This window comes from Acinetobacter tandoii DSM 14970 = CIP 107469 (assembly GCF_000400735.1).
GTDB classification, from domain to species: Bacteria; Pseudomonadota; Gammaproteobacteria; order Pseudomonadales; family Moraxellaceae; genus Acinetobacter; species Acinetobacter tandoii.
Map to the genome: position 1 here is coordinate 180,668 of NZ_KE007368.1, position 54,238 is coordinate 234,905.

49 protein-coding genes, 1 tRNA gene and 1 pseudogene (1 of these 51 only partly in view) are annotated in these 54,238 nt (G+C 41.8%); 21 read left to right on the forward strand and 30 right to left on the reverse strand.

Annotation, left to right across the window (positions count from 1 at the left end):
• Positions 1-546, reverse strand: partial view of an endonuclease/exonuclease/phosphatase family protein gene (locus I593_RS14205; RefSeq protein WP_016168279.1) — the beginning only. 573 nt of this gene lie to the left of the window's left edge; only the first 546 of its 1,119 coding nucleotides appear in the window; its start codon is at positions 544-546; the stop codon falls past the left edge of the window.
• Between the two features lie 188 nt (positions 547-734).
• Here I593_RS14205 and asd point away from each other — a divergent pair, with 188 nt between their 5' ends.
• The 5 genes from asd (at position 735) to truA (ending at position 6,655) form a co-directional block, all read left to right on the forward strand.
• Positions 735-1,853: an aspartate-semialdehyde dehydrogenase gene (gene asd / locus I593_RS14210; RefSeq protein ID WP_016168280.1), complete on the forward strand. Its 1,119-nt coding sequence runs from the start codon at positions 735-737 to the stop codon at positions 1,851-1,853.
• A gap of 141 nt (positions 1,854-1,994) precedes the next feature.
• Complete coding sequence (locus I593_RS14215; RefSeq protein ID WP_016168281.1) at positions 1,995-3,440, forward strand: FimV/HubP-related protein; 1,446 nt, start codon at positions 1,995-1,997, stop codon at positions 3,438-3,440.
• A gap of 67 nt (positions 3,441-3,507) precedes the next feature.
• Entirely contained in the window at positions 3,508-4,821 is a 1,314-nt protein-coding gene (locus I593_RS14220) for a hypothetical protein (protein WP_016168282.1), read from the forward strand.
• A 46-nt stretch (positions 4,822-4,867) separates the two neighbouring features.
• Positions 4,868-5,839 carry an asparaginase domain-containing protein gene (locus tag I593_RS14225; RefSeq protein ID WP_016168283.1) on the forward strand — a complete coding sequence of 324 codons (972 nt, stop codon included), beginning with the start codon at positions 4,868-4,870 and terminating at the stop codon, positions 5,837-5,839.
• Between the two features lie 18 nt (positions 5,840-5,857).
• Positions 5,858-6,655, forward strand: coding sequence for a tRNA pseudouridine(38-40) synthase TruA (gene truA / locus I593_RS14230; protein WP_016168284.1), 798 nt, complete (start codon positions 5,858-5,860; stop codon positions 6,653-6,655).
• Positions 6,656-6,708: 53 nt separating this feature from the next.
• On the opposite strand, the gene I593_RS14235 is transcribed toward truA, so the two are convergent.
• Positions 6,709-7,716 carry an AraC family transcriptional regulator gene (locus tag I593_RS14235; RefSeq protein WP_016168285.1) on the reverse strand — a complete coding sequence of 336 codons (1,008 nt, stop codon included), beginning with the start codon at positions 7,714-7,716 and terminating at the stop codon, positions 6,709-6,711.
• Positions 7,717-7,945: 229 nt separating this feature from the next.
• Between I593_RS14235 and infA the strand changes: the two genes are divergently transcribed.
• Positions 7,946-8,167 carry a translation initiation factor IF-1 gene (gene infA, locus I593_RS14240; RefSeq protein ID WP_001284370.1) on the forward strand — a complete coding sequence of 74 codons (222 nt, stop codon included), beginning with the start codon at positions 7,946-7,948 and terminating at the stop codon, positions 8,165-8,167.
• Positions 8,168-8,233: 66 nt separating this feature from the next.
• On the opposite strand, the gene I593_RS14245 is transcribed toward infA, so the two are convergent.
• The 5 genes from I593_RS14245 to leuC all read right to left on the reverse strand — a co-directional run bounded on the left by I593_RS14245 (position 8,234) and on the right by leuC (position 12,788).
• Complete coding sequence (locus tag I593_RS14245) at positions 8,234-8,605, reverse strand: lysozyme inhibitor LprI family protein (RefSeq protein ID WP_016168286.1); 372 nt, start codon at positions 8,603-8,605, stop codon at positions 8,234-8,236.
• A gap of 305 nt (positions 8,606-8,910) precedes the next feature.
• A complete protein-coding gene (leuB, locus tag I593_RS14250; RefSeq protein WP_016168287.1) occupies positions 8,911-9,990 on the reverse strand; it encodes a 3-isopropylmalate dehydrogenase in 1,080 nt (359 codons plus the stop codon).
• A gap of 42 nt (positions 9,991-10,032) precedes the next feature.
• On the reverse strand, positions 10,033-10,596 hold the full coding sequence (locus tag I593_RS14255; protein ID WP_016168288.1) for a hypothetical protein: 564 nt from the start codon (positions 10,594-10,596) through the stop codon (positions 10,033-10,035).
• Between the two features lie 101 nt (positions 10,597-10,697).
• A complete protein-coding gene (gene leuD, locus I593_RS14260) occupies positions 10,698-11,348 on the reverse strand; it encodes a 3-isopropylmalate dehydratase small subunit (RefSeq protein WP_016168289.1) in 651 nt (216 codons plus the stop codon).
• 21 nt (positions 11,349-11,369) lie between these two features.
• Positions 11,370-12,788, reverse strand: a complete 1,419-nt coding sequence (gene leuC / locus I593_RS14265) for a 3-isopropylmalate dehydratase large subunit (RefSeq protein WP_016168290.1) — start codon at positions 12,786-12,788, stop codon at positions 11,370-11,372.
• 227 nt (positions 12,789-13,015) lie between these two features.
• Here leuC and I593_RS14270 point away from each other — a divergent pair, with 227 nt between their 5' ends.
• A complete protein-coding gene (locus I593_RS14270) occupies positions 13,016-13,258 on the forward strand; it encodes a DUF2061 domain-containing protein (RefSeq protein ID WP_016168291.1) in 243 nt (80 codons plus the stop codon).
• A 123-nt stretch (positions 13,259-13,381) separates the two neighbouring features.
• Positions 13,382-14,239, forward strand: a complete 858-nt coding sequence (locus I593_RS14275) for a LysR family transcriptional regulator (RefSeq protein ID WP_016168292.1) — start codon at positions 13,382-13,384, stop codon at positions 14,237-14,239.
• A 59-nt stretch (positions 14,240-14,298) separates the two neighbouring features.
• Here I593_RS14275 and I593_RS14280 read toward each other — a convergent pair whose 3' ends face one another.
• The 3 genes from I593_RS14280 to I593_RS14290 form a co-directional block, all read right to left on the reverse strand.
• Complete coding sequence (locus tag I593_RS14280; protein ID WP_016168293.1) at positions 14,299-14,799, reverse strand: DUF2628 domain-containing protein; 501 nt, start codon at positions 14,797-14,799, stop codon at positions 14,299-14,301.
• 63 nt (positions 14,800-14,862) lie between these two features.
• Complete coding sequence (locus I593_RS14285; protein WP_016168294.1) at positions 14,863-15,117, reverse strand: DUF2789 domain-containing protein; 255 nt, start codon at positions 15,115-15,117, stop codon at positions 14,863-14,865.
• Positions 15,118-15,268: 151 nt separating this feature from the next.
• Positions 15,269-15,922, reverse strand: coding sequence for an HAD family hydrolase (locus I593_RS14290; RefSeq protein ID WP_016168295.1), 654 nt, complete (start codon positions 15,920-15,922; stop codon positions 15,269-15,271).
• Between the two features lie 182 nt (positions 15,923-16,104).
• Between I593_RS14290 and I593_RS14295 the strand changes: the two genes are divergently transcribed.
• Entirely contained in the window at positions 16,105-16,587 is a 483-nt protein-coding gene (locus I593_RS14295) for an RNA pyrophosphohydrolase (RefSeq protein WP_016168296.1), read from the forward strand.
• Between the two features lie 83 nt (positions 16,588-16,670).
• Entirely contained in the window at positions 16,671-18,968 is a 2,298-nt protein-coding gene (gene ptsP / locus I593_RS14300; RefSeq protein ID WP_016168297.1) for a phosphoenolpyruvate--protein phosphotransferase, read from the forward strand.
• Here ptsP and I593_RS14305 read toward each other — a convergent pair.
• Positions 18,965-19,165, reverse strand: coding sequence for a DUF7230 family protein (locus I593_RS14305; protein WP_016168298.1), 201 nt, complete (start codon positions 19,163-19,165; stop codon positions 18,965-18,967). The two genes, ptsP and I593_RS14305, sit on opposite strands and share 4 nt — an antisense overlap.
• Positions 19,166-19,415: 250 nt before the next feature.
• Here I593_RS14305 and I593_RS14310 point away from each other — a divergent pair, with 250 nt between their 5' ends.
• Together I593_RS14310 and I593_RS14315 are read left to right on the forward strand one after the other, a co-directional pair.
• Entirely contained in the window at positions 19,416-19,856 is a 441-nt protein-coding gene (locus I593_RS14310; RefSeq protein ID WP_016168299.1) for a MarR family winged helix-turn-helix transcriptional regulator, read from the forward strand.
• A gap of 372 nt (positions 19,857-20,228) precedes the next feature.
• Positions 20,229-21,215, forward strand: coding sequence for an MDR family NADP-dependent oxidoreductase (locus tag I593_RS14315; RefSeq protein ID WP_026440900.1), 987 nt, complete (start codon positions 20,229-20,231; stop codon positions 21,213-21,215).
• Positions 21,216-21,540: 325 nt separating this feature from the next.
• On the opposite strand, the gene I593_RS14320 is transcribed toward I593_RS14315, so the two are convergent.
• Positions 21,541-23,193, reverse strand: a complete 1,653-nt coding sequence (locus I593_RS14320; RefSeq protein ID WP_016168301.1) for an acyl-CoA dehydrogenase family protein — start codon at positions 23,191-23,193, stop codon at positions 21,541-21,543.
• A 79-nt stretch (positions 23,194-23,272) separates the two neighbouring features.
• On the opposite strand from I593_RS14320, the gene I593_RS14325 reads away from it, so the two are divergent.
• Together I593_RS14325 and I593_RS14330 are read left to right on the forward strand one after the other, a co-directional pair.
• Positions 23,273-23,875, forward strand: coding sequence for a TetR/AcrR family transcriptional regulator (locus tag I593_RS14325; RefSeq protein ID WP_016168302.1), 603 nt, complete (start codon positions 23,273-23,275; stop codon positions 23,873-23,875).
• 301 nt (positions 23,876-24,176) lie between these two features.
• On the forward strand, positions 24,177-24,785 hold the full coding sequence (locus I593_RS14330; RefSeq protein WP_035309968.1) for a LysE family translocator: 609 nt from the start codon (positions 24,177-24,179) through the stop codon (positions 24,783-24,785).
• On the opposite strand, the gene I593_RS14335 is transcribed toward I593_RS14330, so the two are convergent.
• Together I593_RS14335 and katG are read right to left on the reverse strand one after the other, a co-directional pair.
• Positions 24,735-25,658: a LysR family transcriptional regulator gene (locus I593_RS14335; RefSeq protein ID WP_016168304.1), complete on the reverse strand. Its 924-nt coding sequence runs from the start codon at positions 25,656-25,658 to the stop codon at positions 24,735-24,737. The two genes, I593_RS14330 and I593_RS14335, sit on opposite strands and share 51 nt — an antisense overlap.
• A 190-nt stretch (positions 25,659-25,848) precedes the next feature.
• Positions 25,849-28,038 (reverse strand): catalase/peroxidase HPI, encoded by a 2,190-nt coding sequence (gene katG / locus I593_RS14340; RefSeq protein ID WP_016168305.1) that lies wholly within the window; start codon positions 28,036-28,038, stop codon positions 25,849-25,851.
• Between the two features lie 313 nt (positions 28,039-28,351).
• Here katG and I593_RS14345 point away from each other — a divergent pair, with 313 nt between their 5' ends.
• Positions 28,352-28,807: a thiol-disulfide oxidoreductase DCC family protein gene (locus tag I593_RS14345; protein WP_016168306.1), complete on the forward strand. Its 456-nt coding sequence runs from the start codon at positions 28,352-28,354 to the stop codon at positions 28,805-28,807.
• Positions 28,785-29,177: a DoxX-like family protein gene (locus I593_RS14350; protein ID WP_026440899.1), complete on the forward strand. Its 393-nt coding sequence runs from the start codon at positions 28,785-28,787 to the stop codon at positions 29,175-29,177. Before I593_RS14345 ends, I593_RS14350 begins: the two co-directional genes overlap by 23 nt.
• 24 nt (positions 29,178-29,201) lie before the next feature.
• Here I593_RS14350 and I593_RS14355 read toward each other — a convergent pair whose 3' ends face one another.
• The 7 genes from I593_RS14355 to hcaE form a co-directional block, all read right to left on the reverse strand.
• Complete coding sequence (locus tag I593_RS14355; RefSeq protein WP_016168308.1) at positions 29,202-30,251, reverse strand: MBL fold metallo-hydrolase; 1,050 nt, start codon at positions 30,249-30,251, stop codon at positions 29,202-29,204.
• Positions 30,252-30,489: 238 nt separating this feature from the next.
• Complete coding sequence (gene hcaD, locus I593_RS14360; RefSeq protein WP_016168309.1) at positions 30,490-31,716, reverse strand: 3-phenylpropionate/cinnamic acid dioxygenase ferredoxin--NAD(+) reductase subunit; 1,227 nt, start codon at positions 31,714-31,716, stop codon at positions 30,490-30,492.
• A gap of 5 nt (positions 31,717-31,721) precedes the next feature.
• On the reverse strand, positions 31,722-32,687 hold the full coding sequence (locus I593_RS14365) for a 3-carboxyethylcatechol 2,3-dioxygenase (protein WP_016168310.1): 966 nt from the start codon (positions 32,685-32,687) through the stop codon (positions 31,722-31,724).
• A gap of 324 nt (positions 32,688-33,011) precedes the next feature.
• A complete protein-coding gene (hcaB, locus tag I593_RS14370; RefSeq protein ID WP_016168312.1) occupies positions 33,012-33,827 on the reverse strand; it encodes a 3-phenylpropionate-dihydrodiol/cinnamic acid-dihydrodiol dehydrogenase in 816 nt (271 codons plus the stop codon).
• Between the two features lie 2 nt (positions 33,828-33,829).
• Positions 33,830-34,156 carry a 3-phenylpropionate/cinnamic acid dioxygenase ferredoxin subunit gene (gene hcaC / locus I593_RS14375; RefSeq protein WP_016168313.1) on the reverse strand — a complete coding sequence of 109 codons (327 nt, stop codon included), beginning with the start codon at positions 34,154-34,156 and terminating at the stop codon, positions 33,830-33,832.
• A complete protein-coding gene (hcaF, locus tag I593_RS14380) occupies positions 34,156-34,674 on the reverse strand; it encodes a 3-phenylpropionate/cinnamic acid dioxygenase subunit beta (protein WP_016168314.1) in 519 nt (172 codons plus the stop codon). The genes hcaC and hcaF overlap by 1 nt, the downstream gene beginning before the upstream one ends.
• Entirely contained in the window at positions 34,671-36,038 is a 1,368-nt protein-coding gene (hcaE, locus tag I593_RS14385) for a 3-phenylpropionate/cinnamic acid dioxygenase subunit alpha (protein ID WP_016168315.1), read from the reverse strand. Before hcaE ends, hcaF begins: the two co-directional genes overlap by 4 nt.
• Positions 36,039-36,320: 282 nt before the next feature.
• Between hcaE and hcaR the strand changes: the two genes are divergently transcribed.
• Both hcaR and I593_RS14395 read left to right on the forward strand, forming a co-directional pair.
• On the forward strand, positions 36,321-37,220 hold the full coding sequence (hcaR, locus tag I593_RS14390; RefSeq protein ID WP_016168316.1) for a DNA-binding transcriptional regulator HcaR: 900 nt from the start codon (positions 36,321-36,323) through the stop codon (positions 37,218-37,220).
• Between the two features lie 303 nt (positions 37,221-37,523).
• Positions 37,524-38,201, forward strand: coding sequence for a DUF1345 domain-containing protein (locus I593_RS14395; protein WP_016168317.1), 678 nt, complete (start codon positions 37,524-37,526; stop codon positions 38,199-38,201).
• A gap of 73 nt (positions 38,202-38,274) precedes the next feature.
• On the opposite strand, the gene I593_RS14400 is transcribed toward I593_RS14395, so the two are convergent.
• The 9 genes and pseudogenes from I593_RS14400 to I593_RS14440 form a co-directional block, all read right to left on the reverse strand.
• Entirely contained in the window at positions 38,275-39,135 is an 861-nt protein-coding gene (locus I593_RS14400) for an alpha/beta fold hydrolase (protein WP_016168318.1), read from the reverse strand.
• 281 nt (positions 39,136-39,416) lie between these two features.
• Positions 39,417-40,655 carry an OprD family outer membrane porin gene (locus I593_RS14405; protein WP_016168319.1) on the reverse strand — a complete coding sequence of 413 codons (1,239 nt, stop codon included), beginning with the start codon at positions 40,653-40,655 and terminating at the stop codon, positions 39,417-39,419.
• A 751-nt stretch (positions 40,656-41,406) separates the two neighbouring features.
• Entirely contained in the window at positions 41,407-42,426 is a 1,020-nt protein-coding gene (gene dmpG / locus I593_RS14410) for a 4-hydroxy-2-oxovalerate aldolase (RefSeq protein ID WP_016168320.1), read from the reverse strand.
• 10 nt (positions 42,427-42,436) lie between these two features.
• Entirely contained in the window at positions 42,437-43,333 is an 897-nt protein-coding gene (locus I593_RS14415; protein WP_016168321.1) for an acetaldehyde dehydrogenase (acetylating), read from the reverse strand.
• Between the two features lie 25 nt (positions 43,334-43,358).
• Complete coding sequence (gene mhpD / locus I593_RS14420; protein ID WP_016168322.1) at positions 43,359-44,156, reverse strand: 2-keto-4-pentenoate hydratase; 798 nt, start codon at positions 44,154-44,156, stop codon at positions 43,359-43,361.
• A gap of 417 nt (positions 44,157-44,573) precedes the next feature.
• Positions 44,574-45,171: pseudogene (locus I593_RS14425) on the reverse strand (glutathione S-transferase family protein).
• Positions 45,172-45,250: 79 nt separating this feature from the next.
• The gene (locus tag I593_RS14430) at positions 45,251-45,934 is read right to left on the reverse strand and encodes a helix-turn-helix transcriptional regulator (RefSeq protein ID WP_016168325.1); all 684 of its coding nucleotides are present in this window, start codon (positions 45,932-45,934) and stop codon (positions 45,251-45,253) included.
• 74 nt (positions 45,935-46,008) lie between these two features.
• Positions 46,009-46,677: an HAD-IA family hydrolase gene (locus I593_RS14435; protein WP_016168326.1), complete on the reverse strand. Its 669-nt coding sequence runs from the start codon at positions 46,675-46,677 to the stop codon at positions 46,009-46,011.
• Between the two features lie 279 nt (positions 46,678-46,956).
• Positions 46,957-47,895, reverse strand: coding sequence for an RluA family pseudouridine synthase (locus I593_RS14440; protein WP_016168327.1), 939 nt, complete (start codon positions 47,893-47,895; stop codon positions 46,957-46,959).
• Positions 47,896-48,650: 755 nt separating this feature from the next.
• Here I593_RS14440 and I593_RS14445 point away from each other — a divergent pair.
• The 3 genes from I593_RS14445 (at position 48,651) to I593_RS14455 (ending at position 54,222) form a co-directional block, all read left to right on the forward strand.
• On the forward strand, positions 48,651-51,983 hold the full coding sequence (locus tag I593_RS14445; protein ID WP_016168328.1) for an Rne/Rng family ribonuclease: 3,333 nt from the start codon (positions 48,651-48,653) through the stop codon (positions 51,981-51,983).
• 188 nt (positions 51,984-52,171) lie between these two features.
• Entirely contained in the window at positions 52,172-54,013 is a 1,842-nt protein-coding gene (locus tag I593_RS14450; protein WP_016168329.1) for a long-chain-acyl-CoA synthetase, read from the forward strand.
• A 133-nt stretch (positions 54,014-54,146) separates the two neighbouring features.
• Positions 54,147-54,222, forward strand: a tRNA-Lys gene (locus tag I593_RS14455).
• Positions 54,223-54,238: the final 16 nt, after the last annotated feature.

Here is a 54,238-nt window from a genome sequence, read left to right on the forward strand (position 1 = left end):
TAAAATAAATTTCACCTCTGTATCGAAGAGTTTCAAGCGACTATACAAATGCATTCCATACAAATTATCCAACGGAATCGGGACACAATAAGGGTAACTCTCTTCAAGCACCTGTAGCGCCCGTTGCCAATGCCGATCTGTTTCCAAAGTCAAAATCAGATCGGGCTTAAATTTGCTAATTTGTTCAATGAGTAAATGATGTTGGGTATTAGGTGTGAGTACATTCGAAACCAATAATGAAATTTGTCGTTCTGGCTGCAATTGCTCGTGAGAAACGGTCTGAACCTGTTTTTTCCACACAAAAGTATAAGGCAACACCATTTTTAACTGATATGCCAAAGCTGCGATTAACGCAACCAAAATCAGCTCACGCTGTAAATCCCAAGGATCAGACCAAAAAATTAGTAAAATAAAGGCTAAAAGCCCCAGTGCCAAAATTTGTAGTCGTGGAAAATCGGCTCCGCGAATCCACCATTCATCACGCGGAATCAATGACCAAAACGTCAGCATCACCACCGTGATTGCCAAGATTTCCACCCAAATCATGTTGTTTTTCTCAATCTTTTCCGTTTGGTAAACTAAGTCTGGACAAACTTTATCAATTTTGTATGTATCATAAACAAGTTATTTCGTTCAATTATAGTGATGTTTTACTTATGTAGTGCTTGCAGTTGTGGTCGCTTTTGATACACTCAAACCCCTTTTAAATTTTTAACGCACCGAGGCAAAATGACATGAAAGTAGGTCTGGTCGGTTGGCGCGGGATGGTTGGTTCCGTCCTTATGCAACGTATGGTTGAAGAGAATGACTTTGCTCACTTTGAGCCATTCTATTTTTCTACCAGTAATGCAGGTGGTGAAGCCCCTGCATTTGGTGGTAAGACTGCCCCAGCACTTATGGATGCATCAGACATTAATAGTCTGAAGCAAATGGATGTCATTATTACCTGTCAAGGTGGTGACTATACCTCTGAAGTCTTTCCAAAATTAAAAGCTGAAGGCTGGAAAGGCTATTGGATTGACGCTGCATCGACCTTGCGTATGGAAGATGAAGCCATCATCGTGCTTGATCCTGTCAACATGAACGTGATTAAAGATGGTTTAGTGAATGGCACTAAAACATTTGTTGGCGGGAACTGCACTGTTTCGCTCATGCTCATGGGCTTAGGCGGCTTATTCCAAAATAACCTTGTGGAATGGGCAACCTCGATGACTTATCAAGCTGCTTCAGGTGCTGGCGCGCAAAATATGCGTGAACTCATCACAGGTATGGGCTACTTGTATAACAATACCAAAGATTTACTAGATGACCCACGCTCTCCAATTTTAGATATCGACTCTAAAATTGCTGAATTACAACGTGGTGAAGGTTTCCCTTCTGCAAACTTTGGCGTACCGTTAGCAGGTTCTCTCATTCCGTATATCGATAAACAGCTTGAAAGTGGTCAATCGAAAGAAGAATGGAAAGGCCAAGTTGAAACCAACAAAATCTTAGGCAATCAGCAGATTGTTCCGATTGATGGTCACTGCGTCCGTATTGGTGCAATGCGTTGTCACTCACAGGCACTTACGTTGAAATTGAAAAAAGACGTACCGCTGGATGAGATTGAAGATATGTTACGTAGCGCGAACCAATGGGCGAAAGTCGTTCCAAATACGCGTGAAGCATCAATGACTGATCTGACTCCTGTTGCAGTAACAGGCACACTTAGTGTTCCTGTAGGCCGTTTACGTAAACTGAATATGGGTAAAGAGTACCTTGGTGCATTCACTGTCGGTGACCAATTGCTTTGGGGTGCTGCTGAACCACTGCGTCGTATGCTCCGTATTCTAATTGACTTTAAAAATGCATAAACATTTTTAAATTTTCAAACAAAAGCCGATCAATTACGATCGGCTTTTTATGTAACTCGAATGTTATCCATTTACAATTCCTCAACATCTCGGTAATGTATAATTCTCTCGTTGCAATATATGACCAGAGTCAAAACTAAGATGACTGTATATAACAAATTAAAAATTGCTATTCTTGCCATTATTGCATCGCAAAACCTTCATGCAATTAGTATTGATCCATTGCAAATCCAGTCTGCGCCTGGGGAATTGCTGTACGCAGAAATTCCGTTTCATCATGCAAAAACCGATGAGCCTGTTCAAGTCAGTCTAGCTACACCAGAAGATATCAATACCTTAGGTGTTGTTCATCAACCTCCAGGGCATCTTAATTTCTTTTCTCGACAAAGCAGTTCAGGTGAAGGCGTTATTACGATTACTTCATCGCGTCCATTGACCGAATCTGAACTGAATATCGTGGTACGTATTCAAGAAGGCAGTGCAGTACATTTACGTCATATTCGCACGCCCATTCAGCGTACAGCTGCGCCAAAACCAATGTTTAGTGCCAAAGCCAACGAAAAAGTGCTCAGCCCGATCATGATCGTGAGTGAAAAGGATATTGCACTCAACTTGCCTACCAGCACTCAATTTAAGCCAGCTGAAGCAGCTCAACTAAATCCAGTGTCCGATTCGGCTGATTCGCTTAAACTTAAAACGATACAACCGCCAAAATTGGCAGCGGTAACGGAGTCAAATGAAGCCCCTATTGTCGTTTCTAGTGTCAATACAGCAAGTGCACCAGTACAAAAAGCCAAGGGAATTGAGCAAACTAAAACTGAATCGACGGCTCCAGCGAAAACGATTGTAAAAAATGCCGTAAATGCAACAGCAAAACAGTCATCTGACCCTCAAGTTCAGCAGTATCAGAACCGTGTAAAAGAGGATAAAAGTGCTGTTACAACGGCTAAAGCAGCAACTCCGTCAACACCAAAGTTACCTGCTGAGCCTAAACCCCAAGCCATCAAACCGACTCCCGCGGCAACAATAGCTGAGGTGAAAAGAGCTCAACCAAATCAACATATCGTACAAAATAATGAATCACTTTGGGCAATTGCACAACGGGTTGCTTCTGAGCAAAATCGACCAATTGGCGAAGTAATGCAGCAAATTAAAACTCAAAATTCACACGCCTTTATTCAAGGTGATATCAATCGATTACGTCGTGGAGTCACTTTAAATTTACAAACCAATACTAGCAATAAATCCCAACAAAAAATTGTGGCTCCACCCAACACAATGACAAAACAATCTGGAAAAGCAAAATATCGTCTGAATCAAGCAGAAATGAGTTTGGTGGCAGAAAAGCATCCTGATACAACCAATGGAACGGCGAAGCAGAAAGCTGAGAATGAGCAAATATCAAATGAATTGTCATTAAAAGTTATGACATCTCGGGAAAAAACCGTTAAATTACAGAGAAACGTAACTCAGCTGGAATTGGCTCTACGTCAAAAGGACAAAAGACTTCAATTATTAAATGCTCGTCTTGCACAATTGCAACAACAGTTGAAAGCACAACAAGCACAGAAAAAGCCAAACAGCTAAATTGTTATATAATTTTGATATTAGAATCAATGAATTAAACATACATTTGATTCATAAGGGGTAAAACATGCTGATTTATGTGATTCCGTTTATACTTTTGTTAGTCGTGGCAATTGTTTTAAAAAAACGCGAAGCTAGTAAAGAAGCCGATACGGCACCAAAAAAGACGGCAACGGCTCGCAATAAAGCCAAAACTCCTGTAAATAAACGGAAAGCCCCTCAAAAAGCTCAAGTGGTAGAAGACCCTGTTATTGAAAAGAAACAGGAAACTCCACTCAGTGAAGAATTACGTAGCCAAATTCAAGGGCAAATTCGTGATCGTAATTTCTTTGCAGCAGAAGCTCAAATTAATCAGGCACTGAATAAAGATAATTCACAACACGAACTTTATTTATTGTTATTGGATATTCATCTTGAACAAAAAGATGAATTTGCGATTAGCCAACTCTTCAACCATCTTCGTTCACTTGAACTTGAAGAAACGCTAGCACAAGCAGAACAGAAAAAAGCTGAATACGAAAAAGAGCATCTTTCATCGGTAGATACAATCGACTTTCAGCCACAAACGCTTTCAAACTATGCTGAACCAAGCACTGCAACACAAAACGCATCAGATTTTGATGCACTCATTGAAAATAAAGTCACAACATCAAATTCTTTTGATTTGTTGCAGGCAGAAACACCTAGCGCCTCTCCTGTTGAAGAAAAGCCGTTAGAGTTTAAGTCTTTCAATGTAAGCCCTGAAATCATTGAACCTACCGTAGAAGCGACGCCAGAATCAGATGCTCCTTCTCTGAAATTTGATGATTTAGTTGAGCTGAAACCCCAAGTTGAAGAACCTGCTCAAGTTCAAGATAAAAATGAACTACCCGTTACTGAGCTTAAAGATTTAGAGTTTTCTTTTAATCTCGATCCAGCCCCAACAACCGAAGCAGTTGTTGAAACTGTTACGGCACCGATAGCAGAGAAATCTGAAGATCAACCAGAATTCAAATTTTCTTTTGATCTTGAACAACCGAATGCCGATAAATCAACATCACAGATCGAGGTTCAATCTGAAGCACCAGCAATTTCCTTTGATTTAGAATCACCAAAGACTGATCTTGCAACAGCACATTCAATTCCTCAAGACATTACCGAAACAACTGAATTTACGACTCCTGCTTTACAAACAGATGCTCATCTACAAGACCCACTGGTTCAGTCTTTCCCTGAACTCGGCCAAATCAGTGAAACCACGCTAGATCTCGATTTAGCCGAGCGATATATCCAATTTGGTTCTTATGAGGCTGCCCGCCAACTCTTGGCTGCAAATTCGGATAAATTTTCGACGGAACAACAACATCGCGCAGAACAGTTACTGAATCAAATAGCATCTTAAAGCATTTCCCTCTACTATAAAGCAGTCATACTTGACTGCTTTTTTTATGATGAAAAAAATTGCTTTGATTTATATGGGCGGCACCTTTGGCTGTGTAGGTGAACCCCTTAGCCCGATGCCTGCAACAGAATTTCTGCCTCAACTTGAGAAAGTTTTACCACTGGATCTTGCCATTGAATGCATGGTTGCACCTGTCATTAAAGACAGTAGTGCCTGTACACCTGCTGATTGGTTGCAATTGGTTCAATTTATACAACAACTGCAATTACAACAATTTCAGCATTTTGTCATTATTCATGGTACGGACACTCTCAGCTATGCCAGTGCGATTCTCTCCAGATTTTTAGGTCAATCTGCACATGTCGTACTCACAGGTAGTCAATACCCTTTACTCAATGTTGAGGGCAGCGACACACGTGAATTTACTGATGCTATCGACAACCTGAATTTCGCACTGCACGCAGTTCATACTCAACCTGTTGGCGTGTATCTTGCCTTCCATCAACAACTGTTACATGGACGCAGTGTGTTAAAGCAACACACCACAGAATTAGATGCCTTTGCAGGTTTGAATAGCCAACACGAACTGCCTCAACCGAGTTCGGCGTATTTAGTCAAAGCTGAAGATCTAATCAAAGCAGATCAGTTCAATTGTCTAAATTTAATGATGCAGCCAATTGCTCTAGATCAGCAATTACTGAATCTACAAACTATCGCGCAGCATCCTCCTCAGTTTCTTATTTTGCAAGGGTTTGGTACGGGAAATCTGGCGGTCAATGCTGCATGTATAGCACTCTTTCAACAGCTTCGCCAGCAAGGGTGTATGGTGTTACTTACCACTCAGGTCAGCTTTGGCAAAACCGACCAACGCTATGCGATTAGCAGTTGGATTCAGGAAGCAGGCGTAATGGTGAGTGATTGTATCAGCCATGCTGATTTATATGCCAAAGCACTGTTGATGTATCTGAAGCATGATTCCATTGATCAATGCTTTAGCCACTGGCATGACTCGGTTTAATCAAAGGTAAATAGATCTATGCAACGCTTTGCCATTGGCATCGAATTTTCAGGCGCAGCTTATCGTGGTTGGCAAACCCAACAAGCAGGTGTGATTAGCGTGCAAGAAACGCTTGAAACTATCCTGAGTAAAATTGCAGCCGAACCGATTATCCTGCATGGTGCAGGTCGTACCGATGCAGGTGTACATGCGACCAATATGGTGGCGCATTTCGATACGCATGCCATCAGACCGCTACGTGGCTGGCTCATGGGTGCCAATAGTCAACTGCCTAAAGATATTGCCATCCAGTGGATTAAGGAAATGGATCATGAGTTTCATGCCCGTTTCAAGGCTCAAGCACGTCGTTATCGCTATGTGGTCTATAACCATCCACAACGCCCAGCTTTACTGCACAAACAAGTGACTCATGCTCACTACACACTCGATGTAGACAAAATGATTGCGGCTGCAAAAAAGTTTGAAGGTACGCATAATTTTGAGAGTTTTCGTGCTGCGGCTTGTCAGTCCAATCAACCTGTACGCCATGTGAGTCATTGTCGCTTAATTCGACATGGTGCTTATTTGGTGCTTGATATTCAAGCAGATGGCTTCTTACACCATATGGTGCGTAACATTATGGGCTGTTTGCTGGAAATTGGACAAGGTATGTATGACATTGACCATATTGACCAAATTTTTGTGGCACAAGATCGTAAAGCGGCAGGCGTAACAGCCCCACCCGATGGTTTATATTTTATTCATGCCGACTATCCAGCGCAGTTCGATTTACCCAAAGTACCTTTAGGTCCGCATTGGTTAAACATGCCAGATTAATGTAACACGCATAATAAAAAAACCTCCATATGGGAGGTTTTTTAACTTTTAGATTAACGTTGTTTACGCTTGCGATATTCAACAGGCGTTTCATTGGTCCAACGCTTAAATGCACGATAAAACGTGCTCGGCTCTGAAAAACCTGTTAAATAGACAATCCGTTCTACACTCTCACTGGTATTTGCCAACAGTTTCTTGGCCAAGCGACATCGATAATCAGAAAGAATCTGCTGAAAACTGGTATTCGCTTCGCTCAGTTGAGTGCGTAAACGACGTGGCGTAATATTTAAATGTGCTGCAACCGTTTCTAAAGTCGTTTCACCGCTTTCTAAGGTTGAACCAATCGCACGGCGCACTTCACCCACCAAGTCATAGCGTGCTAGCTCTTGTAGTTTTTCAATTGCCAGTTGCTCATGCAATTGCAATAACTCAGGCTCAGCTTGCCACAACGGATAATCCAAAATCGCTGGATCAAAATACAGTCGCGTTTCTTTTTGACCCAAGCTCACAGGGCATTCAAAGACACGGAAATATTCGTCATCTGACGCACCTTGAGAAAAGTTAAAGTCGATATACAATGGCTGAAAACGCCCTTCTGTAATAAACTTAAAGAAGCGTAGGATCCCCGACATGGCACATTCAGAGAAATGACGATTAATTAAATTTTCTGCCCACGGTTGCTCACCATTGGTCAAATAACAACGATCATCTTCAACAATCAAACGGGCATGAAAGGCATCGCTAATTAAACGCTGATAAGCCAGAGCACGCTTAAGTCCTTCACCAAAATTTTCACTGCTAATAAATAAATGCTCAATCACCTGCCCACGATATAAAGGCAAATGCTCACCCAAATGCAAACCGATATCAGGGTCCTTACTGACATCTTCGGCTGCTGTCCAAAAAGCAAACTGTGCATTTAATGGGGTACGATCATTGGCCTGAACTTGATTTAAGGCCACCCCTGCTTTTGTTAAAATTTCTTCGGTTGGTAATCCTGAACGACGAATCGCCTGATAGCCCAATCGTAGTACAACCGATGCATCCGTTAGCTGACCCACGCAATGACCTTCCTTGTATGTGATTCATTTATACCTAAAACAATAAATTTAGATTAACTGCGATTGACCAAACTGACAACATCTATAGTCAAATTTTTCAGGAATTTTTTGAAACCATCAGTTCGCTTAATTTACTGCCAGCTAACTCACTCTCAAGGGTTTGATTCTTGATTTTTTCTAAAAAATTGACTATAATTTGCCCCTTTCCAATTTGATCATCAGGTAGGCTATGGCCAATAAAGAGGAACTCATTGAGTTCGAAGGCGTTGTCACCGAAACGCTTCCTAATACGATGTTCCGTGTACGTTTAGAAAACGGTCACGAAGTGATTGCCCACATTTCTGGTAAAATGCGTAAACACTATATCCGCATTTTAACTGGCGACAGTGTGAAGGTAGAAATGACCCCTTACGACCTCACGAAAGGTCGTATCACTTATCGTGCACGCTAAGCTCTGATTAGTGAAAGCAAAAAAAGCCACATTATGTGGCTTTTTTTATATCGTCATTTTTTGCGCTTAGTCACCTAAACGTGAGGTTTTACAACCTACCGTTTGGCATTCACGTAAACGCTCCTGTAACCAATGGTTACGATCCTGTGTAGTAGTTAAACGACACTGCACATTCACAGTACTTTGTACATCATCAGTGCATTCCGCATCGCGTTGACGTATCCACGCCAATTGCGACTTTTTCAATATTTTCTGTTGTGCTGTATTGAGTTGTTTACGTAATTGCTGATAGTTCTTATTCAAATCGGCATCTGCACTGGCATAAATTTTATTGGTGCAGTAGATATCGTCATAGGTATTACGGGCATTATCACAGTTATCTGCATAGCTAAAGGTTGCGATAGTCGCGCAGAGCAGCGTCAATATGATCTTGTGCATGAAATTATCCAAATCGCTTATTATTTTTCCTATCTAAGCATATTTTGCTGAACTTGAACATTGCTCATAGACAGACTGATTTGTATCTTTTTCATCCATTCACTGCACCGCTCTAGACAGAAATTTACTTTTGACCTTGCATCAAGAATAATCACGACGATCTATCATCCCTCCTTCTCAGCGAATAAGCTTGTAATACCTTTAGTCTACAAACATGAGCTGATTTACTGGTTCTCCTATTGATTAATATTCTTTGCTCATAAAAAAACGCAGCGATGGCTGCGTTTTTTTACATGATAGGGAGATTATGCGAGTGCAGCAACTACCGCTTGTCCCATTTCAACTGTACCTACCTTATTCATGCCGTCTGACATAATGTCAGCAGTACGTAAACCCTGATCCAAAACTTGCCCTACTGCGTCTTCAATGGCTTGTGCAGCAGCTTCTTCACGGAAAGTATAGCGCAACATCATGGCAACCGACAAAATAGTTGCCAATGGGTTCGCGACGTTCTGACCAGCGATATCTGGTGCTGAACCATGACATGGCTCATACATACCCTTACCATTTTCATCTAAAGAGGCTGATGGCAACATACCGATTGAACCAGTTAACATTGCCGCTTCATCTGAAAGGATATCACCGAACAAGTTGCCCGTTACAATCACATCAAACTGCTTAGGCGCACGTACCAACTGCATGGCTGCATTGTCGACATACATGTGTGACAAATTAATCTCAGGGTATTGCTCTTCTTTTAATGCAGTAACGGTTTGCTTCCAAAGTTCAGTCACTTCAAGTACGTTGGCTTTATCCACTGAACAAACTTTACCACCACGTAAACCTGCCAATTCAAAAGCAACTTTAGCAATACGCTTAATTTCTGACTCTGAATATACATCAGTGTTAAAGCCTTGCTTCTCACCATTTTCGAGTTCACGAATACCACGTGGCTGACCAAAATAGATACCACCCGTTAATTCACGCACGATTAAGATATCTAAGCCTGCCACAATTTCAGGTTTTAAGCTCGATGCATCTGCCAATTGTGGGTAAAGAATCGCAGGACGTAAATTTGCAAATAAATTCAATTCACTACGGATTTTTAATAAACCGCGTTCTGGACGTATTGAGCGCTCAATTGTGTCCCATTTTGGACCGCCCACAGCACCCAACAGAATTGCATCGGCTTTTTTTGCTTGCTCCGCAGTTACCGCTGGGTACGGTTCACCATGTGCATCAATTGCTGCACCACCCAATAGGCCATGTTCCCATGTGAGACCTAAATTAAATTTTTCATTGACCCGATCGAGTACATGCTCCGCGGCCTTGACAATTTCAGGACCAATACCATCACCCGCCAAAATCAAAATTTGTTTAGACATGAGAACTTCCATTATTTCATCAGTACTAGGACTGTTTAGAGATTAAATTTTTTGCTCTACAAACTCACCTAACCCTGTTTGCGGGTCATAGGGTCTGCAAAAGCGACGAATTGTTTTTTGTTCTTGCTGCAAATCGACACACAACGGATCTGGAGCAGAAGCATTTAATAAACTGACATGTTGCCGAGTTCGATCGCGATACATTTTAAAGGTATAAGTTTGTTTGGCTTTAAAGGCATGAATTACATGTAAAGTTTCTGCCCGATCGGGTGAAATCGGATAAAATCGAATCACCAACTCTTGTTGTTTCGCAGGTGCAGATAAATACAAAGCATTCGGCTGATTCAAGGTTTTTGCCTGCAAACGCACTAGACCTTTATTAATTGCCTCAGGATTGACCCTATGGGTTCGCTCATCGACAATAAAAATATTGCCTAAACGCTCGAATTCACAATTGTGTGTTCCAGAACAATAAATCAAAGCATTTGATGATGGGCTTTCGGTATATTCCACTTGCTTAATACGTGCACTATCCACCCACTGACATGCACTCAGTGCGCTGCACAACAATCCCGCAACGACACATTGACCGAAAACTTTCGTCATTTTGCTAGCCCAACCTTGCGTAATAAAGCATTTATCATGTTGATGATGCCCCTGATGTTAGCAAGAGTTGGGCGGTGTTGTCATGACTAAATATGCAACCTTTAGCCTTGAATTTCTTGAAAAACCCAAGGGCGTGATTGTTTAGTTTTTGCTTCATAAGCACGGATGTCCTCTTGTGCTTGTAAAGTTAAACCAATGTCATCCAAACCATTCAATAAGCAATGCTTACGGAAGGGATCAACTTCAAATTTGAACGCTTCACCGCTTGGTGTACGAACTTCTTGTGCATCTAAATCAATTGTGAGCTGATAGCCTTCAGTCGCAAAACATTCTTTAAATAACTGATCCACAATCTCTTCAGAGAGAATCACAGGTAACATGCCATTTTTAAAGCTGTTATTAAAGAAAATGTCAGCATAACTTGGTGCGATCACGGTACGGAAACCATATTCTTCCAATGCCCAAGGTGCATGCTCACGGCTAGAACCACAACCAAAATTGGCACGTGAAATGAGTACAGAAGCGCCTTGATAACGTGGCTGATTTAAGATGAAATCTGGGTTTTTCGGACGTTTTGAATTGTCTTGTCCCGGATAACCTTCATCTAAATAGCGTAATTCATCAAATAAATTATCACCAAAACCTGTGCGTTTAATTGATTTTAAAAACTGCTTTGGAATAATTAAATCTGTATCGACATTGGCACGGTCTAATGGTGCAACAATACCTTGTTCAACGGTATAAGCTTTCATGTTTTGCTCCCCTTAGTCCAATTAGAATGTACGAACATCAACAAAATGACCTGCAATTGCCGCAGCGGCTGCCATTGCTGGACTCACCAAATGCGTGCGCCCACCATTACCCTGACGACCTTCAAAGTTTCGGTTTGAAGTCGAAGCACAATGTTCACCCGGCTGTAATTTATCTGCATTCATCGCCAAGCACATTGAGCAGCCCGGTTCACGCCATTCAAAACCTGCGTCCAAGAAAACTTGATCTAAACCTTCTTCTTCAGCTTGTTTTTTGACTAAACCAGAACCAGGAACTACCATCGCTTGTTTAATACTAGCAGCAACTTTACGACCTTTTACCACTTCTGCCGCTGCACGAATGTCTTCAATCCGTGAATTGGTGCATGAACCAATAAATACACGATCCAATTGAATATCAGATAATGCTTGACCCGCTTCTAAGCCCATATAGTTATAAGCGCGTGTCCAGTCATTGCGCTGTACGTCATCTTTCGCTTGTGCCAAAGTTGGTACCGCTTGTGATACTGGAATCACCATTTCTGGAGAAGTTCCCCAAGACACTTGTGGCTCAATCTCTTCGCCTTGTAATACCACGACGGTATCAAATTCAGCATCGGCATCAGAATGTAAAGTATTCCAATACTCAACCGCAGCATCCCACTGTTCCGCTTTTGGTGCATAAGGGCGGTCTTTTACATAAGCAATGGTTTTGTCATCAACAGCAACCATACCTACACGTGCACCCGCCTCAATCGCCATGTTACACACGGTCATACGGCCTTCAATCGACATGTCACGGAACACCTGACCGCCAAATTCAATCGCGTGACCTGTACCACCCGCTGTGCCAATTTTACCAATGATCGCTAACACCACATCTTTGGGTGTAACACCTTGGCCTAAAGTACCATCCACGCGAACCAACATGTTCTTCATTTTCTTTTGAACCAAGCATTGGGTTGCCAATACATGTTCAACTTCTGAAGTGCCAATCCCATGCGCCAAACAGCCAAAAGCACCATGTGTTGCGGTATGTGAATCTCCACATACCACGGTCATGCCCGGCAAAGTTAAACCTTGTTCGGGTCCAACGACATGTGCAATCCCTTGACGGATATCATTAATTTTAAATTCAACAATATTGAAGGCTTCACAGTTGTCATCCAAGGTTTGCACTTGAATACGTGAAGTGTCATCTTCAATCCCTGCAATACCTTGCTCACGCTCTTTCTTTGAGGTCGGTACATTATGATCAGGAGTCGCGACATTCGCACTTAAACGCCAAGGTTGACGTCCAGCAAGTTGTAAACCTTCAAAGGCTTGCGGTGAAGTTACTTCATGCAATAAATGACGGTCGATATAAAGTAAGCACGAACCATCATCACGTTGTTTTACTAAGTGGTCATCCCACAATTTGTCATATAAGGTTTTGCCTGCCATGTCGACGCGCTCCATAGAACTGGGTAATTGCTTTACTTTAGGTGATTATAACGCTGAAATAATATAAATCTAATTTATCATTTTTATAAATTTAAAAACTTTTTGGAATAATTCAAATACCGACTCACCATCTAATTATTCGATTAATTTAAAAAATATATTCGTTTTTACAGATTTAATGAAAATCATTATTCTTTGCATATACAGCGCAGCTCAAGGACTATCTCATGGCACATCTTTATCATTTTATTCAACACAACCAACGCACTTTAAAGAAAACCCTTAGTTATTACATTATGCATATCAGTGTCGCGATGTTGGTCGGATACTTTGTGACTGGTAGCCTGATCATGGCCATCACTTTAAGTTTACTCGAACCAACGGTTCAAGCATTTGCCTTTTTCTTCCACGAAAAAGTCTGGGATAAAAGTGACGACCAAAGCACACTAGTTCCAAAAAATTCAGTCTAATTTACATGAACTTGAGCACGCTTCCCTCTTTGCACTCGGACTACGGGTGCTTTTTTTATTTGATAAATTCTAAAAGTTTCTAAATAATAGATTACATATAAAAAAACTTTATGGATTATTTCTATGAATCTGGCTGCCTTTGAAGCATTTGTAAAAGTCATGGAAACAGGTTCAATTTCTTTGGCAGCAGACCAACTGTTCATTACCCAACCTGCGGTCACCAAACGTATTCATAGTTTAGAAGATTATTTTGGGGTGAAATTATTTGAATCGGCAGGACGTGGCGTTCAAGCGACCCATGCCGCACACTCTTTATTACCAAAAGTTAAAAACTGGCTAAATGAACTCGGCGATATTCACCATACCCTGAGCCATGAACAAGGCCAGGTACAAGGTAAACTCAAGATTGGCACCAGTCACCATATTGGTCTACATCATCTCCCACATCATTTACGCAATTATGTACAACAATTTCCACAAGTCACCTTAGACGTTCATTTTGTCGATTCTGAACAAGCACATGAACAAGTCCTTGCAGGTGATTTAGAACTGGCTTTTCTGACACTACCTCCGCAAGGTGATGATCGACTCAATTATGTCACCATTTGGAATGATCCTCTGGTGTTTGTTGCAGCCCCCTTTCACCCTTTGGCTCAAAAGAAAAACCTGAAATTGGAAGATTTGATTGCCTATCCGAGTCTTTTGCCCTCTGCCCAAACGTATACCAGCCAAATAACCTTGGCTGAATTTGAAAAACAGGGGTTAAAGCCCAAAATTACAATGAGCAATAACCCGCTAGAATCTATTCGAATGTTGGTTTCAATTGGTCTGGGGTGGTCTGTCTTACCACAAACCTTGCTCAATCAAGATTTACAGCAACTCGATATTCGTTTTGAAATGAATCGTCAATTGGGTATGGTTTGGCACCCTGGGCGGACACAGTCAAAAGCAGTGTTAGAACTAATTGAAATGATGAAATAAAATTCCAAAATAATAAAAAGCCATCTTTAAAGATGGCTTTTTATTATTTTAACCCAGTCTTAAGATGCAAAGATTTGAAGCGCAATCAGCCCCAGTACCATCAAAAACAGAATTAAACCAGCAATGAAATTGGTTCCACCACGGTTTTCTAATTCGGTGCTGATGTCAGCGTTGCCTAACTGTCGTATCTTGGCAATCTGTTTATCCACATAATACTTATACAAAGTATTTCCAAACATACCGAATGCCACACTTAAGCCAATCGTTGAACCAGAACCTTCAATCCCCAAGAGTGTTTCGATCACCCCAATCACAAGAATCAAAGCGATTGCCATAAAGCCATAGCTATACATTTTTCGGTAAAATAACCAAATCACCCCTAAGAAAAAGGCCGCAATATTAAAACCTGCATACTGTTTCTTTGGGGTGATTTTTTCAAATTGTTTTTGATAATAAGATTGATATTTCGCACCAACAAACATGGCTCGATCTTGCTCAAGTTGATAGATTGAATTCTCTAAAGATGCCGAGGGTAAAACAAATTGTTGATCTAAAGACATATATTTCTTCTTAATGTATTCATTTATTGTGTGGCGCAAAAAACTTTCATCGCCACAGCTTAATTATATCTTATTTTTTATCACCGACTCTTCATGCAAAGATTCATTCAACTGATCCACGACAATCGCCCATTCGCCATCAGACTGAATTTTTTCTTCTAAAAATTGACGTTGCGCTTCGCTCCAATAATCTGCCTGTACAATATGTGTCTGTGCGTTTAGTTGATGGGTCACTATAAATAACGCTATTGCGTCTTCACTCGCATCTAAACCGAGTTGTTCAAATAAATGTGTCATTCTTGGTCGAACTTGATTCATGCTCATGTCCTTTAATTTTCTTATTTTCAAAATTAGCATAGCAACTTTAACAGCTTAAAACTGTTAAATATCTTTAATATTGATACAAAAAAAGCAGAGGCAGATTTCAGTCACCCCCTGCTGTTTAGCATTAATGTCTGATGATAATAATTTAGACAATCGACCAGTCTTGAATATCCCAACCCTGTTCTTTCGCCAAGACTTCTAAGCGATCATCTGGATTGACGGCAATGGCGTGGTCTGCATATTCCAATAAAAAACGGTCATTGATGGAGTCTGAATAAGCCCAAGACTCACTCACCTCACGACCTGCCAACCATAAATCTAGACGCGCCAATTTGCCTTTTTGGTAGCAAGGAATATTAATCACTTTACCTGTGTACTTCCCATCAACCACTTCTGCATTGGTGGCAATAATTTCAGTAATACCAAATTCACGAAAAATCGGTGCAGTAATAAAATCTGAAGTGGCGGTAATTCCGACCAAGGCATGGCCTGCTTCACGATGCTTTTCAATAGCAGCGAAACCCTCAGGGCGCATTTGAGGGCGAATCACTTTCTGCATGAACAATTCATGTAATTCGGTCAAATACGGGTTGTCATGCTGGGTCAAAAATTCAAATACAAATTCATTATAGGCAATCGGGTCTAATTGCCCTGCCTTATAGTCTTCATAAAATTTGTCGTTCATTTGACGATGGCGGATGGGGTCGACCAGTCCTTCATTGACTAAAAACTCTCCCCAAGAATGATCTGAATCGGTATTCAGTAAGGTGTGATCGAGATCAAATAGCGCCAATTTCATGAAAATACTCGTAAAAACTGAAATTTAAGAAAAAAATTGTAAATCTATCTCCGCTAGTCGATAGAAATTCGTTAAGATCATAGCAATTTTAACATTTTAGCTTTGTTTTAGTTCGAGTTGGATAAAGAAATAACACTCCCCGAACGCGAAGCCACAATATTACACAAAATTTAGGTAGCCAAATGATCGACTCTGAAGGTTTCCGACCCAATGTCGGGATCATTTTGGCAAACGACTTTGGACAGGTTTTATGGGCAAAACGCATTGGACACAATGCTTGGCAATTTCCACAAGGAGGTATCCAATATGGAGAAACCCCTGAACAGGCACTTTATCGTGAGCTGAGAGAAGAAGTTGGCTTACTGCCCGAACACGTCGAAATCATAGCGCAAACAAAAGGGTGGTTGCGCTATCGTTTGCCACATCGGTATATACGTGCGGATTCAGACCCCGTGTGTATAGGTCAAAAACAAAAGTGGTTTTTACTCAAGTTAACCGCTTCGGTACAGCATATTCAATTGAATTTGTCCGATCCACCTGAGTTCGACCAATGGCAATGGGTTAGCTATTGGTATCCTTTAGGACAGGTGGTGAATTTCAAGCGAGATGTTTATCGTAAAGCTATGGTGGAATTGTGCAATCAATTACCCATTAAAAAACCTTAAAAAAATTGTATAAATATGCAGATTTTTTAAGACACTATTGCTATAAATAAAACTAATTTACACTTTTTTTGGGAGCAGACTCTATGTCGAACATGCAACTGGATACCCTTAGACGTATTGTTCAAGAAATCAATGCGTCCACCAGTATGCATGAATCACTCGACATTATGGTCAATCAGGTCGCTGAAGCGATGCATGTAGATGTCTGCTCGATCTACCTTTTAGATGAACGTAACCAACGTTACCTACTCATGGCCTCTAAAGGTCTAAACCCAGAATCTGTTGGACATGTCTCCTTACATACAGGTGAAGGTTTGGTGGGTCTGGTGGGACAACGTGAAGAAATCGTCAACTTAGATGATGCACCCAAGCATGAACGCTTTATGTACCTGCCAGAAACAGGGGAGGAAATTTATAATTCTTTCCTTGGTGTACCTGTCATGTACCGCCGCAAGGTGATGGGTGTCTTGGTGGTCCAAAATAAAGATAAACAAGATTTTAGTGAAGCCGCTGAATCCTTTCTTGTCACACTCTGTGCACAGCTTTCAGGCGTAATCGCACACGCACATGCTGTTGGCAATATTGATGTCTTCCGTAAACCAAGCAACCTGCCTGCTTATAAAACCTTCCAAGGGGTGTCTGGCTCAGGCGGAATTGCCTTAGGTCGTGCTGTCATTTTATATCCTCCTGCCGATTTATCGGCAGTACCTGACCGTGAAGCAGATGACATCAGCGAAGAATTGGCTTTACTAGATAGCGCACTCAAATCTGTTCGAGAAGAAATTCAATCGCTAGATGATAAAATGCAAGATGCCTTAATGGCAGAAGAACGTGCATTGTTTAGCGTATTCTTGCGCATGTTGGACGAAAATGCCCTTCCTGCTGAAATTAAATCAGAAATTCGTGACGGTAATTGGGCACAAGGTGCCGTCCGTATTGTCATTGAAAACCATATTGCGCTATTTGCACAAATGGAAGATGACTATTTACGTGAACGCGTGGCAGACCTGAAAGATTTAGGTCGACGTATTTTGGCATTTTTACAAGAAGCTGATTCTAGCCACCGTGAACTGACAGATGAAAGCATCTTAATTGGTGAAGAAATCTCGACTGCTGCTTTGGTTGAATTGCCTGTCGACAAAATTGCAGCCATCGTGACCAGCGAAGGGGCGATGAATTCACACATGGTTATTGTGGCACGTGCGCTGGGAATTCCAACCGTAGTTGGGGTGACTGAACTACCAATTAATACCCTTGATGATGCTGAGATGATCGTCGATGCACATCAGGGTCGTGTATTTATTAATCCGCCACGTCGTTTACGTACCCGCTATAAAGAAATTCAAAAAGAAGAAGAGCAAATTGCCAAAGATCTCAAACAATATGAGACCAAAGATGCGATGACGCCTGATGGTATTGCTGTACCTCTTTATGTGAATACAGGTCTGATGATTGATGTAGTGCGTGGTGTACAACGTGGTGCCAAAGGCGTAGGTTTATATCGCTCTGAAATTCCGTTTATGCTCCGTGACCGCTTCCCTGGGGAAGAGGAACAACGTGCCATCTACCGTCAGCAGCTCAGCCACTTTGCCAACAAACCTGTGGTGATGCGTACCCTCGATATTGGTGCGGATAAAGATTTACCTTACTTCTCGATTGAAGAAGAAAACTCTGCTTTGGGCTGGCGAGGTATCCGTTTTACCTTAGATCATCCCGAAATTTTTTCTTCACAAATTCGTGCCATGCTCAAAGCCAGCATTGGGCTAAATAATCTGCATATTTTATTGCCGATGGTGACCAGTGTCAGTGAGGTTGAGGAAGCCCTATACTTACTCGATCGTGACTGGCAAGCGGTGCAAGAAGAAGAACAGGTTAAAATCAATAAACCGAAAATCGGTATTATGGTCGAAGTCCCAAGTGTGCTTTTGCAAATTGAAGAGTTTGCGGAATTAGTGGATTTCTTTTCGGTGGGTTCGAATGACTTAACCCAATATTTATTGGCGGTTGACCGTAATAATCCTCGTGTTGCCAATGTCTACTCGCACTTTCATCCTTCGATTTTAAGAGCTTTGACGCGTTTGGTTCAAGAGTGCCATAAATACGATAAGCCTATCAGTATTTGTGGTGAAATGGCTGGCGATCCGCTGTCTGCCGTCCTGCTCATGGCAATGGGCTTTAATACGCTATCGATGAGTTCAAGTAACATCTTACGTGTCCGCAAAGCGATTTGTCATGTTCCGATGTCGGATGCTCAAGAACAACTCGATCGTGTTTTAAAAATGAGTAATCCACTCATGGTGAAAAGCTGGATGGAATATTATTTCAAAACTCACGGTTTAGCCGATATGGTGAAATCGAGTACCCGTATTGTAGGTGCCTAATACACCAATCCTGCCGTAAAGAGTGGCAATAAAAAAGGGCGATAATCTTCAGAATATCGCCCTTGCTTATGTTTGCTATAACCTCGTTTTGCATTTTTCTTTCGATCTACAAAAACGTGGCTTTTGTTGACTTCATGCATGTGTTTTGCCACAAAGTTATGTATGACAAGTTCTGCTTGTCGTTTCTGTTTGGCCATTTTTTCACCTTTTGAATACAGACTTTCAATTTTCCTGCATTTATAGCAGGAAAAGATCATACGCTTTTCTGACTATTTTACAAGCGGATTTAGGTGAGAATAGACGCCTTTCCTAGCGTTCCACACCCATAACCTCAATAGAAATAATCTCATTAAAATTTCGCCTAAGCATCTGAATGTGCAGATAGCTATGTCGGCCATGCTGGCTTAAAGTTATAATAGAAATCATTTCATAGATTGGTATCGCCAAATGTCAAATCAAGAGGAGTTATTAAAGCTCGATAATCAACTTTGTTTTGCTTTATATTCAACTCATCTTGCGCTGAATCAGTACTATCGAAAATTATTACAACCTCATGGCATCACCTACCCACAATATTTGGTGATGCTGATTTTATGGGAGCAAGATCAACTGACTGTTTCAGAAATTGGACAGCGGATTTTTTTAGAATCTTCTACCCTTACCCCTTTATTAAAACGGCTAGAAAGTTTGGGTTTTATTGAACGTAAACGCTCGGTTGAAGATGAACGACGTGTCCTAATTTATCTAACAGCTGAAGGACGTGCTTTAAAACAAGCCGTCATGCCTATTCCTGAACAGATTCTGGCAGCCATTCAATGTGCACCCGACCAAGTGAGTCAGTTACGTGATGAACTCAACCACTTACGTGCTCAATTGAAAGAACAATAATACAGAAAATGGATCAAATTCAGATTGAAATACAATCGCTGTACATTTTAAAATCAATCTAGCACATACGTTTATCTACACCCTCTGACAAACTTTTCGGCTTTAAAAATACTGAAAATTCGTCAATCTATTCATCAACCCTGTCGTTGGGTCATTCAGCTTGGATACCACCTTAATCACCCAACGTTCTAAGGAAAAAACAGACAGGATAAAGGCCTCATCCAATCAATAAAAAGAATGAGCGTTAAAGCTATTTAATCCTTTAAGCAGGTATCAACAAGAACAATAGATTAACAATCTTTTTTATCCAATGCTTTGGCTTAATCCGTGCAATATCAATCTGAAGAAAGCAACTGTAAAAGGATGATAATGATGAGGAATCAAGCATTTAGGTTGTTCAAATATCCACAAGGAAAACTGAGTATGGATATATTTGATATGGTTCCCTTGTCTTTGCCAAATTTAACTGTGGGTGAGTTTTTGGTTAGGCAGACGCATATCTGCTTAGACCCTGTCATGCCTTATTGGTTACAACAAAGACATTACAATTCATTTACCTCTACGCAATATAGCGAAAGTCTTCAATCTTATGGCGTAGGTGAGGTCATTGAGTCCTTAAATCCTCAATTTCCTGTAGGAGCTCAGGTGGTGGGAATTACAGGCTGGCATGAATATGTTTTGGGCCATTCTGAAATGTATATTGTCGATTCTAGCCTACCTGCTGAAGCCATCCTTGCTCTCTTCTATTTTACTGGGCTTACGGCCTATATTGGGTTAATCAAGCTTGCTCAACCGAAAGCAGGAGAAACGCTCTTGATTGCCAATGCAGCAAGCACATTAGGCGCATTACTCGGTCAACTCGCAAAAGCCAAAGGGCTGAGAGTTATTGGCTGTTCAGACTCCAATAAGAAATGCCAGCACTTGGTGAATCAATTGGGCTTTGATGCAGCCATTCATGTGAATAACTCACATTCTGCAACGCAATTAAGCAGTGCAACCCCAAACGGTATAGACATCTTTTTTGATAACAAAGATGAACCGCTGCAAAAGCTGGTTTATCCGCAGATGAATCCTTTCGGGCGTGTCATCGTATTAGATAAGCAATTAACACATCATCAAATTTCTCACCCTGCACTCTCTTGCAAGCAAATTCAGCATCGCTACCTAAGCATACACGGCACCATGCTAAGTCCTTATTTAGAGTTTATGAATGAATCAAATCGAGTGATGGCAGAATATTTAACGCAAGGGAAAATTACGTATCAGGTGCATCTGATTGAAGGCTTTAGCCATTTACCCGAAGCATTAATTCAATACTTCAATGAAGAGGCAATGAGTACCTTGATTGTGAAGTTTTAGCTCTACAAGAATTTAATTTACTTCAGATTTAATAGGCTTAGTTGCTTAAAAAGATGGTGATATAGCAAATAAAAAAAGCCCAACATCCTGTCGGGCTTTTTCCATATTCGTTGCTCGGTATAACTTCCTGTTGCACCAAAACGATCCTTGCTTTAGAACATTTCAATCCGTGAATGTTCTGGAACATCCTGTTCCTGAATGAAATGCATGATAGGTGATTTCAAAAAGGTTGCCTATACGCAAAATCCTTCATTGTTTGTACGCTATGGCTTACATTTTTGCTTAAAAAATAAACCAAATAACAATTATGCCCAATTCCAACTTTTTAAAGAGCCAACACGCGCTCCAAAATTCTATTAACATCAGATGGTTGTATTTCAAGCATCCCCACCACACGCCCATGAAATGCCTGATAACGAGATTGAATAAATGCTTCTGCAATAAATGCTGGGGCATACTGTTGCAATAAACTGGCTTGTGCCAAGATGACCAATCGACTAACCAAACTACGAGCCATAAATTGCAGTTGTTCAGGCGTTTGCTGGAATAACTGTAGCAATTGTTGCAGTTCTGTTTTTAATAATGGCTGCTGATGGCTTGCATCCGCGAAAGACTGCAACAACACCTGCATGGATTCTGGTTCACGTTGAATCGCCCGCAATACATCTAAACACATGACATTGCCTGAACCTTCCCAAATGGTATTTACAGGCGCTTCTTTAAAAATTCGCGCCATAATTCCTGCATCGACGTAACCATTGCCACCAAAAACCTCCATCATTTCACCAGAGAGTTCCACCGCACGTTTGCAAATCCAGAACTTGGCAGCAGGTGTCATTATTCTTTTCCATGCCACCGATAAAGCATTATCCTGTTCATAACAATGTGCCAAATGGAAACTGAGTTGTACTGCGGCTTCTGTTTCCAAAGCTACATCGACTAAAACGGCTTGCATCAACGGTTGTTCAGACAAATGTTTTCCAAAAGCCTTACGCTGTCGGGTATAAGCAAGGCATTGCACCAAAGCTTGTCGCAACATAGCACTACTGCCTACCGAACAAGTGAGTCGGGTGTAATTTGCCATTTCAATAATGGTGGGAATACCACGCCCCACCTCACCAACCATAATGCCCCACGCCTCTTTAAACTCAACCTCAGAACTAGAATTACTACGGTTCCCAACTTTGTTTTTTAAACGCTGTACCTGTATGGCATTTTTACTGCCATCTTCTAGCCAACGCGGTACAAAGAAACATGCCAAACCATCTTGTTCAGTTTGTGCCACCACCAAATGAGCATCACACATCGGTGCAGAGAAAAACCATTTATGACCAGTCAGCAAATAAGCATGTCCTCGTCCCGCGATAGCAACAGGTTTTGCTAGGGTTTGATTGGCTCGTACATCTGAACCACCCTGCTTTTCAGTCATGCCCATACCCAGCCAAATTGATTTTTTCTGACTAATTGGTACATCACACTCATCGTATTCGGTTGATAATAACTGAGTGCCAATTTTTTCCCACAGTTCAGGCTCACGTTGCAGTAATGGAATACTGCCGAGCGTCATCGCGGTAGGACACAAGCTGCCACATTCGACTTGTCCACTCAGATAAAAACGTGCCGCCCAATCCACCCATGCCGCTTTAGGTTGCTGGACTAAAAATGGATGAGCATGTAGTGCATAGTTGCGATTTAATGCCATCCATCGATGCCATGCGGGATGAAACTCAATAAAGTCTTTACGACGTCCACGTGCGTCAAAGGCATGTAAAATGGGGGGATGCTGATTAGCTTGATCGGCATATTGATAATATTCTGCCGAGCCAGCGACTTGTCCCAACTCTGCCAAAGCGGCCTGATCCTGACTGCCATACCGAGTCAATATTTCTTGTAGAACCTGATCGGTGCTAAATAGGTTATAGTCCTGTTTTTCATCAAATTGGTTGCTGATTTGATGGGTCGTCCATGTATTGATCATTTCAACTTTGCTCTTGTTCTAGTTCGCTTTTCATTTCAGTATAGAGAAAAATTCATCTTGATATGTTCAGCTTTGTGCCATGAAAAATCCTGAAGTCCAAGTGCGCCGTAGACCGCGCCAATCCAGAGCCAAGCTCACGCAAGAAGCTTTGCAAGAAAGTTTTGTTCGGCTTTTACATGAGCATCATGCGCATGAAATCACCATTCGTGAAATTACGGATATGGCTGGTGTTGGTTTAGGCACCTTTTATGAGTACTTTTCCAAGAAAGAAGATTTGATTGCATTGACTATTCATCAACATGTGAAAGGTAATGCAGAACAACTAAAAAGTTATGCACAAAGTCTGATGGAGTTATCCACAAAATTAAGTTTTACAGACTATTTACAGCAGATTATCCACTTTCAGCTTGAACAGATTCAGGCTCGGCAGTTTCTTTGGGCACAGGCTTTTTTGCTCGAACGGCAGATTTCGAACATTGAAAGTTATCGTAAAAGTTATGCCATGATGGTGCAGATGTGGTACAGCATCCTTCAGCCTTATATTGAGGATGAAGCTCAACTCAAGGGCATCAGTTTAAATGTGCAACGAGTGTGTTATGGCTTTGTGTCGCAGAGCTTGTTGGTCGAGCCAGAGTTTGTGGAGTGGGATCAACTCGAAAAGGATATTCGCCAAAGTTTGTAGAAGCTTAATTTTTAATAAAAAAATTTTATACGCGAAGTAACCATCTTCGATTGGCAAAATAAAACTGTACTACTTTCAAAAAATTCGACTTGTTTCAAATTCGGATTTCTGTGTATTATTTAACAATAAATTAAAAACTAAATATTTGATATTTAAATAAAAATAAATTTAACTTTACATCATATCTATGATATTAAATAGTGGAAATTTCTAAAACTGTTTTTGATAAAAACAGGCTAATTCTATATGTTTTATGATAGTAACCTTGAGCTACATAGATATTTATAAATTGATCGTAAAAATGTCATTAGCAATAATTTTAAGCATGTTCGTGTTCTCTCTAAGTATGTCTATTTCACCTGGTCCTGTGAATATAACAATACTGTCAACGAGTTTAAATCATGGTTTTATTAAAACATTTCCTTTTATATCAGGAGCAACTATTGGATTCGTATTGCTTTTAATATCCGTAGGATTCGGATTTTCTAAAATTATAAATACTTATCCTATCATCTTTAGTTTATTAGAGTTTTTAGGCGCTTTTTTTATTATTTATATAGGCTATAAAATACTATCATCTAAACCAGAAATTGAAGTCAATCATAATAGCTCTATACCCAATTTCATCGATGGATTCTTATTGCAGTGGTTAAATCCTAAAGCATGGATTGCATGTGCTTCAGGTACTGCTTTATTTTCAGCACAGAATACTAACACTCCGCTTATAGTATTTATCTGTATTTACTTTCTAATTTGTTATTTATCTTTAGCTATATGGGGAGCTTTAGGTGAAAAACTATCTATTGCATTGAGTAATAGTAAGCGTATTTTATTGTTCAACAGATTGATGGGCTTTTCTTTAATCTTCATTTCTATATATATGATATTTAATATTTTCACTGTTAAATGAGCTATAAATTTTATTAATTAACGAATAGGCAATACTATTGATGGGTAAATTGGCTGGCCAAATTGCATATACGTTTAAAGGTTGTAGTTCCCATTGAGGTAAAACTTTTACAATATCCCCCTTAACAATGTCATTTTGAATTAAATAATCAGGAGGAGCAGCCAAACCAGCATCAAGTTTTGCTAGCTGATAAGAAGCTTCCACATTATTTACACAAATATTTGGATTATATGAAATTTTTATTTCTTCACCATTCTCGTTGTTTTTCAATATTCTTGAATGTGGGCGCATACTTAGACCAATCCATTTCATTGCTTCTAAGTCATATGGTATTTTCGGTTCACCGTAGATCTTAAGAAAGTTTTTAGTTGCAACAATACTTCTTGGTAAATCAAATAAATACTTAGCTTTTAGAGAGCTATCCAAAGGCTCTCCTATTCTAAAAGCTACATCTATATTTTCAAAAACAATGTCATTTTTTTCATCATCACAAGTAATATTTAAAATTAAATCAGGAAAATCCTTTATAAAATCAGTAATATGATTCATAAATTCCCCATGAATAAAAATAGCAGGAATTGAGATGTTTAATTTTTTATTTCCGATGATTGAGCTTTTTCTTAAATCGTTAATACCTTGCTCATAAGTTTCTAATATAAATTTAGCGGTTTCTAAAAGCTTTTCTCCATCATGAGTGAGAGTTATTTTTCTAGTATTCCTATAGAATAAAGCACACCCCAAATTTTTTTCTAATTTTGTAAGGTGTTGACTAGCGGTTGCACTAGATAAGCCTATCGCTTTAGCTCCTTTGCTAATAGAGCCTATTTCAGCAATTTTTGCAAAAACTATTAAATATCTAATATCTTCAATCATTTCATACCATATATTAAATAAAATCTAAAATTAACATAATACACCGTCTAAGAAAGGTAATTCATAACGTAGATATTCAAATATCTTAAGGTGTAAAAAGTATTATTTGCACAACTCATTTAAGTTTAAATTAAAAAGCATCATTCCATAAAAAACCGCTCTTACGAGCGGTTTTTTATTTGAGTGAAAACTACTTCACATCAAAACGGTCTGCATTCATGACTTTATTCCAAGCGGCAATAAAGTCATGTACAAATTTCTCTTTGTTGTCATCCTGTGCATATACCTCAGCATATGAACGTAAAATTGAGTTTGAACCGAACACCAAATCCACACGGGTTGCCGTCCACTTCACAGCACCCGTAGCACGGTCACAAATTTCGTAACGGTTTTTACCCACAGGTTTCCATGTGTAATTCATGTCAGTTAAATTGACAAAGAAATCATTGGTTAAAACTCCCACACGGTCAGTCAATACGCCTTCTTTCGCACCGCCGTAGTTAGTATCGAGCACACGCATACCACCAATTAATACCGTCATTTCAGGTGCGGTTAGACCCATTAATTGGGTACGATCTAACAGCATTTCTTCAGGTTGCACCGCATAATCTTGTTTTTGCCAGTTACGATAGCCATCATGGGTGGGTTCCAAGTCGGCAAAAGAATATTCGTCGGTTTGCTCTTGCGTTGCATCACCACGTCCAGGCGTAAATGACACTTTCACATTCACACCTGCGGCTTGCGCTGCTTTTTCTACCGCAGCCGTACCTCCCAATACAATCAGGTCAGCTATACTGACTTTCTTCGCTAACCCAGCCTGAATTTCTTCGAGCTTTGCGAGCACTCGTTGCAAACGCTCAGGCTCGTTGCCTATCCAGTCTTTTTGTGGCGACAAACGGATACGTGCACCATTGGCACCACCACGGAAGTCTGAACCACGATAAGTTCTTGCGCTATCCCAAGCGGTAGTAATGAGATCACTACTAGATAAACCACTATTCAGCAATTTTACTTTCAACTCATCAATTTCTGCTTCAGACAACGTGTAATCCACTGTCGGGATTGGATCTTGCCAAATTAAATCTTCTGCAGGAACATCTGCACCCAAATAGCGAGATTTTGGTCCCATGTCACGATGGGTCAACTTGTACCAAGCACGGGCAAAGACTTCTGCCAAACGCGCAGGGTCTTTATAAAAACCTTCTGCAATTTTGCGGTATTCAGGGTCCATTTTGAGGGCCATATCCGCATCGGTCATCATTGGATTACGGCGTATATTCGGGTTGTGCGCATCAACAGGCTTGTCTTCTTCCTTAATGTTGATCGGTTCCCATTGTTTTGCCCCAGCAGGGCTGGTGGTTTTTTGCCACTCATAAGTGAATAGTAGATAAAGGAATTCATTATCCCATTTGGTTGGATGCGTGGTCCATGCTCCTTCTAAACCGCTCACCATGGTATTAGAGCCGTTACCTGTGCCTTCTGGGTTATGCCAACCTAAGCCTTGGAATTCGACATCAGCCCCCTCCACATCTTTACCAAGTAATTCAGCTTTACCATTACCATGCGCTTTCCCCACAGTATGACCACCGACTGTGAGCGCAACGGTTTCTTCGTCGTCCATTCCCATACGATCAAAGGTCACGCGCATGTCTTGTGCTGTGCGTAATGGGTCTTGTACGCCATCGACCCCTTCAGGGTTCACATAAATTAAACCCATTTGCACCGCAGCCAAAGGATTTTCCAGTGATTGACGGTCTTGGTCATTACCATAACGGTTGGCTGTTGGTGCCAACCATTGATGCTCTTCGCCCCAGTAAATATCTTTTTCTGGATGCCAAATGTCGACTCGACCACCACCGAAACCAAAGGTCTTTAAACCTGCAACGTCATACGCTACTGTCCCTGCAAGGACAATTAAATCGCCCCAAGACAGTTTGTTGCCATATTTTTTCTTAATCGGCCAAAGTAAACGGCGGCCTTTATCCGTATTAACGTTATCTGGCCAGCTATTCAGTGGGGCAAAACGCTGATTACCCGTGTTGGCACCACCACGACCATCTTGCTTACGGTATGAACCCGCCAAATGCCATGCCGTACGCACAAACATTCCGATGTAGCTGCCATAATCTGATGGCCACCAATCTTGGCTACTGTTTATCAGGTCGCGAATATCTTGTTTAACGGCTTCTAAATCGAGAGATTTGAAGGCTTCTGCATAATTAAAGTCAGGATCGAGCGGATTGGTTTTGGTATCGTGTTGTGAAAGGATGTCTAAATTAAGTGAATTTGGCCACCAATCGGTATTTGAGCTGGCAGCGGAGGTATTGGCACCATGTGAAAATGGGCACTTACCTGACGAGGCTTGCGAATTATTGTCCATGTTATGTCTCCAAACTCAAGTCTTTCAATGTTTATTATTGAACCGTGTAAAAGTAGTGTTCGACTATCAACATAGCCTTTTTTCTAGACAAGCTAAAGCGGTATTTACTAATCAAAACAATCGAATTCTTCTATATAAGCATTGAAGAAAAAAAGATTTTTAAATGGCTATAGACACACATTTGATGTCTGTCGGCTTCGTAACACTCGTACCATTTAGCATTTCAAACAGCATGATTTTGAATAAAATATAGGCTACATATAGCCAGTAATTTCTGTTATTTTGAACAGATGAGAACTTTAGAATATAAAAAATGCAGAATGATCTCGATCACATCATTCAACAATATGACATCATCTTATTTGATGCCATTTGTGTTATCTGTAATGGTTGGGCACGTTTTCTCATCCAACATGATCCGCAGGCTCAATTCAAACTCGCTTCAGCCCAGTCCCTTTTGGGAGAAAAAATTCTTGAATATTATGGGATGTCGACCACACATTACACCACTATGATTGTGATTATCGATGGGCAATTATTTACAGAATCTACCGCCTTATTAAAAGTACTGGCTCGACTCGGTCTGCCTTTCTCTCTGATGAAAATTGGTTATCTTATTCCACGCCCATTTCGGGATTTTCTATATCGTCGGGTTGCACTTAATCGCTATACCCTTTTTGGTAAAACTGATACTTGCCTCATTCCATCCCAAGAAAATAAACATCATTTTCTAGAACAGATCATCCGTGAATACTCAACGACTCAATAAAAAGACGCTTCAAACCATTCATATGAGCCTAGCAATACTGTGGATTTATCAAGGTCTGATTCCCAAAATTCTATTTCAAGCCGATGATGAACGCCGTATTTGGATGTTACAGGGATTTAATGATCAAGCTGCAATTAGCCTGATGCAATGTTCTGGCGCAATCGAAATCATCTTCGGAGCATTATTTTTAACGGGTTATAAAACCTTAGCGCTCCATTATCTCAATATTGTCGGTATGCTCGGATTAAGCTTTTTAATTTTGATTGTCGACCCACACTATTTCACCCAAGCCTTTAATCCCTTTGTGATGAATATTGCGATGCTGGCTTTGTCCTTAACCGCCATTCGCCTCATAAAAGATCAAGAATAAACACTTTAAAACACGGATGATGCTTTAAACAATTAAACGCTTACCTTCCCGAATGCAGTAAAACGGATTCATTAATTTTGACGAACCACGCATCGCTACATGTAAATCATGTTCAGGCTGCTCGCGTGCTTCATCCGTCAATTGATAACTACGGTAATGAATAGCCAATGAACATCTGGCATGTAAATCTTTATGTGCCTGAAAAGCATCTTCAGGGTTCATATGCATATAACGCATCAACTCACGTGGCTCATAAGCACCAATCGGCAACAAGGCAATACGTGGAGGCCCCAAACGGGTATGAATTTCCTTAAAATGCGGTGAATAACCTGTATCGCCTGCAAAGAAACTATATTCACGTCCCTGTTTAACTGCAAAACCACCCCAAAGCGCCATGTTCTGATCACGTATTCCACGACCAGATCCATGTTGTGCGGGGGTATAGATCAATTCCAGTTCATGAAACTGTGCAGATTGCCACCAGTCCAGTTCAATCACATGCATACTTTTCGGTAAATACCAGCCATTACCCAAGCCTGTGTAAATCGGCATGGCGAACTTGTCATGCAACCAGTTCAGGCTTGCCAAATCCATATGATCATAATGATTATGGCTGAGCAAAACAGCATGAATGGGCGGTAATTCTTCTAGCGCAATCCCTGCGGGACAAAAACGCTTCGGCCCACGGCCCTGTTTCGGACTGACAAATTCAGCCCAAACAGGATCCGTGAGAAAATTATAAGGGCCAATCTGTAATAATACGGTGGCATGTCCCACAAACCAGACTTGCCAATCATTCAGTGCCGCATTGGGACGACTTTGTGGCAATACACGTGGGGTTGTAGAAGCAGCCTCTAATGGGGTTTCTTTGTCCCAAGTCGATGACTTTCGTTTTAACAACCACTTGAACAAATCAAAATGACTACGCCCCTCTGGCGCATGCAGAGGATTGGAAAAACGCGTGCCGTTAAAGTGGGCAGATTCAAGATACTGAAAAGCGGGTTTACGCCAAGTATGTGACCAACACTCTTGGGTTTTAATCTGAAAATGTGGTTGTTCTAAGTTCTGCTTCATGTACTGTCATTATCTATAAGAAATATCACATTCACTGCAATAACATGAATGTCGAGATTGGCGTGTTTCTTATTGTAGATACTCTGTTTGGTAATTCAAGCCAAACTGTAAAATATACGCCTTAGTCTTCGATGGCGTCAGGTGAGATAGTAACGCGCGTGGTCATACCAAAATTTGATGAAAAAAAAGCGGCAGACTGGAATTCAGCCCAGTCTGCCGAGGTTGTAAACCCAGAAATTTAAGCAATTTTGCGTAAATCTAAACCTTGATCTAAATGCTGTTCTGCTTCAAATGCTGCATTTTTAGCAATTAACTTTTTCAAGTGACGTATTTCTTTGGCTGCATTTATAGTAATACCACCCACAATGATGCCATTGGTTACACCAAACAGAACACAAGAACAAGCTGAGCCTAAAGTGGCATCCATTTCACCGCGGACATGCCATTCCACTGCCTGCATATCACCCACAAACTGATAGTTAATATCGAGCTGATCCGTCCAGAACCATTCAGGATTTGGTTTTGGATGCTCCACACCCATCACGTGACGTGCAAAAATTCCAGCCTGTAAATTGGCATTTTCCCATGTTTCCACACGGCGGTAATGCCCATCCGCACGTAACTGAGTCGCGACATCACCCGCAGCATAAATATCGGGATGTGAAGTTTGACAATTTTCATTGACCTGAATGGCAAAATCAACCGCTAAACCTGCATCCACTGCCAGTCGGGCATTCGGCACTATCCCAATCCCGTAAATCACAGCATCGGCATGTAGTTCCTCACCATCGGCCAGCGTGATCACCACATCTTCACCGTCTAAACGACAGGTGCTGATTTGCGTATTCAGACGGACATCAACACCCGCTTGACGCTGCTGTGCCAATAAAAACTCACTCAAAATCTGCGGGGATGAACGCCCCATTACCATTGGTCCCATTTCAATCACGGTCACTTGGCAATCTTTAAAACGCGCAGAGGAAGCCAGTTCCAATCCAATAACCCCTCCACCAATTAAGACAATTCGCTGTCCAGCTTGTAGTACAGGCACTAGTGCTTGAGAGTCTTCCAGATTACGTAAGGTATAAACGTGTTGACCTAAAGCATCGAAATTCGGCAAGCGGCGCGCTGCGCCCCCTGTGGCAAGCAACAGTTTGTCATAAGCAATCACATCTCCCTTTTGCAATTCAACGGTTTTTGCCTCTGGGTTAATTTTGACTACGCCATTACCACGAATATGAGCTACGCCCAAGGTCGCCAATTTCTCTTCAGATAAAATCTCAACCTTGGTTTCTTCAGGCTTTAAAATCACATCTTTGGATAAAGGTGGACGCTCATAAGGCAAATGAAGTTCATCCCCAATCAGGATAATGTTGCCCTCATACTTGTTACCGCGAAGTTCTAAAATCGCACTCGCACCCGCCTGTCCCGCACCGACGATGACAATGGTTTCAATATTGCTCATTTGATTCACCCTTTTAACTCTGCCGATACAATACCAAAGCCCGCAATCCACTCACTGATGTCTTCATAACAATGCGTGGTCATCTCGTATTCACCGAGTTCATGTAATGCAGCAAATGCCGCCATCCAAGAACGGACTTCCTGACCACCACGCCCACCATCACGGCGAATGTCGGCTTCGGTCATGGCTTCAATTGTGGCAAAATCTGCTTTGGCAAATGTTTCAAGCAATGCACGATCCCATTCTGGATTGAGCGGCACGGCAACAGATTGATCCCCCGCAGCCAGTTTTTGCCCAACCGCAATAATTTTGGCTTGACGATTATTACGTGATTCTTCACTTGGATTACGTCCACAAATTAAGAACTCTTCCACCTCTGGCGGTACAGCACCCATTTGTGGTGTCGGAGGGTCATGCGAAAGCCCACCTGTCCCTAAAATTAACACCCGTTCATTTTCAAGATTTAAGGACTGAATAAACTGTCCAACCGCACGTCCCAAAGCAATCGTTCGCTTGGTGGTGGGCATCGGTGCCGCTGCGCCATTAATAAAAATCGGAATGGTTGGATAACGATCTAGCTGACCATCACACAGGAAATGTAGTGGTTGCGTCACGCCATGGTCGGCTTGCATTCGGTAGGAATAGGCAACATCGACACCTTCATCCAGTACACGACGCACTAAAGCAATTGCAGTGTCTTCAGGGACATTAATTTTGTCGTTGTCTTTGCCATAGTCCCAATCACCTGCCGCAGTTGCACGAATACCCACACAGAAACTTGGCATCAAATCATAGAAAAAACCATTAAAATGGTCTGGACCAAAGGTAATGATGAGGGTTGGGTCATACGCTTTGACTTCTGCTGAAAGTTGGGCAAAAGTATCACGTACAATCTGTTCTTTACGCTGTTCTTGCGGTGAAGCAAATTCCATTAAGGGACTGTGCGATGCACAAATGAGTTTAACGGCCATGTGTGACTCCAAAATAAAAATATCTACTAAAAAGACAGCTGCCCAGTAAAGTCTTTAGCAAATGGCTTAAATCATTGTGAGTGGTTTCAAATGAAATATAGAATTCACGATGCTATTCACTATCACGGTTGGCGACATGGACGTCGCCGTTGGGTGGAGGTTTCAGGGATGAACCTCTCACCCAACAATGGATTTTTGTTACTTTTGATCCGTCAAAAGTAAGGAAATGCCTCCGAAAAACCATCTAAACTTTCGCATTTATTTGAGGCTGTGCTTCATTTAATTTAAATCTGGGCTAATCAAAAACAAAGCAGCACACCCAAATCACTCATCAAAGAACCCTGCACGAGGTTGGCGTAAGCCACGAATGCCTAAACCACATTCAGCATTGATCAGAACACCAGTCAGTGGACGGTTGTTTTGACGCGATGCCAATAAAACGTATGAACCCGTCATCTCTTCAGGTTCAGGCAAGAAATTCAGTGGCATACCCCGAGCAATCTTTTCAGGGTCACGTGCATCGAGTAGCCCCAAATTTTCTTGACCTAAAGATGCCGCCCCTTTGATATTGACATTCATACCTGACGGCGCCACCGCATTCACTCGTACTTTAGGCGCAAGTTCATAGGCCAATTCTTTCATCACACCTACCCCTGCATGCTTAGAGGCTGTATATACGGGACCTCCGCCTGCTGAGTACAAGGCTGAATTAGACAAAGTAAATATGATAGAACCTTCAGAAGCTATCAATGCATCCAGTGCAGCCTTTGCCCCCAAGATGAGCGACTTGGTGTTAATGCCCATAATTTCATCAAAGGCTTTGTCTAACTGCTCACCCGAAGTATTGACGATATCGGCATAATGATCCCAAATACCTGCATTACCGACAAAACAGTCCAGTTTGCCAAAACGCTCAAGCGTGGCATTCACGGCACGGACATTGTCTTCATAGCAAGCCACATCACCCGCAATGGCAAGAATGCGATCACCAAAATGTGCCTGTAATGCCTCAACTTTGGCTTGTGAACGCTGTAGAACAGCCACTTGTGCACCTTCTGCTAAAAAGCGCTCAACCAAAGCCCAACCCAGACCAGAACCGCCTCCCGTAATCAGGGCAACTTCACCTTGTAGCCAGCCCATGCTTATACCCCTGTCATTTCAACAAACAATTGTCCATCTTCCACAATCACAGGAAAGGTCTGAATAGGATCGGTCGCAGGTAGGCATAAAGCCTGACCTGTTTTTAGACAGAAACGCGCAGAATGTAATGGGCATTCCACCGTGCCGTCCTCTTCCAAATAGCCTTCTGACATGGAGGCATTGCCATGTGAACAACGGTCATTCATGGCAAAGAACTCACCACCATTGTTGAATACAGCCAGTGCTTCGATACCGTTCACACCGCAGTCTACTTTCAATGCTTCACCTTCATCTAATTCATCGATTTGGCAAACAAAAATCTTATTCATTAGAAGAACACACTCAGGTTATGGGAGTTGTAAGTCACTTGGTCTAAAGTGATTTTACGGTTAAAAATCTGGAAACCCTGCTCGGTATCCACTTTGCGAATCTTGTCATGACGCTTACCGCAGTAGATGGTGACATCTTTTTCTTTCTGGGTACGGTAGAGTAAATACGTCACGTAAACATCATACTCACCTTCGACTTCAGTCGCTTCAACCATGATGTTAGAAACCATATGCGTGGTGCGTGATGGAGGTTCTTCAGCCCATGCCATCCCTGTTTCCAAACGTGCAACACGACGTTCTAACAAGTCTTTAGTATCGTTAAATACCCACGTCGTTGGTGGCTCAACAGAACGACGACGGTCACGAGTTTGCGCATTCGGTGTGGTGCGTAGGGTATAGGCAATATCATCTGCCAAGACATCCAACCACTCACGGAATTTCCAGTCGTCGAGCAATTTTGCTTCACGGTAAAGGAACTGACTGATCTGATGTTGAAGTTGTAAGCTGATCTGACTCATTTCATCAACTCCTTTTCATAGTCTTCCGCGGCTTTTTCGACTTCTTCCCATGTTTCATGAATCAACAAATCTGCCCAACGACGGTACATTGCACGTGCTGCTGTTTCAGAGAAAATGTAGTTGGTGATGCCCGGAATGCCATCTTCACGGACTTTTTCATTACCCAAGCCCATTTCCATGATCAACGGATTATTTCGCGCTTTATAGCCACGAAGTACTTTTTGGATTTCAATCCAGTTTTCCGAGTCATCTTGCTCAAGGAAACCTGCAGGTCCAAAAGCACGCGTTGCAGAACGTTCAAAGGCTTCTTTCACTTCTTGAGAAGCTTCGGCGTCGGCGATACAGAACGCCCAGACTTCAGTTTTATTTGGACCACGCGGATGCCATACTCGAAGCGTTGCCGTTCCATTTAACCATGACATGGTCGGGAACATGGTGTTATGCCCCGCAAGACGTAGTGCACGTACTTCACCCAAACGCTCTTTAACTTCCTCAAAGGTTTCACGGAAGTAGTTCGCTACTTCACCATCCACCCAGACGTTTGCATCGGGCTTTTCTGTAAAGAAGAAGCCTGAACCATGACCACGTGAACCGTATTGAATGGCATCTTTAGCGGTTTCCCAAACTGGACGTGCGGTTTGTGCTGCACCGAGTTTTTTAGATGAGTCATCGTCGGGTTTTGCACCCAAAACTTGAATGGCAGAAGCATGTGAAAACAATGCATGGTACTGGTCCGATGCAAACTGTTCCGCAGCAAATTTCCAGTTACACTCGATTTCCCATTTGTGTACCCCACCAATAATTTCCGTTCCGCCAGGGCGACGGTCAAGCACACCATCTAAATACCAAGCAATGTCACCCATGTATTCAACGAGGTCAGGTGTAGATTCATCCCAACAACCGAAAATTAAACCTTTGTAGGTTTCGACACGGTTAACTTCAATCAAGCCCCATTTTTCTTTACACGCTCCCTGTGGAAAAGCACGATCTTCTAAAGGAATATCTTTGAGTGAACCATCAACCCCATAAGACCAGCCATGATATGGGCAGGTAAAAGCACGGGTGTTGCCACAATCAGCAAAGCTGACACGCATAGAACGGTGACGGCACTGGTTTAAAAGTGCTTTGATTGAGCCATCTTTTTGACGTACGACAATAATCGGGTCTTCACCCATATAAGTATTGAAAAAGTCGCCTGCCTTTGGAATTTGGCTTTCATGACATAGAAATAACCATGTACGCCCAAACACGCGTTCCAGTTCTAATTCGTATAAATCTGGGTCTGTATAGATGGATGGCGAGATACGTCCATTTTGTGCATCGACCAAAGCGTCGATTTCACGCACATCAATTTTTCCACTCATGAAAAGCTCTCCTGCGACCAATACACGGCACAACGTAAATAGACTCAACTTTTGAGGCATCATGATTTTTTAGACGGTTTTAGGGAAATATTTTTTTTGTTTCAATTAATATGTTTTAGCAATTATTGGAAAAGCTATTTCTTATATTAAAATCTCCGCACTCGGTTCAAGACCATTTATTTTCTAAATACTTGAATCATCTTCACGGCATAGTTGTTTATAGATTATACTTTGCCGTAGTCGTGGTAAGACATTTTTTGGATTACTCTGTGGGTTATTTATATGGAACTTAGACACCTTCGCTATTTCATTACCGTTGCTGAAGAACTGAACTTCAGTAAGGCCGCACTCAAACTGTATACTGCCCAACCCTCTTTAAGTCAGCAAATCAAAGACCTAGAAGAAGATGTTGGGGTACAGTTACTGTATCGAACCAAGCGAAAAGTGGAACTCACAGAAGAAGGGGCGGTTTTTCTAGAACAGGCTCGCCTAACCTTAGCACAAGCAGACAAAGCGATTGCTATGGCACGTCAGGTGTCACAAGCCAAGCAGCAAATGCTACGCATTGGTTTTGTCCCCGTCGCAGAAATGAAAATTTTCCCTTATGTCCTGCCGAATTTGCGGGTACAAAACCCAGACTTAAAAATTGAATTGCTCAGTATGAACAATACCGAGCAAATGCGCTTGCTCAAGAAAGGTGAACTGGACATTACCTTTACGCGACATAATTTTCATAGTGATGAAATCGAAAGTCAGTTTGTACTACGTGAGCCGCTCATCTTCCTACTTCCCAAAGATCATCCTCTAGCAAAGTACGAACGCATTCCTGTTAAGGCTTTAAATGGTATTGATTTTATTATTCCTGCAGTCGAGCAATCACAGACCTTGCACCATACCATTTTAGAGTTTGCCAAGGCGCAGAATATCGAATTTAACATCGTGCAAAAAGCTGACAACATTTTGTTCAATATCAACTCAATCGGTATGGGGCTTGGCTGTACTATTTTACCTGGTTACATTGCCCCACTGACTATGAACAACACGGTGATTCGTCCACTTGAGGTCGAATTACCCTATTTAGATTTGTTTGTGAGCTATCGTAAAAACAACTCTTCACTGGCAGTAAATAAATTTTTGGAATTGCTGACCCGAGTTTTTTATTTAGATATTAATCGCGAATAAATCCACATACAGTCCAGATGAATCACTCAATTTGGCGCACCATTATTTCCTGAATAAATAACAGTGTGCCTTTTTCATGGCAAAATACCCTATATCGCCAGCGTATTTTCGCCCTTTTGTGTAAAGTAATTCGCTTCGTATTCCACGTTTTTACCTTGCCTGCTTTTCAAGCAAAAGAATACTAATCACAAGCCAATTTTTTGTCAGGTTTTACCTACAACTTAAGTCTAAACTTAAACTTATATTCAAATAAATATGAATGCCTGAGTTGCACAAACAAGTAAAACTAAAAAGGAGAAAATCATGCCTATGCCCACCTTACATCGCTTAAAAACTGGGATGCAATTTCGCCCTTACTTTTTTATTACTTTTTTGCTGACCGCACTATTGTTTGGCTTACTCACGCTGTTTACCAACTGGACATGGTCAACCAGTTTACTCATCAGTTGGAATATTGCCGTTTCCAGTTATCTCATTAAAACCATGACCACGCTCTGGTCTGTAGATCATCAACATATTCTGCAACATGCTCAACAACAGGATGCCAGTAAATGGATTATTTTATTGCTGGTGATTTTGACGCTAGGAATGTGTCTGATCGCAATCGTCATTGAACTTACGCATCTACCGCATAATACTGCACTGACATTTGGGCATCTATTGTTATCTCTTCTGACCATTATCAGCGCATGGTTTTTTATGCATACCATTTTCGCGATTCATTATGCGCATGACTATTACCTTGCTGTAGATGATGCTCAAGATGCGGGACTCGATTTTCCTAAGACCCAATATCCGACCTATCCCGACTTCTTATACTTTAGTTATGTGATTGGTACCTCTGCGCAAACTGCGGATGTTTCGATTACTTCCCGCTCCATGCGGATTTTAAATATTGTGCATATTATTCTGGCGTATGGTTTTAACACTTCCATTTTAGCCATCAGCATTAATGTTGCCGCAGGTTTTATCACACTATAAATTTGTTTGACTACGATGAAATTTCTGACATAAAAAAGGGATGGCTTAACCATCCCTTATCTTGCTCAATCGATTATTTGACACCACGTGCTGTCAAATAATCTTTAATCACTGTATTAAATTCTTCGGCTTTTTCCACTTGTGACCAATGTCCACACTGACTAAAAATATGTGCATCGGCAAAAGGAACGGTATTCAAAATATCCCATGTGCGAGATACAGGAATCACTACATCCTGAACACCATGAATCAATAGTACAGGCACTTGGATGTCTTTCATTTTTTCGAAATCGAGCGGGAACTCAAAACGGTCACGGTCACGTGCGCCCACGACATCCATTAAACGGTCTGAAGCATAATCATTTTTTGCTGCTTCATAACGAACTTTAACCAATTCATCGGTAATTAAGCTCTTATCCACCACAAACATCGACAAGGTGTTTTTAATGCCTTCTTCGGTTAACACTGGGTTGGCATGGGCTTTTAGTGCAGCAGTTTGCTTCGCACCGCCTGTACCCATCGATACAATGCCCAACACACGTTCAGGGTAATCCAGCACCATTTGGAAGGCTAACCAGCCCCCTAAGGAGTTACCCACTAACCAAGTTTTTTCAATACCCAAAGCATCCAATGTACGCACTGCATGATCTACCCATGCGCGAATTCCATAAGCCGTACCATCCGCCACCACTGTTTGACCATAGCCAATCGAATCTATGGCGATACAACGAGCTTGCTCACCAATTTGCGGTAAATTCAGCCACCAGTTTGCTGCTGCAGAAACACCAGTTCCAGAGCCGTGTAAAAATAAAATCGGCGTTCCTTGACCCACTTCATGGTAATGGGTTAACTCACCTTCAGCCGTTTCAATCCATTTATCTTCCAAGCCAAAAAATGGGTCGGTGGTGTAATTCGGGATTTGGACCGTGCTCATACATACTCCTCGTACAGCCTAAGACCTGTCTGATGTTCTGTGTTCAAGACAGGTCAATTCATTCATTTCGACAGGTTTTACTGCTCCATCTTACCTGTTCAAAAGCCTTGTACTGATACTTGTTTTCGATCACATGCTATAAAAAAACGATTATTTAACATTATGTTTTAAAACAATATTTTTACTTAAAAATGAATCGTCAGCTCACAGTAAACAGTTTACGCCACACTAAAATAATAAAGAGCGATGTGTGACCAAATCGCTCGATTGCAGTTTTAAACTTAGAATTTATAGCTATAGGTGGTCGCGATACGGTACTCTTTCAGGTCGCTTTTCCAGTCATAATCGGTATCGATATACATCGCCTGAACGCCCAAACCTTTGAATTTGCCTTCAGGTACGGTGTAATTCACAATCAAGTTCAGCTCTTGTTCATCCTGATTCGTTTTTCCGCCCGCCTTGGCATCAAAGCCTGCAAAGTAAATGGCATTGGCATTTAAGCCTTTTAGCCCCAATTCGGCAAAGTCATACCCATAGGAGATATTCCAAGATTTCTCTTTGGCATTGGTAAAGGTAGCAACAGACCAATTCACCAAATAAGGCTGTGGTACCCAACCTGCCAATGTTGGGAAATTATTTTCCCCAAACATTTGTTGATAGCCCAGACCAAAGGTATGTGCACCATGATTAAATTTCGCACCAACCGACAAGGCTTGGTTATCAATATCACCATAGAGTTTGTCGCCTGACTCGGAGTTATCAAAATAGCGTACATGACTGCTGAGCTTGGTGTTTGCTGTTAAATTGGTGTTGTAATTGATGCCTGCATAATGCTGTTGATAGATGTCTTTGACATCGGCATACCAATAACTCGCGCCAATCGCAGGATTAAACTGATGATCAATCCCCGCGATATACATCCCATCCGCAGCTTTGGCAGTATTCGGATTATTGTTCGGGAATAAACTTAAGTCCTGAAACTGATTGTCATAACGTGCACTAATGCCATCAATATACGCCAAACTCAGTTTGGTATCTTTCAGCTCTTTAGACTCTAACCACGCCCCGCTATACGTGGTCAATAACTGACGTGATGGATCAAATACTAAAACTGGAGAAACAGGCAATAACTCACCCACTTTCAATTCTGTTTGCGACACCTTGGCTTTTAAAGTCGCACCGACTTTGCCGAAATTGCTGGCTTGTTCCTGCCCATTATGTGGAAGTACCCAATCGGCATTTTTGTCACGGCCATTTAGACGAAATGCATGTTGCACCAAAAGATCGGCGCCCAATTGCAAGCCACCTAATTCGGCATATCCTGATTTGGCATCTAAGGTGATGGCCTGTGACCAACTGCCCCAGTTGTTTTGTGGCACAGTTTCATACTGGCGGTCTAAGTAGAAATTTCTGAATTTTAACTGGACTTGGCTATCGTCGATAAATTCTGCATTCGTTGCAGTTGTACCTAATGCTGCAATTGCAACACAGATGGCTGTCCATAAAGTTTGACGACGCATGATATTCATTCCAATGATCACATTAAACTATGACACCATCATGCGGAACTCATCGAAGAGAAAAAATCCGACCACAGTCTTAAGAAAATGCACTTCAACCCGATTTAACCCACTGAATAGACCTCGCATTTTTTTGATTAAGATAAAATTACAATAACTCACTCTTTAGCAGATTTCACAAGATGTGATGAAAGATTGAATCTATAACGTTTTTATTCGCCAAATCTGATTTATTCTCTGAATTACTGCAATGCTTAAGTGTTTTTTTGTTTAAATTTTAAGATCATATTTTCTAAGTTAGTTGCAGAATTATAAGAAAAAGCGCTCATATCACAGATTTTTTCTATATGTACATCATGATGTTGAAGAGCATTAAAGCGGGAAAACTGTGCAAGCAAAAAAGGGAAAAGTTTGATTTTTTAAATGCAATCTAAAATAAAAAATCACTTTGCAATAATAACTATATTTTAAGTACCACCTTCTTCTTTTTAAGCTATTCACTACGGAGTCTTACCGCTTTAAATCCATTTTTCGGAGCTCATTTCGTTCTTTTGTTACGCCAAAAGAACCAAAAGCATTTGTCATCAGCAAAACCTGTTCAACAGATACATTAAAATACTGCTATTGCAAAAACAGGCAATTTCAAATTTCACGCAGGTTGCTGATGACATTTCACACTTCAAATAATTTCTAAATTGCAAAAAACAAAAAAGCGTCCCCAAGGACGCTTTTTAAATACATATTGATCAGCTTAAACCAAAGCAGCCTTCGCTTTCGACATAGTCAAAGCCAAATCTTCAATCATGTCTTCCTGACCACCGACCGTACCACGACGACCTAATTCCAATAAAATCTCACGTGCTGACACACCATATTTGGCTTCTGCACGTTTTGCGAATAATAGGAACGATGAATAGACACCTGCATAACCTAAAGTGGCTGCATCACGGTCAGCACGAATTGGGTTCAGCATCATTGGAATCACCAAATCCTCTGCCACATCCTGTACTTTAAACAGATCCACGCCTGTCTCTAAGCCCATACGGTTGGCGACTGCAATGAACAATTCTAATGGTGTATTGCCCGCGCCAGCACCCAAGCCCGCAGATGCCAAGTCGACACGAATTGCACCTGCATCAACTGCAGCTACTGTATTTGCCACGCCCATACCCAAGTTATGATGCCCGTGGAAACCCAGTTCAATACTGCTGTCCAGTTCTTGACGCAGCAAACCAACACGGTCCGTCACATCTTGCGGCAGCATATAACCCGCAGAGTCAGTCACATAAATACAGTTCGCGCCATAAGACACCATCTTTTTCGCTTCTTCTAAAAGACGTTCAGGTGATGCCATGTGTGCCAACATCAAGAAACCCACGGTGTCCATTCCAAGCTGACGCGCAGCAGTGATATGCTGTTCTGAACAATCGGCTTCGGTACAATGCGTTGCCACACGAATGGTCGACACCCCAATTTCATGGGCCATTTTCAAATGATCGACTGTACCAATACCAGGTAACAGCAATGCTGAAACTTTGGCATTTTTCATACGTGGAACAACAGCAGACAAATACTCTTCATCCGTTGCTGCGGCAAAACCGTAGTTCACCGATGAACCACCTAAACCATCACCATGCGTCACTTCGATCAGTGGCACACCTGCATCGTCCAAAGCGGTTGAAATTGCAATCATTTGCTCAACAGTAGTTTGATGACGCTGAGGATGCATCCCATCACGCAAAGTCATATCATGCACAATAATCTTAGACATGGGTTGCTCCTTATACTTCAGCCGTAGCCAATAAACGTTCCGCAAACATTTCCGCAGTGCGCGCAGCTGCCGCAGTCATAATGTCCAAATTCCCTGCGTACTTCGGCAAAAAGTCGCCTAAGCCTTCCACTTCAAGGAACATTGATACGCGGTTACCATCAAATACTGGACCATTCACTAATTTGTAGCCAGGTACATATTTTTGTACTTCGGTAATCATGGCTTGCACAGATGCTGTAATTGCAGCTTGATCTGGTTCACCTTCAACCAAGCAATGCACCGTATCACGCATCATCAATGGTGGCTCGGCTGGATTAATAATGATGATGGCTTTACCTTGTTTTGCACCACCCACTTTTTCAATTGCACCCGCAGTAGTACGCGTAAATTCATCAATGTTTTTACGTGTCCCAGGACCGACCGACTTGGTTGAAACGGTTGCAATAATTTCACCATAACTGACAGGTTGTACGCGGGAAATCGCTGCAACCATTGGAATGGTCGCTTGACCTCCACAGGTCACCATATTCACATTCGGCAACTCACCAGCATCCAAGAGTTCTTGAAGGTTGACAGGCGGTACGCAAAATGGACCAATCGCAGCAGGCGTCAGATCAATCATCTGCACACCTAATTCGTTCAACTTACGGCTATTTTCCGCATGAACATAAGCTGAGGTCGCATCAAAGGCAATTTGAATTTCATCCGCAAGCACATGTGGCAGTAGTCCATCCACACCTTCTGCTGTGGTTTTTAGCCCCATACTCGCAGCACGGGTCAGACCTTCTGAACTTGGATCAATCCCGACCATCCATACAGGCTCAAGGAATTCGCTACGCTGCAACTTATACAATAAATCTGTTCCGATATTTCCCGGACCGATTAATGCACATTTAATCTTTTTCATGCATCTACTCTCTCAAAAATCCAATTTATTCCGCAGCAAACGCAGCGACTACTGAACCAAATCCTTCAATTTCAACTTTAAATTCATCACCCGGTTGTACAATCACCATTGGGCCTAAAGCACCCGTTAAGATGATGTCGCCAGCAAGCAATGGACGACCACGGCGTACCATTTCATCGGCAAGCCAAACTGCGGCATTTAAAGGGTTCGCTAAGCAGGCTTTACCGATGCCTTGCGAAACCACTTCATCCCCACGAGTCATGGTCATTTTGCAATTGACCAAGTCAAGTTGATCTAATTTGACTGGACGTGAACCCAACACAAACGCTGCAGAAGACGCATTGTCCGCTACAGTATCAATCAATGAAATTTTCCAGTTTTCAATACGGCTATCCACGACTTCTATCGCAGGCAAGGCATACTCAGTTGCACTGATAATGTCCGCATAACTATGTTTTTTTTGGGTTAAATCTTTGTTAATCACCAACGCAATTTCAGCTTCGACTTTCGGCTGAATCAATAATCCTGCTGGAATGACTTCGCCATCCCCATAAGCCATGTCTGCGAATAACATTCCAAAGTCAGGTTGGTCGACCCCAAGTTGCGCTTGTACTACTTTAGACGTCAGGCCAATTTTACGCCCTACTAAGCGACGCCCTTCTTTTAAGGCACGTTGAGTATTTACTTCCTGAACCGCATAGGCACTATCGACGTCTGCTTGTTCCGCACCCAGTTGTGGGCGAATGGGTGCTATCGCAGTCTGTGTAAGCTCAGCGTTACGTAAAGCCTGCGCAACGGATTCAAAAACAGCAGAATTCGACATCTAGATTTCCTTAAACTGCAAAAATGGACGGATACTGTTTTAGATGAAAAATGATTGAGTCAGATTTAAAACTCAGATCGATTAGAACAATTGCGACAGACAAGCGCTGTCTGATCATCTATAAAACGCGTATGTGTATAAACAGTTCAAGCATCGGAAAAATGACGGCTTTACGCCAATACTTATTTTATTTTTTACAATAGTTAGAACTTATAAATCTTTTTTGTTTTATCCATCAAAATAAACAGTGTAGAAAAATCAAAGAGAAAAATGCGCAAACCATTCAGAATTAGGCTTTATATAGTGGATTAAATTTTTTCACCTACGACTAAAAAATAATACGCGAGCAGTCTCTGGGGATAAATCTACAACTCAAAAAAGCCTCTTTCATCAGAGGCTTTTTTGAGTCAAATGACCTTATGCTGCAAACAAAGCAGGATTTTTCTTTAAACTTTCACGTTGCTGTATGGCCGATACATAGCGGTCAATTGCAGGATGTGGTTTTAATAAATTCATTTTTAATTGCCACATGATCATTGCCCCTAAACTAATATCGGCTGCCGTAAACTGTGAACCGCATAAATACGGGCTTGCCTGTTCCAAACCTTGAACCAAGGCTTGATAGGTATCCTGATAATCACCATAGCCCATAAACATTTTTTGCTCTGGTGCAACCTGAACTTTTAAATGCTCATTGTCCGAAGCTGCTGCAAACGGGCCTGCACCAAAGAATAACCAACGATAATATAGGCCTCTTTTCGGATCATCGAGTGCAGGCGCTAAACCTTTTTCAAAGAATTTATCTGCCAAATATGCACAAATGGCATCCAACTCATAAATCACCGTCAACCAAAACTGGCACTTTACCAAAAGGGTTGAGTTTTAAAAATTCGGCTGATTTCATTTCCTCGCCATAAGCGACTTCTATACGTTCAACCTCAATCCCCAAATCAAGAATGAGCCAATCCACCACAACGCCGCGAGATTGTTTATTTGTATATAAAGTTAAAGCCATTGTTCTATCCTCTGTGTTTATTGTTTTTTTAGAATAGAACGAGGCTGTGTCAGTTTTTGTCAGTAGTGTTGGGGCATTTTTATGAATTTGAAAATTCCTTTTGACACCATTGCTGAAATAAATGACGCTTAAATTGAGGATAGACTTGTTCAGTTAATATGAGCGTTTGTATTCGATCTAAACGGAAATTTCTAAAATCTTCCCGTAATTCACACCACGCAGCCAATAACATTTTATCATTAAAATATCCCAATGCAAACGGCCATAATTGCCTGTGTGAAATCTGTTTTTGTTCATCAATATAATCAATCTGGATTTTAGTTTGTAAACGAATGGCGATACGAACTTGTTCCACAACCGTTTGGTCAACATCAATCCATGAATGAATAGATTTGAGATAGGTATCGTTTAAAAATTCTTGTTTTCTTTGCGGTAATACAGCTCTTAATTTGCTCAACACTGAATGTGAAGCCTGTTGTAATGCTTGATCAGGAATAGATTTGGCCCATTGTAATGCCAGATACATGGCTTCAATTTCTGATTCATCCAAACTCATAGGTGGAAGAAGAAAGTTTTCTTTTAATTGAAAGCCTACACCAACACTTCCCTCAATATTGACCCCTTGATCACGTAAACTTTCAATATCTCGATAAACACTTCGCACACTGATTTGTAAATGTTCAGCCAAACGCTGCGCAGTAACAGGATAACGCTGTTCACGAAGATGCTGTAATAAATGAAGTAATCGAATAGAACGGCTCATAGCGGATTTTCTTGTTATTCAAAAGTAATTTTAGGCGTATATCCTTACACGCCTTGAAAAATAATCAACTTTGCTTAAGCGACATCAGAAGCATTGACTTGCAGATTTAAAAACTGATCTAAACTTGCGACATCATCGGCAATGGTCAACGGATTAAACTGCTGCAAAATATTTTTAGTATGTACACCATAGGCGACGCCGACTCTTGGCATGGCAATATTTTGTGCCATTTCCAAATCATAAGAAGTATCCCCGACCATAATTGCCTGTTCTGGACGTAAGCCTGTGAACTGTAAGATTTCCCGCAACATCAACGGATCAGGTTTAGACTTAGTTTCACTTGCTGCACGCGTAATCTCAAACAAATCATGACTATTGGTTTGAGCCAGCACACGATCCAAACCTCTACGGCTTTTACCTGTCGCCACCGCAAGTCGTGCACCCTGATTTTTGAGTCCGTACAACATTTCCGCAATACCCGCAAACCAGGCATCATCCTTTGAATGTGCAACGTAATGATCGCCATAACATTTCAAAAGATCAGTATGTAATTCAGGCACTGTCGGAAATAAAACTTGAGCGACTTCAGGCAAACCCAAACCAATAATACTTTTTGCCGCTTCAGGAGTTAGGGGTTGTTCAAATTGCTGCGCTGCAAACAAAAGACTATCTACAATTTGCCCCACTGAATCAAATAATGTGCCATCCCAATCAAAGATAATCAGTTCTACAGGTTTTTGCATGCTGGGGTTCCAATATTTGCTTTTATGAAGAAAATTTACACGATGCATTTGCTACATGATGGCGACAAGGATGTCGCCGTTGAGCTGACTTGCACTTCGCTTTAAAGCAGTGCTTAAAGCGCGTTCAGGACGTTCCATCAGCTCAACAAAAGATTTTTGTTACTTTTCATCTTTGAAAAGTAAAAATGACCAATACAGCATCATTTCCAGTTAATCACGACAAAAGAGGTCCTATTTTATTACCTCTCTCTAACCCTCTCCAAAGGAGAGGGAAAAGGTTTAGTCCTTTTTCTGTGCTCTTAACTGCGCCACAATACTCTGCATATCCTCAGGTAAAGGCGCTTCAATTGGTGGATAACCAGGAATATCCAAACGCATAGCGTGTAAACATAACCGACGCGGTTTAGGGCCATTGTACTCAGTTTCATGACCATATTTATCATCACCAACCAAGGGATGACCAATACTTAAACCATGTACACGAATTTGATGGGTACGACCTGAAAGCGGTGAAGCATACACCAAAGTCGCATGCATAAAACGCTCAGCGACATTCCACTGAGTTTTCGAATCTTTCCCTTCTTTAGATACGCGCACACGACGTTCACCGTTCGAGAGTTCATAACGATGTAAAGGCGCATCAATCAACTGTTTATCAAGGCTCACAACACCTTTGACCACAGCAGCATAAGTCTTTTTAATTTTGTGTTCACGCAGCATATCTTGCAAAGTTTTTAACACACTACGTTTTTTAGAAATCATCACCAAGCCAGATGTATCACGGTCAATACGGTGAATCAGTTCCAAATATTTTTTACCCGTCGCAGCCCGTAAGCCTTCAATCAGACCATAAGCCACGCCACTGCCGCCATGTACCGCGATGCCCGAAGGCTTATTCACCACCATCAAGCCTTCATCTTCATACACCACACGACTCAGTAAGCTTTGCGCCACTTTGTCAGACACAGGTGCTGCCGTTTCATCTTTTTGTTCATAACGAATCGGTGCAACACGAATCTGGTCACCAATCGCCAATTTAGTTTCGGCTTTAATGCGCTTTTTGTTCACGCGCACCTGCCCTTCACGAATCAAACGATAAATGCGACTTTTCGGTACACCCTTGAGTCGGCTAAATAAAAAATTATCGATGCGTTGACCCGCTTGATGCTCATCCACTTCAAACCAAGTGACACTTTGCCATTCTTGCGTAGAATTCATACAGATACTGTGACCTAAAAAAATACTAAAATTGATTAAAAACTGATCATTTAGGCTATACTTTTCACTAGAAACGTAAGCTTAGCCCATAGGCAGATGATGCAAGGTTTGCTATAGTCAGCGCACGGAAACCACCGTAAGTGAATCATCATCAACACATTTCAATTATATTCATATTGAAATATGGCTGAAATTTTGATTATAAACTCGGAAAGGTCCCAAAAGAATTATGCCGACGCCGAAGGCTTATTATATCGGCAAAACTGCAAACTGTTGCGTTTAATTGTACCTCAGGTACATAAATCAGTTTGCCTGAAAAAATATGTCGCCAACCTCAAGTTGGTTTTTAAACGTAAACTGATACACATCAGATTAGTCGCACCCTGAAACCACATTCAGGCTACAGCGTCTGATGCATTGGATCTGCACAATTTGTAAAGATACGACGATAATTCCGTATCAAGACACTCTTATGTAGGGATGCTCTTCGAGCAATGTGACAGTGAAAGTTACTCACATCCAATGCACCGCTTGTCCGCCAGTGAAGTGTGCAGGTGACTTTAATCGTTTAAAGATTGAAGCCGTATTGCCATCATCAATACGTGAATCAAAACTGGAGCCCATCTTTAAAAAGGCCAGTGAAAACCCTCAGACCACAATTGGTTTATTTGAGATCTGAGTTTGATCCGTGATGTTTGATGTTCGCTACGTGTATAGCGATTTTTTGCTGTGTATCACTATAAGGTGTTACACCCATGAAACGTATGTTGATTAATGCAACACATGCCGAGGAAATCCGCGTTGCACTGGTTACAGGTCAGCGTCTTTACGATTTTGATTTAGAAAATCGTACCCGTGAACAAAAAAAATCGAATATCTATAAAGGTCACGTGACTCGCGTTGAGCCTTCTTTAGAAGCTGTATTCGTTGAATACGGTGCGGGGCGTCAAGGTTTCTTGTCGATGCGTGAAATCGCAAATTCATACTATAAAGCTGACCCGCGCCAGACTTCAAATATCCGTGAACTGATTACTGAAGGCACTGAACTTTTAGTCCAAGTTGAAAAAGAAGAGCGTGGCAACAAAGGCGCTGCACTTTCTACCTTCATTTCTTTGGCAGGTCGCTATTTAGTCCTCATGCCTAACAATCCAAAAGGTGGTGGTATCAGCCGTCAAATTTCGGGTTCGGTTCGTGAAGAATTGAAAGAAATGCTTGCATCACTCAATGTGCCTCGTGGCATGAGCGTGATTGTACGTACTGCGGGTATTGGTCGTTCTCAAGAAGAATTACAACTCGATCTACAGCACCTTCTCGACCTTTGGGCACAAATTCAAAATACAGCGAGTTCTGGTCCATCACCAATGTTGGTGCACCAAGAAGCAGGTGTAGTGACACGTGCCATCCGTGATTACTTACGTGATGATGTCGCTGAAATTTTAATTGACTCTGAGCAAGCCTATAACGAAGCTTATAACTTCGTAAAAGCGGTGATGCCTCGTCAAATCGACAAGTTAAAAACTTATACTTTAAATGAGCCTTTATTTGCTCATTTTGGTATCGAAAGCCAAATTCAAACCGCTTACGAGCGTGAAGTGAAATTGCCTTCTGGTGGTTCAATCGTGATTGACCAAACAGAAGCTTTGGTTTCTATCGACATTAACTCGGCAAAATCGACTCGTGGACACGATGTAGAAGAAACCGCACTCAATACCAACCTTGAAGCTGCTGAAGAAATTGCACGTCAATTGCGCTTACGTGATATTGGCGGTTTGGTAGTGATCGACTTCATCGACATGACCAAAGACCGTAACCAACGTATGGTTGAAGCGAAATTACGTGAAGCCACCCAAAGCGACCGCGCGCGTATTCAGTTTGGTCAATTGTCTCGCTTCGGTTTAATGGAAATGAGCCGTCAACGCTTACGCCCATCTTTAGAAGAAGCCACTGGTTATGTTTGCCCACGTTGCCACGGTACAGGTATGGTGCGTGACTTGCGCTCACTTTCACTTTCAATTATGCGTAAAGTGGAAGAAATAGCCCTACGTGAACGTCATGGTGAAGTGCAAGTTGAAGTGCCTGTAGAAATTGCAGCATTCTTATTGAATGAAAAGCGTCACAGCTTGGTTTACTTAGAACAAACGTCAAATGTGCGTGTAACGGTATTGCCGCACCCACACTTAGAAACGCCTCATTACGAGATTTCTTATAACCCTGAAGGCTTCGCGCCAACCAGCTATGAACGTACTGAAGCAACTCGTTCTAGCGAAAAAGAATTGGGTTATGAAGCTTCAGATTGGCACTTAGAAGATGCCGATCAACAACCAAGTGTTGCACCAGTTGCTGACAAACATGGCAAGAAAAAGCCACAGCAAGCTGCTCAACAACAGCAAACTCCTGCTGCTGCACCAACTGCATCAAGCAGCCCATGTGCATGGTTAGAAAACTTGTTTGTTCAAAAGCAAGCTGCAACTGTAGATCAAGCACGTACAGCAAATAATGCAGCAGCTGCAATTGAGCAAATAGTGAATGGTGGTGCTGTCAGTCGCGGCCAGTTTGGTCAAGTGACTACACCTGTTGCTGTTGCGCCTACGCCTGTAGCCAGCAACAACGTGTACTTATCAGCAACATCTGCTCCACAAAAAGCGGAGCAACGTGACTTTGTAGAAAAAAATTCTGAGAAAGAAGAAAAATCGCAACGTCACAACAAAAAGCGTAACAACAACAAGCAACGCGAACAACGTGAGCAACCACAAGAACAAAATCAAGTGGTTGAAGAAGTTGTGCAAATGACGCGCCAAGAGCAACGTCAAGAACAGCGTGAACAAAAGCGCCAACGTCAGCAACAACGTCACCCTCAACAGCAAGATCAACAGAACGAAATTCATGCTGAGCAAGCTGTACCACGTCGTGACCGTAACAACCAACAGCGTCCAAATCGCCCAAATCGCCACCGCGACCAAAGTGTATTCAATGAACAGCAAGCTGCTGTAGCTACACCTGCTCCAGTCGTGGTCGATGAGCAACAGGTCAAGGTAGAAGTGATTGATGCTCCGCGTCAAGACATCCTGCCGACAGCACTTGTGGTGAATGTTGATCAAGCTCAAAGCGAAATCATTGCCATCAACACAACCTCAACTGCAAAGGCCGTTGAAGCAGAAAAACCTACTACCACAGAAACATCAGAAGTGGTTAAGGCAACTCCTGTAGCGGTTGAACCTGAAGCAAAAGTTGAAGTTGAAGTTCAAACTCAAACACCAACTGCTGAAGTTAAAACAGAGGAGCAAAAACCTCGCTCTGATGGCAAACGTGCGAGCAATGACCCGCGTATGCGTCGTCGTCAACAACGTGATGCTCAAGCTAAACAAGTGCAAGCGCCTAAGCTTAATCCATCACAAGTGCCGACTTTATCACAATACACGGTAGGTAGCTTAATTCGTCAAGTATATGGTGAAGACTGTGCCGTACTGATTGAGCAATTTGGTTTGATTCCAACCTTCAACCGTGCATTAGAAAAGTTCACTGCTGAATATGCAGCGAGCCTCAATACCAGCACTGTAAACATTGAAGTTGAGAAAAAACCTGTCACGCGTGATGTCGAAGTTGCGAAAGCTACTCCTGAAGCTGAACCTGCGCCAGTGTTGGACTTAACACCACCAAAGCCTGAGTCAGAAAAGCGTGTTGCCAATGACCCGCGTGAACGTCGTCGTTTAGCAAAACAAGCCGCTGAGCAAGCTCTAGCACAAGCAAAGCAAGCACAAGCGGAAGAAGCACCAGTTGCAGCTAAACCAACTGCTGTGGCAGTAGTTGAAAACGTTGCTGAGGTGGTTGAACCTGTCGAAGCAGCTACTGAAGTTACTGTAACCGAAGCTGTTGCTGAACCAGTAGTAGCAGAAGATGTAACGGTTGAAACAAAGGCGCCTGCGAAAGCCAAAGCGAAAGCAGAACCTGTACAGACTGAGTTGGCTGTAGATGTTATCGAAGATACAGCGACAGAAGAAACTGCGGCTGAAAAGGAAGAGAAAGAAAAAGCTCGTCCGCGTCGTCCTCGTGGTCGCCCACCGAAAAAAACCACACCTACAGCAGAGTAAGTATTTACCCAATTGTTGTAAAATAATTAAAACCTAGTCATTTCGATGGCTAGGTTTTTTTTGTTATTTTGAACAGATTAGGTTGATTGCACTAGAAAGAAACGATTAAAAGGACAACTGTACAGATTACTTCGTTCAACCTGTAGACAAAGACATCGTATTGGACACGAAAAATAAATAGGATTCTTATGAGCCAAACCACACAGAGCGATCTTATTGGAATTACAGACGTCGCTGCCAAAATCCCACAATTTATTGGAAAACTTCCGCATCTGGTTACAGGGTTGAAACAAGCATATTTACGTACCCCGAACTCACCCGCGGGCTTAGGTATTGCGTTTGAAAAAGCCGTAAAACGCAACCCACATGGCTATGCATTATTATTTGAAGAACAGAAATATACTTACCAGCAACTCAATGATTGGGCAAACCAAATCGGACATTATTATCTGTCGATTGGCGCACAAAAAGGTGATGTCATTGCAGTGATGGTTGAAAACCGCCCAGAACTGGTTGCCAGTGTCTTAGCCTTGGCAAAAATCGGGGTAACTGCTGCTTTAGTGAATACTTCACAAGTTGGCAAAGTCTTGGCACATAGTATTAATTTGGTCAACCCAATTGCACTGATTGTCGGTGAAGAATGCCGCGCTGCCGTAGATGAAATTCGTCAAGAGCTTAATTTGCCTGAGCAGCGCTTTTATTGGTTTGCCGATCAAGAAACACGTCAATATGCAGGTACAGCACCCGCACATTATCTAAATTTAGCCGATGAAATCACCACCTTCCCGACCTTTAACACGCCAACCACACATAGTGTTAAAGGCAAAGATGGACTATTTTACATCTATACTTCGGGCACCACGGGCTTACCGAAAGCGGTCATCTTCACCCATAGCCGCTGGACACTTGCCTATGGCACTTATGGGCACGTGTTGGATTTAAACAGTGATGATGTTATGTACGTTACCTTACCACTCTACCATGCGACAGGCATTGTGGTGTGCTGGTGTGGCGTGATTGCAAGTAGTGCGACTTTGGCATTACGACGCAAATATTCGACCTCTGCATTTTGGAAAGATGTGCAAAAATTTAACGCATCTGCGATTGGCTATGTAGGAGAGCTATGCCGTTACTTAATGGATGCACCTGCATCGGAGTTAGACCATGCCCATCGTGTCAAAAAAATGATTGGCAATGGCATGCGCCCGAATATCTGGGATAAATTTAAACAACGTTTTGGTGTAGAAGAAGTGCTTGAACTCTACGCATCTAGTGAAGGTAACGTTGGCTTTAGCAATGTATTTAATTTCGACAATACTGTCGGATTCTCCCCAACACCGTATGCCATTGTTCAATTCGACAAAGAGAAAAATGAACCTATTCGAGACGCACATGGTTGGTGCCAAAAAGTAAGTAAAGGCGAAGTCGGCTTGTTGATCGGTAAAATTACACGTCGCTCCCCTTTTGATGGTTATACCGACCCTGAAAAAAACAAATCCGTGATTATGTCCAACGTGTTTAAGAACGGGGATGCCTACTTTAATACGGGTGATTTAGTCCGTGATATTGGTTTCCGTCATGCACAGTTTGTAGATCGTCTCGGCGACACCTTCCGCTGGAAAGGGGAAAATGTTTCCACCACCGAAGTCGAGAATATGTTGTGTGAATATCCAAAGATTGTCGAAGCTGTGGTGTATGGTGTAGAAATTCCACACACCAATGGACGCGCAGGCATGGCAGCCATCACCTTAGCAGAGCAAGCCCAACTGAATGAACAAGACCTGCAAGCCATGCTCAGTTGCTTCAAAAAGAGTCTACCTGCCTATGCGATTCCTGTATTTTTACGTGTTCAGAAACAAGTAGAAACCACAGGCACCTTTAAATATCAGAAGAACAAGCTAAAAGAACAAGCTTTCAATCCAGAAAAAACCGATGAGCAAATATTAGTCTTATTGCCAAATAGCAGTGCCTATTGCCATATGAGTACTGAAATTTACAGCAATATTCAGCAGTATCAATATCGCTTCTAAATTGAAATTTTGGCAATTTTTTGCATAAAATCAGGCAAAGTTGTTGTATTTATAATCAAACATCAACAACTTTGCGATTTTTCTCTTGCGCTCGTTCGATATCTTGCTACAATACGCTCCATCAAAACGAGATGGGTCGTTAGCTCAGTTGGTAGAGCAGCGGACTTTTAATCCGTTGGTCCCGCGTTCGAGTCGCGGACGACCCACCACTTATTTTGATTCCTG

Excerpts from the sequence above, each read along its gene's own strand:
- asd (WP_016168280.1), top strand. The coding sequence starts at position 735 with ATGAAAGTAGGTCTGGTCGGTTGGCGCGGGATGGTTGGTTCCGTCCTT.
- I593_RS14215 (WP_016168281.1), top strand. The coding sequence starts at position 1,995 with ATGACTGTATATAACAAATTAAAAATTGCTATTCTTGCCATTATTGCA.
- I593_RS14220 (WP_016168282.1), top strand. The coding sequence starts at position 3,508 with ATGCTGATTTATGTGATTCCGTTTATACTTTTGTTAGTCGTGGCAATT.
- I593_RS14225 (WP_016168283.1), top strand. The coding sequence starts at position 4,868 with ATGATGAAAAAAATTGCTTTGATTTATATGGGCGGCACCTTTGGCTGT.
- truA (WP_016168284.1), top strand. The coding sequence starts at position 5,858 with ATGCAACGCTTTGCCATTGGCATCGAATTTTCAGGCGCAGCTTATCGT.
- infA (WP_001284370.1), top strand. The coding sequence starts at position 7,946 with ATGGCCAATAAAGAGGAACTCATTGAGTTCGAAGGCGTTGTCACCGAA.
- I593_RS14245 (WP_016168286.1), bottom strand. The coding sequence starts at position 8,605 with ATGCACAAGATCATATTGACGCTGCTCTGCGCGACTATCGCAACCTTT.
- leuB (WP_016168287.1), bottom strand. The coding sequence starts at position 9,990 with ATGTCTAAACAAATTTTGATTTTGGCGGGTGATGGTATTGGTCCTGAA.
- I593_RS14255 (WP_016168288.1), bottom strand. The coding sequence starts at position 10,596 with ATGACGAAAGTTTTCGGTCAATGTGTCGTTGCGGGATTGTTGTGCAGC.
- leuD (WP_016168289.1), bottom strand. The coding sequence starts at position 11,348 with ATGAAAGCTTATACCGTTGAACAAGGTATTGTTGCACCATTAGACCGT.
- leuC (WP_016168290.1), bottom strand. The coding sequence starts at position 12,788 with ATGGCAGGCAAAACCTTATATGACAAATTGTGGGATGACCACTTAGTA.
- I593_RS14270 (WP_016168291.1), top strand. The coding sequence starts at position 13,016 with ATGGCACATCTTTATCATTTTATTCAACACAACCAACGCACTTTAAAG.
- I593_RS14275 (WP_016168292.1), top strand. The coding sequence starts at position 13,382 with ATGAATCTGGCTGCCTTTGAAGCATTTGTAAAAGTCATGGAAACAGGT.
- I593_RS14280 (WP_016168293.1), bottom strand. The coding sequence starts at position 14,799 with ATGTCTTTAGATCAACAATTTGTTTTACCCTCGGCATCTTTAGAGAAT.
- I593_RS14285 (WP_016168294.1), bottom strand. The coding sequence starts at position 15,117 with ATGAATCAAGTTCGACCAAGAATGACACATTTATTTGAACAACTCGGT.
- I593_RS14290 (WP_016168295.1), bottom strand. The coding sequence starts at position 15,922 with ATGAAATTGGCGCTATTTGATCTCGATCACACCTTACTGAATACCGAT.
- I593_RS14295 (WP_016168296.1), top strand. The coding sequence starts at position 16,105 with ATGATCGACTCTGAAGGTTTCCGACCCAATGTCGGGATCATTTTGGCA.
- ptsP (WP_016168297.1), top strand. The coding sequence starts at position 16,671 with ATGTCGAACATGCAACTGGATACCCTTAGACGTATTGTTCAAGAAATC.
- I593_RS14305 (WP_016168298.1), bottom strand. The coding sequence starts at position 19,165 with ATGGCCAAACAGAAACGACAAGCAGAACTTGTCATACATAACTTTGTG.
- I593_RS14310 (WP_016168299.1), top strand. The coding sequence starts at position 19,416 with ATGTCAAATCAAGAGGAGTTATTAAAGCTCGATAATCAACTTTGTTTT.
- I593_RS14315 (WP_026440900.1), top strand. The coding sequence starts at position 20,229 with ATGAGGAATCAAGCATTTAGGTTGTTCAAATATCCACAAGGAAAACTG.
- I593_RS14320 (WP_016168301.1), bottom strand. The coding sequence starts at position 23,193 with ATGATCAATACATGGACGACCCATCAAATCAGCAACCAATTTGATGAA.
- I593_RS14325 (WP_016168302.1), top strand. The coding sequence starts at position 23,273 with ATGAAAAATCCTGAAGTCCAAGTGCGCCGTAGACCGCGCCAATCCAGA.
- I593_RS14330 (WP_035309968.1), top strand. The coding sequence starts at position 24,177 with ATGTCATTAGCAATAATTTTAAGCATGTTCGTGTTCTCTCTAAGTATG.
- I593_RS14335 (WP_016168304.1), bottom strand. The coding sequence starts at position 25,658 with ATGATTGAAGATATTAGATATTTAATAGTTTTTGCAAAAATTGCTGAA.
- katG (WP_016168305.1), bottom strand. The coding sequence starts at position 28,038 with ATGGACAATAATTCGCAAGCCTCGTCAGGTAAGTGCCCATTTTCACAT.
- I593_RS14345 (WP_016168306.1), top strand. The coding sequence starts at position 28,352 with ATGCAGAATGATCTCGATCACATCATTCAACAATATGACATCATCTTA.
- I593_RS14355 (WP_016168308.1), bottom strand. The coding sequence starts at position 30,251 with ATGAAGCAGAACTTAGAACAACCACATTTTCAGATTAAAACCCAAGAG.
- hcaD (WP_016168309.1), bottom strand. The coding sequence starts at position 31,716 with ATGAGCAATATTGAAACCATTGTCATCGTCGGTGCGGGACAGGCGGGT.
- I593_RS14365 (WP_016168310.1), bottom strand. The coding sequence starts at position 32,687 with ATGGCCGTTAAACTCATTTGTGCATCGCACAGTCCCTTAATGGAATTT.
- hcaB (WP_016168312.1), bottom strand. The coding sequence starts at position 33,827 with ATGGGCTGGCTACAAGGTGAAGTTGCCCTGATTACGGGAGGCGGTTCT.
- hcaC (WP_016168313.1), bottom strand. The coding sequence starts at position 34,156 with ATGAATAAGATTTTTGTTTGCCAAATCGATGAATTAGATGAAGGTGAA.
- hcaF (WP_016168314.1), bottom strand. The coding sequence starts at position 34,674 with ATGAGTCAGATCAGCTTACAACTTCAACATCAGATCAGTCAGTTCCTT.
- hcaE (WP_016168315.1), bottom strand. The coding sequence starts at position 36,038 with ATGAGTGGAAAAATTGATGTGCGTGAAATCGACGCTTTGGTCGATGCA.
- hcaR (WP_016168316.1), top strand. The coding sequence starts at position 36,321 with ATGGAACTTAGACACCTTCGCTATTTCATTACCGTTGCTGAAGAACTG.
- I593_RS14395 (WP_016168317.1), top strand. The coding sequence starts at position 37,524 with ATGCCTATGCCCACCTTACATCGCTTAAAAACTGGGATGCAATTTCGC.
- I593_RS14400 (WP_016168318.1), bottom strand. The coding sequence starts at position 39,135 with ATGAGCACGGTCCAAATCCCGAATTACACCACCGACCCATTTTTTGGC.
- I593_RS14405 (WP_016168319.1), bottom strand. The coding sequence starts at position 40,655 with ATGCGTCGTCAAACTTTATGGACAGCCATCTGTGTTGCAATTGCAGCA.
- dmpG (WP_016168320.1), bottom strand. The coding sequence starts at position 42,426 with ATGTCTAAGATTATTGTGCATGATATGACTTTGCGTGATGGGATGCAT.
- I593_RS14415 (WP_016168321.1), bottom strand. The coding sequence starts at position 43,333 with ATGAAAAAGATTAAATGTGCATTAATCGGTCCGGGAAATATCGGAACA.
- mhpD (WP_016168322.1), bottom strand. The coding sequence starts at position 44,156 with ATGTCGAATTCTGCTGTTTTTGAATCCGTTGCGCAGGCTTTACGTAAC.
- I593_RS14430 (WP_016168325.1), bottom strand. The coding sequence starts at position 45,934 with ATGAGCCGTTCTATTCGATTACTTCATTTATTACAGCATCTTCGTGAA.
- I593_RS14435 (WP_016168326.1), bottom strand. The coding sequence starts at position 46,677 with ATGCAAAAACCTGTAGAACTGATTATCTTTGATTGGGATGGCACATTA.
- I593_RS14440 (WP_016168327.1), bottom strand. The coding sequence starts at position 47,895 with ATGAATTCTACGCAAGAATGGCAAAGTGTCACTTGGTTTGAAGTGGAT.
- I593_RS14445 (WP_016168328.1), top strand. The coding sequence starts at position 48,651 with ATGAAACGTATGTTGATTAATGCAACACATGCCGAGGAAATCCGCGTT.
- I593_RS14450 (WP_016168329.1), top strand. The coding sequence starts at position 52,172 with ATGAGCCAAACCACACAGAGCGATCTTATTGGAATTACAGACGTCGCT.